General features: G+C 34.5%; 53 protein-coding genes and 1 riboswitch (2 of these 54 cut by a window edge). Of the genes, 26 read left to right on the forward strand and 27 right to left on the reverse strand.

What is annotated here, in order from left to right:
* The 5 genes from CDH49_RS07035 to tilS form a co-directional block, all read right to left on the reverse strand.
* Positions 1-2,013, reverse strand: partial view of a xanthine dehydrogenase family protein molybdopterin-binding subunit gene (locus CDH49_RS07035; protein ID WP_100614788.1) — the 5' portion only. 144 nt of this gene lie to the left of the window's left edge; 2,013 of the gene's 2,157 nt are visible here — the first part of the coding sequence; the start codon lies at positions 2,011-2,013; its stop codon lies off the left edge, out of view.
* 17 nt (positions 2,014-2,030) lie between these two features.
* On the reverse strand, positions 2,031-2,486 hold the full coding sequence (locus tag CDH49_RS07040) for a (2Fe-2S)-binding protein (protein ID WP_100614789.1): 456 nt from the start codon (positions 2,484-2,486) through the stop codon (positions 2,031-2,033).
* A 110-nt stretch (positions 2,487-2,596) separates the two neighbouring features.
* Positions 2,597-3,550 (reverse strand): YheT family hydrolase, encoded by a 954-nt coding sequence (locus tag CDH49_RS07045; RefSeq protein WP_100614790.1) that lies wholly within the window; start codon positions 3,548-3,550, stop codon positions 2,597-2,599.
* 110 nt (positions 3,551-3,660) lie between these two features.
* Positions 3,661-5,280: an adenine deaminase gene (gene ade, locus CDH49_RS07050; protein ID WP_100614791.1), complete on the reverse strand. Its 1,620-nt coding sequence runs from the start codon at positions 5,278-5,280 to the stop codon at positions 3,661-3,663.
* A gap of 316 nt (positions 5,281-5,596) precedes the next feature.
* The gene (gene tilS, locus CDH49_RS07055; protein WP_100614792.1) at positions 5,597-6,907 is read right to left on the reverse strand and encodes a tRNA lysidine(34) synthetase TilS; all 1,311 of its coding nucleotides are present in this window, start codon (positions 6,905-6,907) and stop codon (positions 5,597-5,599) included.
* A 123-nt stretch (positions 6,908-7,030) separates the two neighbouring features.
* Between tilS and CDH49_RS07060 the strand changes: the two genes are divergently transcribed.
* Entirely contained in the window at positions 7,031-7,723 is a 693-nt protein-coding gene (locus CDH49_RS07060) for a hypothetical protein (protein ID WP_100614793.1), read from the forward strand.
* On the opposite strand, the gene CDH49_RS07065 is transcribed toward CDH49_RS07060, so the two are convergent.
* Complete coding sequence (locus CDH49_RS07065) at positions 7,711-9,012, reverse strand: anthranilate synthase component I family protein (RefSeq protein ID WP_100614794.1); 1,302 nt, start codon at positions 9,010-9,012, stop codon at positions 7,711-7,713. The two genes, CDH49_RS07060 and CDH49_RS07065, sit on opposite strands and share 13 nt — an antisense overlap.
* Before the next feature lie 419 nt (positions 9,013-9,431).
* Between CDH49_RS07065 and CDH49_RS07070 the strand changes: the two genes are divergently transcribed.
* The gene (locus tag CDH49_RS07070) at positions 9,432-10,325 is read left to right on the forward strand and encodes an aldose 1-epimerase family protein (RefSeq protein WP_100614917.1); all 894 of its coding nucleotides are present in this window, start codon (positions 9,432-9,434) and stop codon (positions 10,323-10,325) included.
* Positions 10,326-10,386: 61 nt separating this feature from the next.
* Here CDH49_RS07070 and CDH49_RS07075 read toward each other — a convergent pair whose 3' ends face one another.
* On the reverse strand, positions 10,387-11,259 hold the full coding sequence (locus tag CDH49_RS07075; RefSeq protein WP_100614795.1) for a restriction endonuclease: 873 nt from the start codon (positions 11,257-11,259) through the stop codon (positions 10,387-10,389).
* A gap of 266 nt (positions 11,260-11,525) precedes the next feature.
* Here CDH49_RS07075 and CDH49_RS07080 point away from each other — a divergent pair, with 266 nt between their 5' ends.
* From CDH49_RS07080 to CDH49_RS07095, 4 genes are all read left to right on the forward strand, one after another.
* Entirely contained in the window at positions 11,526-14,264 is a 2,739-nt protein-coding gene (locus CDH49_RS07080; protein ID WP_100614796.1) for a PAS domain S-box protein, read from the forward strand.
* Positions 14,261-14,671, forward strand: coding sequence for a response regulator (locus CDH49_RS07085; protein ID WP_100614797.1), 411 nt, complete (start codon positions 14,261-14,263; stop codon positions 14,669-14,671). Before CDH49_RS07080 ends, CDH49_RS07085 begins: the two co-directional genes overlap by 4 nt.
* 6 nt (positions 14,672-14,677) lie before the next feature.
* Positions 14,678-15,790, forward strand: a complete 1,113-nt coding sequence (locus tag CDH49_RS07090; protein ID WP_204524804.1) for a sensor histidine kinase — start codon at positions 14,678-14,680, stop codon at positions 15,788-15,790.
* Positions 15,791-15,878: 88 nt separating this feature from the next.
* Positions 15,879-17,225: a DEAD/DEAH box helicase gene (locus tag CDH49_RS07095; RefSeq protein ID WP_100614798.1), complete on the forward strand. Its 1,347-nt coding sequence runs from the start codon at positions 15,879-15,881 to the stop codon at positions 17,223-17,225.
* 72 nt (positions 17,226-17,297) lie between these two features.
* Here CDH49_RS07095 and CDH49_RS07100 read toward each other — a convergent pair whose 3' ends face one another.
* A complete protein-coding gene (locus tag CDH49_RS07100; protein ID WP_204524805.1) occupies positions 17,298-17,849 on the reverse strand; it encodes an antibiotic biosynthesis monooxygenase in 552 nt (183 codons plus the stop codon).
* A 222-nt stretch (positions 17,850-18,071) separates the two neighbouring features.
* Here CDH49_RS07100 and CDH49_RS07105 point away from each other — a divergent pair, with 222 nt between their 5' ends.
* From CDH49_RS07105 to CDH49_RS07115, 3 genes are all read left to right on the forward strand, one after another.
* On the forward strand, positions 18,072-18,839 hold the full coding sequence (locus CDH49_RS07105; RefSeq protein ID WP_100614799.1) for a threonine/serine exporter family protein: 768 nt from the start codon (positions 18,072-18,074) through the stop codon (positions 18,837-18,839).
* Position 18,840: 1 nt separating this feature from the next.
* Positions 18,841-19,329 carry a threonine/serine exporter family protein gene (locus CDH49_RS07110; RefSeq protein ID WP_100614800.1) on the forward strand — a complete coding sequence of 163 codons (489 nt, stop codon included), beginning with the start codon at positions 18,841-18,843 and terminating at the stop codon, positions 19,327-19,329.
* A 328-nt stretch (positions 19,330-19,657) separates the two neighbouring features.
* Positions 19,658-20,398 carry a S1/P1 nuclease gene (locus tag CDH49_RS07115; RefSeq protein ID WP_239970607.1) on the forward strand — a complete coding sequence of 247 codons (741 nt, stop codon included), beginning with the start codon at positions 19,658-19,660 and terminating at the stop codon, positions 20,396-20,398.
* An 87-nt stretch (positions 20,399-20,485) separates the two neighbouring features.
* Here the strand turns inward: CDH49_RS07115 and CDH49_RS07120 are convergent, their stop codons facing one another.
* Complete coding sequence (locus CDH49_RS07120) at positions 20,486-20,887, reverse strand: MotA/TolQ/ExbB proton channel family protein (RefSeq protein WP_100614802.1); 402 nt, start codon at positions 20,885-20,887, stop codon at positions 20,486-20,488.
* Positions 20,888-21,077: 190 nt separating this feature from the next.
* Here CDH49_RS07120 and CDH49_RS07125 point away from each other — a divergent pair, with 190 nt between their 5' ends.
* Positions 21,078-22,130, forward strand: a complete 1,053-nt coding sequence (locus tag CDH49_RS07125; RefSeq protein ID WP_100614803.1) for a sensor histidine kinase — start codon at positions 21,078-21,080, stop codon at positions 22,128-22,130.
* A gap of 6 nt (positions 22,131-22,136) precedes the next feature.
* On the forward strand, positions 22,137-22,847 hold the full coding sequence (locus CDH49_RS07130) for a LytR/AlgR family response regulator transcription factor (protein WP_193434721.1): 711 nt from the start codon (positions 22,137-22,139) through the stop codon (positions 22,845-22,847).
* Positions 22,848-22,929: 82 nt separating this feature from the next.
* On the opposite strand, the gene CDH49_RS07135 is transcribed toward CDH49_RS07130, so the two are convergent.
* From CDH49_RS07135 to CDH49_RS07155, 5 genes are all read right to left on the reverse strand, one after another.
* A complete protein-coding gene (locus CDH49_RS07135; RefSeq protein ID WP_100614805.1) occupies positions 22,930-23,397 on the reverse strand; it encodes a hypothetical protein in 468 nt (155 codons plus the stop codon).
* A gap of 51 nt (positions 23,398-23,448) precedes the next feature.
* Positions 23,449-24,381: an NHL repeat-containing protein gene (locus tag CDH49_RS07140; RefSeq protein WP_204524806.1), complete on the reverse strand. Its 933-nt coding sequence runs from the start codon at positions 24,379-24,381 to the stop codon at positions 23,449-23,451.
* 184 nt (positions 24,382-24,565) lie between these two features.
* The gene (locus tag CDH49_RS07145; RefSeq protein ID WP_100614806.1) at positions 24,566-25,867 is read right to left on the reverse strand and encodes an SGNH/GDSL hydrolase family protein; all 1,302 of its coding nucleotides are present in this window, start codon (positions 25,865-25,867) and stop codon (positions 24,566-24,568) included.
* A gap of 173 nt (positions 25,868-26,040) precedes the next feature.
* Positions 26,041-27,441: a dihydrolipoyl dehydrogenase gene (lpdA, locus tag CDH49_RS07150; RefSeq protein WP_100614807.1), complete on the reverse strand. Its 1,401-nt coding sequence runs from the start codon at positions 27,439-27,441 to the stop codon at positions 26,041-26,043.
* 114 nt (positions 27,442-27,555) lie between these two features.
* Complete coding sequence (locus CDH49_RS07155) at positions 27,556-29,139, reverse strand: S41 family peptidase (RefSeq protein ID WP_100614808.1); 1,584 nt, start codon at positions 29,137-29,139, stop codon at positions 27,556-27,558.
* A gap of 139 nt (positions 29,140-29,278) precedes the next feature.
* On the opposite strand from CDH49_RS07155, the gene smpB reads away from it, so the two are divergent.
* Together smpB and CDH49_RS07165 are read left to right on the forward strand one after the other, a co-directional pair.
* The gene (gene smpB / locus CDH49_RS07160) at positions 29,279-29,737 is read left to right on the forward strand and encodes an SsrA-binding protein SmpB (RefSeq protein ID WP_100614809.1); all 459 of its coding nucleotides are present in this window, start codon (positions 29,279-29,281) and stop codon (positions 29,735-29,737) included.
* The gene (locus CDH49_RS07165; protein WP_100614810.1) at positions 29,738-30,268 is read left to right on the forward strand and encodes a hypothetical protein; all 531 of its coding nucleotides are present in this window, start codon (positions 29,738-29,740) and stop codon (positions 30,266-30,268) included.
* Positions 30,269-30,274: 6 nt separating this feature from the next.
* Here the strand turns inward: CDH49_RS07165 and CDH49_RS07170 are convergent, their stop codons facing one another.
* Together CDH49_RS07170 and CDH49_RS07175 are read right to left on the reverse strand one after the other, a co-directional pair.
* Positions 30,275-30,802, reverse strand: coding sequence for an SRPBCC family protein (locus tag CDH49_RS07170; RefSeq protein ID WP_100614811.1), 528 nt, complete (start codon positions 30,800-30,802; stop codon positions 30,275-30,277).
* 38 nt (positions 30,803-30,840) lie between these two features.
* Entirely contained in the window at positions 30,841-31,494 is a 654-nt protein-coding gene (locus tag CDH49_RS07175; RefSeq protein ID WP_100614812.1) for a TrmH family RNA methyltransferase, read from the reverse strand.
* Between the two features lie 148 nt (positions 31,495-31,642).
* Between CDH49_RS07175 and CDH49_RS07180 the strand changes: the two genes are divergently transcribed.
* Entirely contained in the window at positions 31,643-32,332 is a 690-nt protein-coding gene (locus CDH49_RS07180; protein WP_100614813.1) for an SIR2 family NAD-dependent protein deacylase, read from the forward strand.
* Here CDH49_RS07180 and CDH49_RS07185 read toward each other — a convergent pair.
* Complete coding sequence (locus CDH49_RS07185) at positions 32,325-35,597, reverse strand: Ig-like domain-containing protein (protein WP_100614814.1); 3,273 nt, start codon at positions 35,595-35,597, stop codon at positions 32,325-32,327. The genes CDH49_RS07180 and CDH49_RS07185 overlap by 8 nt on opposite strands.
* Positions 35,598-35,929: 332 nt before the next feature.
* On the opposite strand from CDH49_RS07185, the gene CDH49_RS07190 reads away from it, so the two are divergent.
* Positions 35,930-36,724 (forward strand): transglutaminase domain-containing protein, encoded by a 795-nt coding sequence (locus CDH49_RS07190; protein WP_100614815.1) that lies wholly within the window; start codon positions 35,930-35,932, stop codon positions 36,722-36,724.
* A 56-nt stretch (positions 36,725-36,780) separates the two neighbouring features.
* On the opposite strand, the gene CDH49_RS15870 is transcribed toward CDH49_RS07190, so the two are convergent.
* The 3 genes from CDH49_RS15870 to CDH49_RS07205 form a co-directional block, all read right to left on the reverse strand.
* On the reverse strand, positions 36,781-36,909 hold the full coding sequence (locus CDH49_RS15870; RefSeq protein ID WP_262496611.1) for a hypothetical protein: 129 nt from the start codon (positions 36,907-36,909) through the stop codon (positions 36,781-36,783).
* An 81-nt stretch (positions 36,910-36,990) separates the two neighbouring features.
* Positions 36,991-38,673: a S41 family peptidase gene (locus CDH49_RS07200; RefSeq protein WP_157805281.1), complete on the reverse strand. Its 1,683-nt coding sequence runs from the start codon at positions 38,671-38,673 to the stop codon at positions 36,991-36,993.
* Between the two features lie 70 nt (positions 38,674-38,743).
* Positions 38,744-40,381, reverse strand: coding sequence for an ABC-F family ATP-binding cassette domain-containing protein (locus tag CDH49_RS07205; protein WP_100614817.1), 1,638 nt, complete (start codon positions 40,379-40,381; stop codon positions 38,744-38,746).
* Between the two features lie 252 nt (positions 40,382-40,633).
* Here CDH49_RS07205 and CDH49_RS07210 point away from each other — a divergent pair, with 252 nt between their 5' ends.
* A complete protein-coding gene (locus CDH49_RS07210) occupies positions 40,634-42,094 on the forward strand; it encodes a glycosyltransferase (RefSeq protein ID WP_100614818.1) in 1,461 nt (486 codons plus the stop codon).
* Positions 42,095-42,215: 121 nt separating this feature from the next.
* Positions 42,216-42,662, forward strand: a complete 447-nt coding sequence (locus CDH49_RS07215) for a KTSC domain-containing protein (RefSeq protein WP_100614819.1) — start codon at positions 42,216-42,218, stop codon at positions 42,660-42,662.
* A gap of 114 nt (positions 42,663-42,776) precedes the next feature.
* Here CDH49_RS07215 and CDH49_RS07220 read toward each other — a convergent pair whose 3' ends face one another.
* Together CDH49_RS07220 and CDH49_RS07225 are read right to left on the reverse strand one after the other, a co-directional pair.
* The gene (locus CDH49_RS07220) at positions 42,777-44,012 is read right to left on the reverse strand and encodes a glycosyltransferase (protein WP_239970608.1); all 1,236 of its coding nucleotides are present in this window, start codon (positions 44,010-44,012) and stop codon (positions 42,777-42,779) included.
* Between the two features lie 72 nt (positions 44,013-44,084).
* Positions 44,085-44,558, reverse strand: a complete 474-nt coding sequence (locus CDH49_RS07225) for a heme-binding domain-containing protein (RefSeq protein WP_100614820.1) — start codon at positions 44,556-44,558, stop codon at positions 44,085-44,087.
* A gap of 40 nt (positions 44,559-44,598) precedes the next feature.
* Here CDH49_RS07225 and CDH49_RS07230 point away from each other — a divergent pair, with 40 nt between their 5' ends.
* The 3 genes from CDH49_RS07230 to CDH49_RS07240 all read left to right on the forward strand — a co-directional run bounded on the left by CDH49_RS07230 (position 44,599) and on the right by CDH49_RS07240 (position 46,807).
* Positions 44,599-45,171: an adenylosuccinate lyase gene (locus CDH49_RS07230; RefSeq protein WP_100614821.1), complete on the forward strand. Its 573-nt coding sequence runs from the start codon at positions 44,599-44,601 to the stop codon at positions 45,169-45,171.
* Between the two features lie 89 nt (positions 45,172-45,260).
* Positions 45,261-46,604, forward strand: a complete 1,344-nt coding sequence (gene purB, locus CDH49_RS07235; RefSeq protein ID WP_100614822.1) for an adenylosuccinate lyase — start codon at positions 45,261-45,263, stop codon at positions 46,602-46,604.
* Positions 46,605-46,615: 11 nt separating this feature from the next.
* A complete protein-coding gene (locus CDH49_RS07240; protein WP_100614823.1) occupies positions 46,616-46,807 on the forward strand; it encodes a hypothetical protein in 192 nt (63 codons plus the stop codon).
* 14 nt (positions 46,808-46,821) lie between these two features.
* Here CDH49_RS07240 and CDH49_RS07245 read toward each other — a convergent pair whose 3' ends face one another.
* The 4 genes from CDH49_RS07245 to CDH49_RS07260 are packed head-to-tail and all read right to left on the reverse strand — an operon-like array spanning position 46,822 to position 48,947.
* Positions 46,822-47,364 carry a DUF4252 domain-containing protein gene (locus tag CDH49_RS07245; RefSeq protein ID WP_100614824.1) on the reverse strand — a complete coding sequence of 181 codons (543 nt, stop codon included), beginning with the start codon at positions 47,362-47,364 and terminating at the stop codon, positions 46,822-46,824.
* Positions 47,365-47,371: 7 nt separating this feature from the next.
* Positions 47,372-47,932 carry a DUF4252 domain-containing protein gene (locus CDH49_RS07250; protein WP_100614922.1) on the reverse strand — a complete coding sequence of 187 codons (561 nt, stop codon included), beginning with the start codon at positions 47,930-47,932 and terminating at the stop codon, positions 47,372-47,374.
* A 42-nt stretch (positions 47,933-47,974) separates the two neighbouring features.
* The gene (locus CDH49_RS07255) at positions 47,975-48,451 is read right to left on the reverse strand and encodes a hypothetical protein (protein ID WP_100614825.1); all 477 of its coding nucleotides are present in this window, start codon (positions 48,449-48,451) and stop codon (positions 47,975-47,977) included.
* A complete protein-coding gene (locus CDH49_RS07260; RefSeq protein WP_100614826.1) occupies positions 48,438-48,947 on the reverse strand; it encodes an RNA polymerase sigma factor in 510 nt (169 codons plus the stop codon). The genes CDH49_RS07255 and CDH49_RS07260 overlap by 14 nt, the downstream gene beginning before the upstream one ends.
* Before the next feature lie 201 nt (positions 48,948-49,148).
* On the opposite strand from CDH49_RS07260, the gene CDH49_RS07265 reads away from it, so the two are divergent.
* Genes CDH49_RS07265 through CDH49_RS07275 form a run of 3 tightly spaced genes read left to right on the forward strand, consistent with a single transcriptional unit; the run spans position 49,149 to position 52,825 of the window.
* The gene (locus tag CDH49_RS07265; RefSeq protein ID WP_239970609.1) at positions 49,149-50,633 is read left to right on the forward strand and encodes a S41 family peptidase; all 1,485 of its coding nucleotides are present in this window, start codon (positions 49,149-49,151) and stop codon (positions 50,631-50,633) included.
* Positions 50,630-52,102 carry a S41 family peptidase gene (locus tag CDH49_RS07270; RefSeq protein WP_100614827.1) on the forward strand — a complete coding sequence of 491 codons (1,473 nt, stop codon included), beginning with the start codon at positions 50,630-50,632 and terminating at the stop codon, positions 52,100-52,102. The genes CDH49_RS07265 and CDH49_RS07270 overlap by 4 nt, the downstream gene beginning before the upstream one ends.
* A gap of 3 nt (positions 52,103-52,105) precedes the next feature.
* Positions 52,106-52,825, forward strand: a complete 720-nt coding sequence (locus CDH49_RS07275) for a Dph6-related ATP pyrophosphatase (RefSeq protein WP_100614828.1) — start codon at positions 52,106-52,108, stop codon at positions 52,823-52,825.
* A gap of 49 nt (positions 52,826-52,874) precedes the next feature.
* On the opposite strand, the gene CDH49_RS07280 is transcribed toward CDH49_RS07275, so the two are convergent.
* Positions 52,875-54,746 carry a TonB-dependent receptor plug domain-containing protein gene (locus tag CDH49_RS07280; protein WP_100614829.1) on the reverse strand — a complete coding sequence of 624 codons (1,872 nt, stop codon included), beginning with the start codon at positions 54,744-54,746 and terminating at the stop codon, positions 52,875-52,877.
* 68 nt (positions 54,747-54,814) lie between these two features.
* Positions 54,815-55,113: riboswitch (cobalamin riboswitch) on the reverse strand.
* Positions 55,114-55,287: 174 nt separating this feature from the next.
* Here CDH49_RS07280 and CDH49_RS07285 point away from each other — a divergent pair.
* The 3 genes in view from CDH49_RS07285 to CDH49_RS07295 are tightly spaced (at most 44 nt apart) and all read left to right on the forward strand, a layout consistent with a single transcriptional unit that may run on beyond the window.
* Positions 55,288-56,466, forward strand: a complete 1,179-nt coding sequence (locus CDH49_RS07285) for an ABC transporter substrate-binding protein (RefSeq protein ID WP_239970610.1) — start codon at positions 55,288-55,290, stop codon at positions 56,464-56,466.
* Positions 56,467-57,498 carry a FecCD family ABC transporter permease gene (locus tag CDH49_RS07290; protein WP_100614830.1) on the forward strand — a complete coding sequence of 344 codons (1,032 nt, stop codon included), beginning with the start codon at positions 56,467-56,469 and terminating at the stop codon, positions 57,496-57,498. It abuts the gene before it with no gap.
* Positions 57,499-57,542: 44 nt separating this feature from the next.
* A protein-coding gene (locus tag CDH49_RS07295; RefSeq protein ID WP_100614831.1) for an ABC transporter ATP-binding protein crosses the window boundary here: on the forward strand, positions 57,543-57,671 show its 5' end (the start). It continues 666 nt past the right edge of the window; the window shows 129 of its 795 coding nt (coding positions 1-129); its start codon is at positions 57,543-57,545; its stop codon lies off the right edge, out of view.

Consider the following 57,671-nt stretch of genomic DNA (forward strand, 5'->3'; position numbering starts at 1 on the left):
ATTGCTATCAACAAAATAGGTTTCAACCAGAGGAGTTTCCATCATTCGTATCAAACGATAACTATCATAATTTAAAGATTGTGGCTTCCCTTTCAGGAATCTCATTTCGCCATACATGGCATGTCCAATTCCATCAATGATACCGCCTTCAATCTGGTTTTTTGCCCCGAGTGGATTGACAACAATACCACAATCTACCGCACAATACACTTTAGTCACTACGGGTTTATTATCTTTTAGAACAACTTCAGCAACCTCAGCAACATATGAATTATGACTGTAATACACACTAAACCCTTGGTATACGCCTTCTTTGGATTTACCCCAATTGGCTTTTTCGGCAGCCAATTTAATGACACCAATCATACGTTCTGGGGACCATTCTAAATCAGCTTTATTTTTTTTAGCTTTTTCTAAAAGTTCCAAGCGCAATTTTACAGGATCTTGGTTTAATTCTTCGGCAATTTCATCGATAAACGTTTGCTCAGCTGTTGCTAAAAAGTTACAAACTGGCGCGCGCCAAGGCCCAGTAGTAATTTCGCTCGGCAATTGCGCTGCTTCCACTTTATAATTATCTATGCAGCCAGCTGGAAAATAACTGGCTCTGGATTTATTAATACTACTGCCAACAGCAGTTTCTTTTAAATGATAGCCAACCAACTTGGAATTCTTTATTGCTGCACTTATTTTATATTTTACTATGGGTCTGTAAAATCCGCCAGCCATATCATCTTCCCTTGTGTAAACCAACTTGACTGGTTTTTTTGAGATGTTGGAGATTTCAGCAGCCTCTACGGCATAATCACCTATCAATCTTCTACCAAAACCACCTCCGATTCTTGTCAATGCTAAATGCACCGTCTCAATATCCCTTTTCAACAATCCAGCCACTTGCCTTGCCGTGCCTTCTGGTGTTTGAATGGGTCCCGCCAATTCCACTTTAGCATCCGTAACATGTGCAAAAAAGTTCATGGGTTCCATACAGCTATGTGGTAAAAAAGGTGCTTCATAAGTGTATTCAATGACCTTATCTGCACTGTTTTTTGCTCTATCTATATTACCATCAGATCGCACTGCTTTTAGTTTATCGGAATCAAACAAGTTGGTAAGTTCTAGATCATGTTCTTCAGTACTCATCAGTTTTTCATCAGAACTCCACTCCGCTATCAATGCTTTTTTTCCATTAATAGCAGCCCAAGTGTTAGTTGCCAACACAGCCACTTTATCCCCAAACTGAAATACATCAGTTACACCATTAACATTTCTAGCCTCAGTATCATCAAAACTAACCAGTTTTTGACCAAAAGCGGGAGGTCTTAACGATACGGCATACACCATACCTTCTACCTTATAATCCAATCCGAATAATGGTTTTCCCGATATGATTTTATCGATATCCACATTCTTAATATCTTTTCCTATGATTTTAAAATCTTTAGGGTCTTTTAATTTGACATTTTCTGGAACTTCCAAAAGCGCTGCTTCTGAAACAACAGCACCATAACTTAATTTTTCGTTTCTTGAATTTTTTATAATACCTTCTTCTGTATAACATTCCGAAGGATCAACGCCCCATTTTATGGCAGCGGCATTGATAAGCATTTGCCGTGCGGTAGCGCCTGTTTGTCTTAATGGCATCCAAGACGATCGGATGGATTGGCTACCTCCCGCTACCTGTCCTTTATATTTAGTGGTATCCAAATCCGCTTGCTTTACTAAAACATGTTCCCAAGGCACATCCAATTCTTCAGCAATCAACATGGGCATGGATGTTTTTACACCTTGACCTATTTCTGGATTTTTGGAATAAATGGTCACCATCCCATTATCAGCAATTTTTATAAAAGCATTAAAGTCTTTGTAATTTAAGGTTTCAAGGTCTAACAAGACCTTACTGTCAGGTTTGCATGCTTCAAACAATGTAAATCCTATCATTAAACCGCCAGTGGATAAACCCACGGTTTTTATAAATGACCTTCTATTAAACGATATCGTATTATTAGTTGTTTCCATGGTTGTTTTTTAGTTGGTTACATTTTAGCGGCAAGATTCACGGCTTCTTCAATGCGATTGTAGGCACTACATCTGCAAATATTCCCATGCATGGCAGACCTTACTTCTTCTTTTGACGGACTAGGGTTATCTTCTAAAAACGCAGAAGCCGTCATAATTTGTCCAGCTTGACAATAACCACATTGTGGCACATCAACCTCTTTCCATGCTTTTTGAACAGGATGACTATTATCTTCGGAAAGTCCTTCAATGGTAGTGATTTTAGCATCTCCTACTGATGATATCGGCATCAAGCAGCTTCTTGAGGCAACCCCGTCAAGATGAATGGTACAGGCTCCACACTGACCAATACCACATCCAAATTTGGTTCCTACCAAATCTAAAAGATCTCTTAACACCCATAATAAAGGCATATTTTCATCTGCCTCAACAGTATGGTTTTTCTTGTTGACATTTAAGTTATACGTTGGCATTTTAGTTGGTTTTTTAAAGTTTTTAAATTAATGAATAATCCTAAAACGAAAGAAGTCATTCTCTCTAAAAATACAAAAAAGGAAACTAATTATAAAGTTTTAACTTTTTTTTATGAAACAAACTCAAGTGCCCGACGTTCGTTGTAATAAATGTTTTTTTTACCAATAAAGCCCACATGCCCCCCATACTGGGGCATTTCCAAATATAGATTCGGATTATTCTTGGCTTCTTTAATAGGGAAACATTCTGGCGATAAAAAAGAATCATTTAGCGCATTAATAATCAATGTTGGTATTTTAATATTGGGTAGAAATTGTTTGCAACTGCATTTCTCGTAATAGTCGGCGGCATCTTTAAATCCGTGAGCTTTGGATGTGTAAACATCATCAAAATCCCTTAATGACCTGATGGAACCATAATCTTCCGCTGTTAAATCATCTGGATAATGATTCATCTTGCTAATTAACTTTCTTTTTAAATGATTAAGAAAACGAATACTAAAAGCCTTGTTTTTTAATCTAAGAAGCTCTTTACAAGAACCATTTAAATCCGCTGGCACAGAAATAGCGATGGCGGATTTTATTTCAGTTGGAACAACTTCCCGTTCTCCTAAATATTTTAATATGAGGTTTGCCCCGAGACTCACACCATATAAGTAAATCTCTTTGTATTTATTAGAAGCCAACACATGTTTAATTATTTCTTCTAAATCTTCCGTAGAACCTGAATGGTAGGTTCTGTATTTTAAATTGTCTTCACCACTACAGCCTCTAAAATTCACACAGATGGCATCCATACCGTTATCGTTAAAAAGTTTGGCGACACCCGTGACATATGGACGCTGTCCGTGACCTTCCAATCCGTGAAAACATAAAATAATTTTATCGGTTTTATCTTTGGAATAGCTCCAATCCAAATCCATAAAATCACCATCGCTTAATAAAATGCGTTCACGTTCTTGTTTTAAACCGGACACTTTTCTGAATAACCCCGAATACACCGTGGCAATAAAGCCGTTCTTAAAAAAAAATAGTGGTTTGTATGTTGAGTCTATTATGGGCATTGTTGTTGGGTGTTAGGTGTTGGGTCTTTGGTCTTCGGTATTTGGTGTTGGGTACTGGGTCGTTGGTCTACATTTTTTTATCTATTGTCTTTCGTCTAACATCTAACATCTCACATCTCTAAAGCCACAAATTTAAAATCATTTCCATTGAAAAGGCCTTTATCACTTAATTTTAATGATGGAATCACCAACAAAGCCATAAAAGACAAAGTCATGAATGGTGCATTAAGGGTTGAGCCTAGTTGCTTAGCCATGTTATCAATTGCAGCATATTCTTGACCAACTGTTTTTCCGTCTTTATCGCTCATAATACCTGCAACTGGGAGTGGAAGGATTTTATTTTCTGAATCTGAAACTGCACAAATGCCTCCTTGATGTTCGATGATTACATTAACTGCTTTGCAAATGGCTTCATCAGAAACACCTACAGCAATAATATTATGTGAATCATGGGCAACCGAAGAAGCAATGACTCCTGATTTCAATCCGAAATTCTTTATAAACCCAATGGCTGGTTTTTCATCATGATACCGATTAACGACGGCTATTTTTAAAATGTCCGTTTCTATATTTGAAACTAAATGTCCATTTTTAATAGTTGCATTTCCAATAAGTTCGTTGGTGACCAATTGGCCTTCCAATGCTTCAATGACCCTTATTCTTTTTGCTGATGATTCCACTCTAAAATCAGACACCTGCTTTTTATTGGTTTTAAAATTATTTGGACGCTCAAACGGCACCGATTTTATTAATGTCTTTCCTTTATCAAAAACCAATTCGCCAGCTATATAAGTCTGCATAGTTTTAAAATTCACCAAATCTTCAACCACAATAAAATCGGCTGAATCACCTTGCTGTAATAACCCAACATCCAATTTATAATGTTTTATTGGATTTATACAAGCCACTTGAAGCACTTTAAAAACATCCATTCCTTTAGCAACAGCTCTGGCACATAACGCATTGATGTGGCTAAGCATTAAATCGTCTGGATGTTTATCATCGCTACAAAACATCATGCTTTCAAAATGTTCTGGAAGCAAACCAATCAAGGCTTCAAAATTTTTGGCGGCACTGCCTTCACGAATCAACACCTTCATGCCTTTTTGAAGTTTTTCAAAGGCTTCTTCATAGGTAAAAGACTCATGGTCGGTTGAAATTCCTGCAATGATATATTTTGTCAGGTTGTCTCCTCTTAACCCCGGCGCATGGCCATCAATGGGTTTGTTGTAGTGCTTCGCCCAAGCTAACTTTTTCATTACTTCAACATCATCAAACAGAACGCCAGGATAGTTCATCATTTCGGTTAAATACTTGATGTCCGAATTTTCAAGGAGCGTTTTAATGCCTTCGGAATCTATCACCGCTCCAGCAGATTCAAAAGTAGTGGCAGGCACACACGATGGCGCACCAAAATTAAATTTAAAAGGTGTTTTTTTACCGTTTTCTATCATGAAATGGACGCCTTCTACACCAAGTACATTAGCAATTTCATGTGGGTCTGATACCGTGGCAACCGTACCATGTGTCACAGCCAACTTTGCAAATTCACTAGGCACCAACATAGAACTTTCTATATGGATGTGGGCATCTACAAAACCGGGAAGTATATAGTGATTGACATTGTGTTCCTTTTCAATTAGGGAAACAATCTGGCCATTCTCAAAGGTTATTTCGCCTTTAAAAATGCGTTTGTTTGGTATGTCAACGATGTTGCCTTGTAGTTTCATAAAATACTCGCCACTAATTGCACAAATTCAATTTGAAAATTTAATTAATAACTTAAAAATATCCTTCGTGAAAATTTGTGCAATTCGTGTCTCCTTTATTTAAATACTAAATTAATTTGTTGTGGTTGAATCTCGCCACTAATTTCACTAATTCACACAAATAGCGGTGAAAAGTTATTATAATCTCACAAAAAACAAATTCAAAATACAGTTTGTGAAAATTAGTGTCATTCGTGTCTGTTTTTATTTAAAATATTGGTTGAATAGTTATAGTTATTTTAATTCAATGCTTGGACTGCGCTCAGCATGACAAAATCTATTTTAATTCAATCTTTACAATTTGTTTGGTATTTTCAATGACTTTAAAACGCTCATCTGCACGTTTTCCAATAACCCAAACAATATCATCTCCAGAACACAATAACCATGTCTTTTCTTTATCCAACAACGATAATTTCTCGTCCTTAAAATATTTGCTGAGTTTCTTTTTACCAGACATGCCTAACGGATAAAACACATCGCCTACTTCCCATATCCTTAGAGTTAATGGAAAATGAAGTATACTTTTATCAACATATATGATGTTTTTTGCGGTTTCTGAAATCGAATCCACATCATTAAAAAACAAGGTTCCATTAGGTGTTTCTACTTTTTTATCAGTTTCTGAAATGGTTATTTGTTGGAATTCTTCAGCATTAATATCACTCAGCAATAAATAATCCCGGTCTTTAATCAGTCGCCACTGTTCTGAAAAGACTTGTTTTCCAGATTGGGCATCCAATAAATTCAGTACATCGTTCCATTCGGTAAAGCCATAACCATTTAAAAACCGATATAAATATGCTTTGGGGTTGTTAAACTTCTTAATTTCTGAAATATCTAGTTTAAATCCCGTATTTGTTAATTTAATAATACCTGCTTTAATTAAGTCTTGTACCCTATCGTTTAAAATATCGGCCGAATCCTGTAAATTATTTATGGTATTTTGGAAACTTTGCAGCAAACTCGGATTTAGTTCCTTTAAAATAGGAATCACATCGTGTCTCAATTTATTCCGTAAATATTTTGTTGCTGCATTACTGCTATCATCCCGCCATTCAATATCATTTTCATTAGCAAACATTTCAATAGCTTCTCTCGAAAATGGTAAAAGTGGCCTCACAAATTTTCCATTGATTTCTGGAATTCCCGTTAAGCCTTCCAAACCCGTGCCTCGCGTAAAATTGATTAAAAACGTTTCTAAATTATCATCCGCATGGTGCGCTGTCAAAATATAATCAAAACCCAATTGCTCTACCAATTCCTCAAACCAATCGTAACGCAATTTGCGTGCTGCCATTTGAATGGATTTCTTGTTGTCTTCGGCATACTGTTCCGTATCAAAACTTTCAACAAAAACTTCCAACTCCAAATCTTCGGCCATTTGCAAAACAAAGTCTTCATCCCCATCACTTTCTTCCCCTCTTAGGTTAAAATTACAATGCGCCAAAGCGATGTTTAATCGCAATTCATGGCATAAATAGGTTAGCACCACGCTATCCATACCACCCGAAATGGCAATGAGCAGTTTTTTATCCTTTAAAAAAGGAAACTTGGCGTTTATATGGCTTTGAAACTGGTTTAACATCCTTCAAATATACAATAATTGCCTTTTTAAAAAGAAGTCGTTTTTATCTTAAAAAATCTTAATTCGTAGTTTTTAATCTTAAAATTCAGTATCTTTTATCAGTAAATTTTAATACACGACGTTATGAGCTCTTTTGAAAAAATAACCGACAAGAAAACACAATTGGCTTTCGACAAAAAAGTGCTTTCCGCAAGCCAACAATTACATCCTTATGTAAAACACAGACTTTATATTGCCGAATCTACGGGCGTGCTTCCTAAAAACATGTTTACTTCCAATGGTATTATTGACGAAAGCATTGCCACGTTTTATGAAAATGGCTATGATATTGACTGCGACACACATGCCATTAAGTTGAAACTTTTTAAGATTGTTGACAAGGATTTAGACACCCTTTTTAAAAAAGAAGCGTTTCATAAAAACACGATAAGCACCAACGCTATTTTGGAAGAAGAATTGGATGGCTTGGACGAACAATATACCATTGATGATGACTGGGATTTTATTATGGGCGAAGAGCTAAACGATATTTCGTATCATCAGCCCGATAAACACAACCATGTGTTTTTATATGATGACAATAACAGCTCCATTTTAAATGCATTCGATATGGAAGATGTTTCGGCTGGAAAATCACAACAAGCATTAGGAAACCTATATAGTTGGCTGCCTTTAAACGTATCGAATATTGTGGATTTATATATTTTTGGAAAACTGAGTTTTGAAGATATTTCGAAAGTTAAAAACATAGAACCAAGTCGTGTAGAACTTATTTTTGATGAAATCATCAAGAAATTTAAAAATCACATTGAGTAATTCTCCAAAACCTCTCGCATGGCTTTGGCTTTCAATAAACACTCCTCGTATTCCTTTAAAGGGTCGCTTTTAGCTGTGATGGCACCACCAACGGAATAGGATACGTAACGCTTGGTTTCGTTGTAGAGAATACTACGAATTACCACATTAAAATCGAAATCGCCCGCTGGTGTAAAATAACCAACGGCTCCAGAATAGAGTCCGCGTTTGGTTTCTTCCAAGGCTTCAATGATTTTCATTGCCGAAATCTTTGGTGCGCCCGTCATACTTCCCATAGGAAATGTGCTTTTAATAATATCAACGGGATGGGTGTTTAATTCCACTTTTGAGGTAACCGTAGAAATCATTTGATGCACTTGCTTAAAGGAATAAACGCGGCATAATTCCTCTACTTTTACGCTGCCTTTAATAGCGGTTTTTGATAAATCGTTACGGATTAAATCGACAATCATAGTATTTTCACTGCGCTCTTTGTCACTGGCCGCTAATTCCGATTTTAATTGGGCGTCTTCTTCCAAATTACTGGAACGCTTTGCCGTGCCTTTTATGGGTTGGGACACCACATGCTGACCTTCCTTTTTTAAATAACGTTCGGGTGAGGCTGACAACACATATTTATCATAACACTTTAAAAACGTGGCAAAAGGCGGTTTGGAAATGGTATTGAGTTTTAAATAAGTTTCCAACGGATTGATGGATGTATCTTCGGCATAAAACTCTTGGCAAAAATTAGCTTCGTAAATATCGCCTCGGTGTATGTGGGCTAGTAACGATTTTACTTTTTCGAAATATTGGTCTTTATGGATTCTTAGTTTGATTTTGATATCATTGGGCAGATTGCTTCGTCGTTCCTCCTCGCAATGACGGATGGATTCTAAATCATCTTCCAACTCATCTGCAACGGCATTTAAGTATTGTATGTCGACTTGATTGCCTTTGAATAGAAACAGTTTTTTTGGTTGAAAAAAATAAAGATCGGGAAACTGCAAGCCATCAAAATTTTGGGACGTTAAATCTTCGACATCGTTTTTTAAATCGTAGGTTAAATATCCGAAAATCCAATCTTTGGTGATGGATTGATACTCTTTTAATTTTTCAAACCCATGATGGACATCCGTTTGGATACTTGTAAAGGCATCCACCGCCAACACAGCATCAAAATTGGAATAGGTTTGTTCGTAATTATTGGAATCCAACCAAACCACATCATCAAACTGTTGGCTCCATAACAACAATTTATGTTTAAAATCTTCGGGGTCTGTAATGGTATGGGTGTACGAGGTTCTCAATCAAAAAATTTAAGCAACAAAGTTAGTTAGAATCCTTAAAAAATTAAGAATTTTACGTTTTAGTTTGAACGGATTTTTGATTGTAATGTCAGTTCGAGTGAAATACCGAGGCACGAGGTATTTTGTATCGAGAACTTCATTTAACTAAGGTTCTCGATACAAATTTCAGTCATTGCTTGACTGAAATTCACTCGAACTGACAGGCTAACTAAAAATACAATTAATAACCTAAATGTCACTTCGAGTGATTTTTGAAGGATGAGAAAATTGTATCGAGAAGCTCGTTAAACTAAGGTTCTCGATACAATTCGCTTTTGGCGAATCACTCGAACTGACAGGCTAACTAAAAAACAAAAGGATTCCTGCCTACGCAGGAAATCGAAGATTCGACGAAGTCAATGACAGAAAGAACAATAATCATGCAATACACCCTACAAAACAACACACTTAAAATAGGAATTAAAAAAACCGGCGCGGAGCTTTGCAGCATCCAATCTGTGAAAAATAATACGCAGTTTATGTGGGATGCTAACCCCGCTATTTGGGCAAATCATGCGCCCAATCTATTCCCGATTATTGGAGCCTTAAAAGACGATACCTATATTTTTGAAGGTAAAACATACACCTTACCAAAGCATGGTTTTTTAAGGGGCAATACCGATTTTGAAGTTGACGAACACACTCAAACCAGCCTCACGCTTAAATTACGTTACAACGACGCCTTACTAAAAGTATATCCTTTTAAGTTTGATTTTTACATGACTTACAAGCTGACCGATAACAAACTTGATATCATCCACACCGTTAAAAATCTGGATGATAAAACGATGTATTTCTCGATTGGTGGACATCCAGCTTTTAAATGCCCCGTGTTTGAAGATGAAAACTATGATGATTATGTTTTGGAATTTGAACACCCAGAAAACTCCGAAACACATTTAATTAATACGGCAAACGGACTCATTTCCAATAAAACAAAACCTATTTTTAATAACATCAACCTATTGCCACTTACCCACGACTTGTTTAACGACGATGCTCTTATTTTTAAGGATTTAAAGTCCAAAAAAGTGAATTTGAAAAGCAAAAAACATGGCAACATCCTTACGGTAAGTTACCCCGATTTTGAGTATTTAGGCATTTGGGCAAAACCCACAGGCAATTATTTGTGTATTGAACCTTGGTTAGGTATTGCCGATAACGAGGATACTGACCAAGATTTTAAAACCAAGGAAGGAATTTTGAGTTTGGAAGCTGGAGAGACTTTTGAGGTGGGGTATTGGGTTGAGGTTGATGAGAAACTTCTTGGTTAAAATGTTATCTATGTACTCAAAAAAACCAGAATTTAAAAAAAGCTAGTTTAATGAACAGTATTTATTGTTCAACAAAAAAGTCTTCGTCTAAATGTTTTACTTCATAAATTGACTTAATCTGTATTCCCACATTGTATTCATGCATTAAATCTACTAACTTAAAACCGTCAATTAAAATAATTTTATGATGTGCATTTTTGGCTTTTTCTTCTGCTCCTTTATCAAAAATTGACGTCGTAACAAAAACCCCTTTATTAGTATCACCACTCATTGCACCAATGAAATTTCTAATGTCTTTTTCCCTAACTTTATTTTCCGTAAATCTTTTCGCCTGGATATATATTCGATCTAGTCCAAGTTTATCTTCATTAATAATTCCATCAATTCCACCGTCAGAGGATTTGGAAGTTTCAATAAAGTCTCCGTAACCCATCTTCTTTAATAAAATTAGAATTACTTTTTCAAAATAATATGGATCGATTGTTTTCAACTTTTCTAAAAGTTCATTTTTAACTTCTCTTTCGATTTCTAAAAAACCTTGGTCTATTAAATCTTCTGGAGATGAAGTTTGGTTCTCTTGTTGAGGAACATTTTTGGCGTCATATACATTTAATTTACTTATTTCAAGTTGTACATCTTTTAATAAAAGGACACCAGCATGCTTAATCCCTTTAGGGGCTATTTGAACAAAACCTCTTTTAGGATATTCAACAAACTCTGACTGCTTTAAATAAGAAATACCCCATGCAATTCTATTATGAATTAAAATATCACCTGATTTGATTCGTTGTTCAAGAAGCTCTGTTGGCAAATGGGAATAATGATTATCAACTACCTTTCTAATTAATTCCCGTCTGTGTATTACACCTTCTTCTTTTAATATTTCCAATATAGGATTAAACGTCTCATTATATTTTGGTATATCAACTTTCATTATCTGTTTTAATTTATTCAACAAGATTTGAGTTAAATATAAAACATTTACAGTAAGAATATACACGAAACCTATAAACAAATTTAATTAAGAAATACACCTAACTTAACCAAAGATTTTAAAATCAAAGAGGAAATTTTAAAAATCTATCCTTCCCAGTCAAACCTTCCTATGCATTCATTTTGTTAAAAATTTAAGAATAAAAAAAATTAGGTAATATAAATACCCTATCTTGCTAGAACCCAAATATTTTAATACCTACTAAAATGATGCGCTTACTCCCTCAATTTGACCATATTTTCCAATTTTTACCGCGCCCTAGCTTAATTTTACTTCCCGATGCTCCAAAATTTACCATTGTAGGAGTTAATGATTCTTATTTGGATGTTGTTAATAGTGCTAAAAAAGATTTAATAGGTAAAGGAGTCTTTGAAGCATTCCCGGAAAATCCAGAAGATAAAATTTCTAATGGTGTTGGAAATTTAAGAAACTCCCTAAATTTGGTCATTTCACAAAATGAATTGCATAAGATGTCGCTTCAAAAATACGACATACCAATTCGTGGGACATCAAAATTTAAGGTCAAGTATTTCAATCCCCAAAACATTCCCATAAAAGATGATAATGGCAACATCACCCATATTTTGCATTCGGTTGAAGATGTAACAGATAAAAAAAAACTGGAACTATCGCTTGCCATTGAAAGACAGCGCTTCAATGATTTATATTTTCAAGCGCCTTCGTGCATGGGCATATTAAAAGGCCCCAATTATGTGTATGAATTGGCAAACCCACTATATTTAGAGTTAATAGGCGCCAAAGACATTATTGGAAAGACCGTCAAAGAGGTATTGCCAGAGCTGGAGACCCAAGGCATTTTTGAAATCTTAGATAATGTTTATAAAACAGGAGAGACTTTTTTAGCCAATGAAATGCTCGTTAAATTTGACCACCATAAAAACGGTGAACTTGTAGATAGGTACTTGGACTTTAATTATCAAGCAAATAGGGATGAGAATGGTACTATAAATGGCATCCTTTTTTTTGCTTCGGATGTGACGGAGTTGGTATTGGCACGTAAAAAAGTTGAAGAAAGCAAAAAACGCTATAAGGAACTCATTGAAAATTTGCCTGTTGCCACCTATTCCTGTGACCTGGAGGGACGTATCTTATTATACAACAAAGCGGCAGTAGAATTATGGGGCAGAGAACCAGATACAGAAAAGGATAAATGGGGCGGATCTGTGAAGGTATACAGCGAAAATGGCAACCCGATCCCTATAGACTTGTACCCAATGGTGAGAGCCGTGAAGGAAGGTCGGAAAATTAACGATCAAGAAATAATTATAGAGAATTCCAATGGTGATAAACGCAATATATTGCCCAACCCCGTTCCTTTCTTTGATTCGTCGGGACGGGTAACTGGAGCGGTGAATGTACTGGTTGATATTACTAATAGAAAAAGAGCTGAACTCAAATTAATAAAAAGTGAAAAAAGATTAAATCAGGCGCAGGAAACAGCTCATCTGGGCAATTGGGAATTGAACTTTGAAACAGGCACATGCTTATGGTCCAGCGAAACCTGTAAAATATTTGGACTTTCACCCACAGAACATACACAATCCTATGCTTCTTGGTTATCCTATATACACGAAAAAGATAAGGATACCGTATTGAACTCAATCACTGAATCCCATAAAACTTTAAACGATCTTATTTTAAACTACCGTATCACTTTAAAAGATGGAACGGTAAAGTTTATACATGGAATATGTAAGTTTGAATTCGACACTAACCAAAAGCCCATTGGATTATACGGAACTACACAGGATGTTACCGAGAGAAAAAAAACAGAAAAGATTCTCAGGGAAAGTGAAAAAAAATACCGTCAAATCGTAGAAACTGCTCAAGAAGGTATTTGGGTGATTGATGAACATAACATAACCACCTTTGTAAATAATAAACTTTGTGACATTCTAGGATTTTCCAAAGACGAAATGATGGGAAAGGATATATATTTTTTTATGGACGATGACACCAAGCCAGTTGCCGCCCAATTAATGCAAAATAAAAAAAATGGATATGCCGACCAAAAAGAATTTAAATACATCTCTAAATCGGGTAAAGACGTCTGGACCCATCTTTCTTCAAATCCACTTTTTAATGAGGCAGGTATTTATAAAGGACGCTTGGCTATGGTGACTGATATTACCGAGCGAAAAAATACAGATGAAAAACTCGGAAACTTAATCAAAGAACTCGCCCATCAAAACCAAGAAAATGAAAGAAAGGCGGCAGAATTATGCCAATCCAATAAAGAACTGGTTAAAACAAATAAAGAATTGGATAGCTTTGTGTATAGTGTTTCACACGATTTACGTTCCCCGCTAACCTCTATTCTAGGCCTGGTTTCTTTTATTGAAGAAGACAGTAAGGAGCCCGACACTATTGAACAGGTAAAAATGATTCGGACCAGCATAAACCGCTTGGACGGATTTATAAAAAATATCCTGAATTATTCACAAAACAACCGTACCGAACTAGAAATCCAAAACATACACCTCAAGAAAACCATCCATGACGTTGTAGAGTCGGTACACAACATGAAAGAGGCCGATGGTATTTCTTTTAAGATTGATATTAAGGAACAACATCCCTTTTATTCCGATTGGCAGCGTTTTAATACCGTTGTTGAAAATCTTGTTTCCAATGCCATTAAATACCATAGTGAAGCGATATCTGGAAGGTATATTAAACTTACGGGCACATCAAATAAGGAGGAATTAAAGCTTAGTATATCCGATAATGGTATGGGCATCGCTCCTGAATTTCACGATAAAATTTTTGAAATGTTTTATCGCTTACCCGGCAACACCATCGGTTCTGGTATCGGGCTCTATATAGTTAAGGAAACAGTTGATAAAATGCATGGCACCATTGAAATTGAGTCCAAAAAAGGTGTAGGCACAACCTTTAACATTACACTAAAAAATTTAAAAGAATGATGATGGAAACACAATCACCCAGATTTGAAAATGTCATGATTATTGATGATAATCTCATAGACCTCTATATAGTATCCCGCTTGATCACGAAGAACCATTTCGGAAAAAAAGTGCTACAGTATTCTTCTGCTATCGAGGCATTAAAATACCTTCATGAAAACAAAGAAGCCATTAATCAGTTACCCGAAATTATTTTTATGGATATATACATGCCTGGTATGTCTGGATTTGAATTTATGTTAGAATACGATAAATTACCATCCGCCTTAAAATCCAATTGCAAGGTGTTTCTTCTATCCTCATCAATTGACGAACGGGATGTGGCTAGAGCAAAAAATGATAAAAACATCGTGGCCATGAAGGAAAAACCAATTACAAAAGAATTTCTAAACGAATTGAAGATATAGAGATAAATGAAAACGAACCACAACCAACCAATTTGTGATAAAACGCCATTTGATATGGATAAACATTATAGCATTGAACCTTTTTTTGAATCATCACCCGATTTTCTTTGCATTGCGGGCTATGATGGATTTTTCAGAAGAGTAAATCCTGCATTTATTAAGTTAATGGGATATACCCGGGAAGAATTATTTGCCAGTCCCATAAGCCATTTTGTACATCCCGAGCATAAGCGGAATACAGCTGAAACGCGGGCCCTGATTTTGGAAGGAGTTCCATTGTTAAACTTTCAAAACCGTTATATCACAAAAAATGGTGAAATTGTATGGCTCACTTGGACATCTATTCCCGAACCATCGAAAAATTTAATTTATGCCATTGCAAAAAATATCACCCATATTAAAAAATTGGAGGAAGAGCGAAATTTGCTCCTTGCTAATCTTACAAAAGTCAATGCCGAATTCAAACAATTAACCTATACAACGTCTCACGACCTAAGGACTCCCGTAAATAATTTAATTTCACTAGTAAGTTTAATAGACACCTCAACCATCCAAAATGAAGAGACATTGCTTTATATAGAAATGTTGGAAACATCGGCTATTCAATTGAAGAATACTTTAAATGAGCATATTGATCATTTAAATAAAGAAGATAAACTGAATGTAAAAGTTGAAAATCTCAGCCTACAAAGTATCCTTGACACTACCATAGAACCATTGAGAGCTTTGATTTCAGATTCAAAAGCGATTTTTAATATCGATTTTTCAGAAGTACAACATATAAATTCCAATGCTTTCTATCTGCAAAGTATATTTCTCAATTTAATTTCCAATTCCATAAAATATTCCAGACCCGGAATGACCCCAATAATTACTATTATATCTAAAAAAGTGGATAATTATGTGCGTATTATTTTTTCGGATAATGGACTTGGTTTTGATATGGAAAAGGTAGGCGGAAAAATTTTTGGTCTTCACCAGAGTTTTCATGATCACCCAGACAGTAAAGGTATAGGTTTATACTTGGTAAATAGTTATATGAATAGTTTAGGAGGCTATATAAGTTTAGAAAGTGAAGTGAATGTTGGGACAACTTTTATTTTAAATTTCAGAACTTAAGCTTTAAATTCCCTTTAGCAAACTATTTAAACGAGCTTTATCAACTAAAAAATAAATAAGCGTAACTTTGCCAATTAAATAATCATTTGTGAATTTTAGAGATTTAAATTTAAACACCCCATTATATAACGCCTTAGACGATTTAGGGTTTACCACACCCACACCCATACAAGAAGAAGCCTTTAACGTGGTGAGTTCTGGTAAAGATGTGGTTGGTATTGCACAAACTGGTACTGGTAAAACCTTTGCCTATATGCTGCCCATTCTTAAAAACCTGCCTTTTTCCACTCAAGAAAATCCGCGTATTTTAGTGCTCGTTCCCACGCGCGAACTGGTGGTGCAAGTGGTTGAGGAAATAGAAAAATTATCTAAATACATGAACACCCGAGTGTTGGGTGTGTATGGTGGCACGAACATCAATACCCAAAAACAAGCGATTGCTGAAGGTTTGGATATTTTGGTGGCGACGCCGGGACGATTTTACGATTTAGCTTTGAGTAGGGTTTTACAGGTAAAATCAATTCAAAAGTTAGTGATTGATGAAGTGGATGTGATGCTGGACTTGGGATTTAGACATCAGCTTATTAATATTTTTGACATTCTGCCTGAGCGCCGACAAAACATCATGTTTTCGGCAACCATGACTGAGGATGTGGATGATTTGATTAACGATTTTTTTAAAAGTCCGGAACGCGTGTCTATTGCCGTTTCTGGAACACCACTTGAGAATATTACACAGTTACGCTATCATGTCCCTAATTTTTATACAAAAGTCAATCTGTTATTTGAATTACTGCAAGACAAGGAACGCTTTAATAAAACCTTGATTTTTGTTGCTAATAAAAAAATGGCGGACCGTTTATTTGAAAAACTGGACGAGCGTTTTCATGACGAATTATGCATCATCCATTCCAATAAAACACAAAATTACCGTTTAAGAAGTATTGAGCAATTCAGAACGGGCATGAATCGTATTTTAGTCGCCACCGATATCATGGCGCGTGGATTGGATATTGATAACGTGTCGCATGTCATTAATTTTGACACACCCAATTATCCTGAAAATTATATGCACCGTATTGGTAGAACGGGGCGTGCCGAACGTGAAGGTGAAGCGCTTGTTTTTTCTACGGAAAACGAAACGGAAGCCATTAAAAACATTGAACGGTTGATGAATATGGAAATTCCTGTATTGGAGTTGCCTGAGGATGTTGAGGTATCAGATCAGTTGATTGAGGAGGAACGTCCGCAAATAAAAGAGCGTAACAATCCCGATAGGAAACCCGAAGATGTGGGGCCTGCATTTCATGAAAAATCCGAAAAAAACAAAAAAGAAAATTTAGGTGGTTCGTATAAATTTAAAATTGCCGAGAAGTATAAGAAACCTCTAACGAGAGGGGATAAGAATTATAATAGGCGAAATAAGAAAAAATAATTACAGTCGCAGTGTTCAGTCACAGTCTCAGTTTGCAGTGTTCAGTCTCGGTTTGCAGTAAAAATATTCAAATCAATTATACAACCACTTCTTAATCAATTTGGTGTAGTTTGGCATGACTAAATAAACCATCAACCACACGATAACGCCTGTAACCACTAAAGTGTCTATTAGAGGATACTTCGGAAAGGAAGCCATTCTTAAAATGGGCAGAATGATCAATGGAATTCCGAACGCCAATGGAAATATGGCAGACCAGGTAACCAGATATTGTTTCCAACGTACTGGAGGATTTGATTTTTCGGTTTCAGATACAAACAAAAAGTCCAAGCCACTATTGATGTAATAATGATCATCTTTAGCAAAAAGCGGCCTTGCTTTTTCAATGAATTGCTTTCTGTCTTGAGATTCCATCCAATTTTTGAGATTTTCGATGGTATTAAATCTGATGATAACCGTATATATGAACGTTAAATTCGGGATAGGCCGAATAATTTGCCAATCTATATGCCCAGGATAACTTTTACAAATGGGTGCAATCTCGTTTAACCATGCTTCGTATTGTTGGTGTTTACCATCTAAAATGTGATGGGATATAACCACTGAAGCCCCTTGCTTTTCCATAAATTTAAACATTGATTTGGTAAAATTCATTCCATTAAGTCAAATCTAAATTAAGAAATTAAATGAATTGGTTTAAAGAGAATGAAAATATATAACCCAGAAGAGCTTGCAATCGTTTGCGTACAAAAACTTAAAAAATTAAATTTATTTTACCCAAAATAAAATCCCTAAAAGTTATAAAAACACTAAATTTACAAACCGTTTACTGATTTAATTAAATCAATGGATTCTTCAAAGGAACTTATAAAAACCGTGGATTTGCTTTTAGATATTTCATCGCTTTTGATGGTTTCTGGGGCTAATACCAACCGAGTGAATTTGAGTATCGACAGATTTGCATCTGCATTACATTGTAATACGTCCTGCTTTATAAGTCATAAAACTATTGTTATGACGGTATATGAAGACAACTCTACCTTAAGTTGCACCCGCGTTAAAAATATCCCACCGTATGCCATTAACTTTTCAACAATTTCTGCTGTAAGCAAAGCCAGTTGGAATGCCGTTGAAGAACATTGGACTTTAGACCAAATTGCCAAAGAAATTGAAACTATTAAAAACCAGAAAAGATACCCTAAGCTAGTCGTTCTCATCGCAGTTAGTTTAGCAGGTGCTGGATTTTGTAATATTTTTAATGGTGATTATATAAACATGGGCGTTGCTTTTTTTAGCACGTTTATCGGGTTACTTATTTTTCAATTGACACATAGAGAAGGATACAATGTGTATCTCCGTATTTTTTTAGCATCGCTTATCGCTTCTATTCTGGCGTCGTTAGGCATTGTTTTTGAAATGGGCGCCAACCCTGAAACGGCCTTGGCGACATCCATTCTATTTTTGGTGCCAGGGGTTGCTTTGATTAATTCGTTTACGGACTTTTTAGATAATAACATCATTAATGGCTTGGTGCGTTACACAACAGGGCTAATGACCGTGCTTGCTATTGCATTAGGACTTTTTATTGCCATGATACTATTTCAATTAAATTAATATGCTAACAATAATTTTAAACTTACTGGAAGTTGCTGCTTGGTCGGGCATAGCAGCTTTGGGTTTTGGCATCTTATTTAATATCCCAAAAGGTGTTATTCCTACTGTTTTTATATTAGGTTTTACGGCAGGCTTAATAAAATTCAGCTTAATACATTTTAATGTCCATATTGTATTAGCGACTTTTATAGCTGTTTTTTTTGTTGGCATTATTTGTATGCCAGTTGCCCATAAAATACACCATCCGCCAGTTGTATTTTGCATCCCTCCTACCATTCCCATGATACCCGGTTATTTCGCTTATGAAACGGTGTTATCTGTCATGAATTTTATTTTTATGGAAGATAATCAAGCCAAACGAGTGGAACTGATAGACGCCATCTTCACCAACGGATTTACTATGATTTTTATATTGATTTCCATAGCTGCGGGCATCTCATTACCTATGCTTTTATTACGAAAAAATACCGTCAAGAAAATTGAAAACTAAATATGTTGTACATTTTGATAAAAATTTGATTCTCGATACAAATTTCAAACATGAAAAATGTTTGAAATTCACTCGAATTGACAGGCTAATTAAAAACACAACTAACAACCTAGATGTCATTTCGAGTGGGTTTGCGCAGCTTACGGAGCAAAGCTGTATCGAGAAGCATATCTAACTAAAGTTCTCGATGTGAAATAGTTAGCAACTAACTATTACGACTGACATCAAATAATAAAAAGTTCCAAAATGTACTACGTCTAATTATATTGTTTAAATACTAATTTTAAAAATGCAAAAATCACTTTCAATATTACTAACTTTCTTGTTTATGTTTTCATTCCAACTTCATGCTGTAGATGATTGGGGTGCCACAGGACATCGTACCGTTGGGGAAATTGCCAGTCATTATCTCACATCCAAAACAAAACGTAAATTGAAAAAACTTCTCAACAAACAATCATTAGCTTTCGTGTCTACCCATGCCGATGAGATTAAGTCTGATAAGCGTTATGATAAATTCAATACCTGGCATTACATCAATATGCCCATGGAAGCTGATTATGATGTTTCCAAACAACATCCTGAAGGGGATTTGGTTTCGGCAATCGCTTTATGCAAATCAGTCATTCTAGACAAAAATGCTTCTGATAATGACAAAGCTTTTTATTTGAAACTCCTCATACATTTTATAGGCGATTTACACCAGCCGTTACATGTAGCTCTTGAAGAAGACAGAGGCGGAAACGACTTTAAATTACAATGGTTTTATAATGACACCAATTTACACAGTGTTTGGGACAGTAAAATGATTGATGATTATGGTATGGGCTATTTGGAATTGGCAAAAAACGAAGATTATCTAACGAAAGACGCTATTAAGGAACTCCAAAAAGGAACGGTGATTGATTGGGTAAATGATACCCATAAACTGACGAGAGACATCTATACTAACGTAAAACCAGATGACAATTTACGTTATGAGTACTCTTATAAATATATGAACGTGGCTCGTAAACAATTACAAATTGCTGGTGTAAGATTGGCTAAAACTTTAAATGAGTTGTTTTAAAAAGAGGTTGAAAATTAAGTCAACCTCTTTTTATATATTTTATATTTCTTTATCCGAATAAAATTTTCCTTCCATAAAAACAACTAATTAACTCTTTTGAAGACCTTTTAAAATAACCATTCCAATTCTAGAAATAATAAAGGTAAACGCACCAAATAGCATGGTTAATAAGGTCACTTTCAAACCGCCTCCCATATTAGAAATATCACCTGTGAATTCTAATTTATCAAAAGCTTCAATCATACCCATTACCGATGCTAAAATTCCCAAAACCAGTCCTAGCAAACTCATCTCTGACACCAAAGAAATCATTTTATTAAATTTCACTTCATTCTTGTTTAAACTTATAGTGGCCCTAATTAAAAAGAAAATGGACAGCATTAAGGAAATTAAAATAAGGGACATAAAAAATGGCCCACCTTCATGAAACCTTTTGGCAAATTCACCACCGATTGAAGCATTTTGGGTACTGATTACTAACATATTCATAATTTTTGATTTAAATTAAACATGCTACAAACTTAAAATGCAAATGTGTTAATTAAATTAAAATGCGACAGATGACCAATTTAGCGATTTAAATAACATCATGTTAAAACAATTGCTAAATTGGTTATTCGTCTACAAAAAATAAAATAGCTTTAAAAATGTGCTATCATTGTATGGATATTTGGTTAAGATGCTAACAAGAAAATTCATAATAAAAAAAATAGGACAGCTACTGTTACACACGCTTTTTTGGTGTGGCGTGCTTTTATTTTACACCTATTTTTTTGGTTTCGATAGTACCAATTTTAATTACATATTAGCATTCTCTTTATTTTTAATGCCTATTACTATTATTACAACCTATGTTTTTATTTACAAAATAATACCTGAGTATCTCATTCAAAAACGCTATTTCTTTTTTGGGCTATATAGCTTGTACACGCTCATTATTTCTGCCTACCTTATAGTTGTTTCTGTTTTTTATGGATTGATTTATCTATCAGATTTTCAATATGCAAATATGGCACCAATAAGCAGAAACTTATTGTTTGTTGGTACTGCCGTGTATCTTGTTGTTATAATTGTTAGTGCTTTTAAATTATTGAAATTGAACTTAAATCATGCTGAAAAAACCAAAAAATTAGAAACCAAAATTTTAGAAACCCAACTTAAATTAAAAGAGCAAGAGCTGAACTATTTGAAAATGCAAATTCATCCCCATTTTTTATTCAATACATTAAACACCATGTATGGTTTTGCTTTAAAAAAAGCAGATGAAACACCTGAAATGATATTAAAACTATCAAATTTATTAGACTACTTGTTATACAAGATTGATAAACCTTTTGTGCTTTTAACAGATGAAATAAATTACATAAAGGATTATATTGAGCTTGAAAAAATGCGATTTAATGATACTTTGGATATTAGTTTTAACTGCGATAATATTCCAGAATCCATTAAAATTGCACCCATGATGTTATTGACGTTTGTTGAAAATAGCTTTAAACATGGCAGATTGAAAAATGGTCTGCTAACTATTAAAATGGATGTATCTTGTACTACCGAAAGTATTTTTTTTTCAATAGAAAATTCAAGTTCAAAAAGTGAAAGGACAAATAAGGGCATCGGTTTGCTGAATATACAAAAGCGACTTGACATGCTTTACAAAGACAAATACCATTTAAAAATTGATGATTCTGAAACTGTTTTTAAAGTGAATCTTGAACTAAAACATATCTGATTGCAAATTCAAAAAAACATAGCGTGTTTAATTGTAGATGACGAAGCCATAGCAAGGGACATCATTACTACACATATTTCAAAAATTGAAAACATAAGCATTGTTGCCAGTTGTAGCCATGCTATGGAAGCTTTCAACATCATTAGTAGCCACAATATAGATTTATTGTTTTTAGATATAAATATGCCTGAAATTTCAGGAATTTCATTTGCTAAATCCATCAACAAAAACATAAAAATAATTTTCACAACCGCTTATCGTGATTATGCCGTTGAGGGCTTTGAGCTTCAAGCTGTTGATTATTTGTTGAAACCTATTTCTTTCGAACGTATATTGAAAAGCATCAACACCTATTTTGAAGTCTATGGACAATTTAAAATAACTGAAGAAAAACCTTTAGAAACCAGTAGCTTTATGTTTGTCCGTTCAGACAGGCGTATGATAAAAATTGATTTTGAAGCTATTATTTACATTGAAAGTTTTAGTGATTACATTAAAATTCACTTAAAAAACGAGGTTATAGTAACACGAGAAACCATTAGTGCCATTGAAGCGAAGCTACCAAATAATCAATTTTTAAGAATCCATCGTTCTTATATTATTGCCATTTCACATATTAATTCTTTCACCAACGAACATGTTGTTATTAATAATAAAGCCTTAACGATTAGCAGAAGTTACAAAAAGGACGTTTTGGAAAGGTTGGAGCAGTATTGAGTAAACAAAAAAATAAACCAACTTTGTTCAAGCTAAAACCAGAGAAGTTTATACACGGCTTATTATCAATAAGTTTTTATTCTCAAACTCCTAATATCTCAGAAATCAATGCCTTGTATTCTTGAATATTTCTTTTATATTTTTTCTGCACACTAATCCATAATAAAATGCCCAATGCTAATATTATTGCACCAATTAAATACAAATAAGCACTGCTATTTTTTTCTGAAACTACAGCTATTAGAAAACCCAATCCCAAAAACATATGAGTAAATATTATTAATTTCCACAAAAAATGCTGTTGAAAAGAAATTTCTACATCGGTTTCATTTTCAGTATCTGTTTTTGATAATTTTCCATTCACAACTATGCTGTTTAGAAATAGTAAATACCATGGATATAGAATCCGTTTACGCATTTTAAATGTTGTTGAATTATTTTTATCGTGATTCATATTAAATACAAATCCGTCAACAGATTCCAGTGCTGGCTTCATATTCTTTATAATCTCTTTGGGATTGCTTCCTATTTTAAAATTCCATTTTTTCATAATATCGTTTTAAATATCTGGTAACTAGTTTTATAGCTTCCTTTAATATATCTAATTAATATCAACCGAATGGACCAAACCCGTTTTCATATCTGGCAATAATAAACGTCCTTTATCTTCTTCCAAATAAAAGTCGGCTGCAGATTCCAAGCCCTCAATTAATACTGTAGATTCCTCTGTTTCTCCATCAATTTTCCAAACCTTCCCTTGTTGCCAGCTACTCACATAATAATTACCTTTACTATCTTGCTCCACAGCATCTGCACCACGAAACTGACCTTTAAGAGGGGTTAATTGTCCGTTTCGTGTTACCAAAAAATTACCCTTAAAAAATTCGCCTACCATCATGTTGCCATCATTATCAATACCCACACCGTTCGGATTCAACAATAAAGGTGAGGTATCTTGAGCAATGGTAACGTTACCTTCTAAATCAATGTGGTAAATTCGTCCTAATTCTGGCACCAACTTGGCTTCTTCACTATCTAAAGGCCAGAGATTGCTGTTTTCATCACGCATATATTTAGTTGCACCCATGTCAACCACATAAATACCTTTACCTTCGCCATCTACTGACACATCATTTAAATATAAAACGTCTTCTGGAAAATCTTCTTTATCAGCAAAAACCTGTGTTTTGCCATCTTTATCGACTTTCCAAACACGCGTCACATCCGAAAAATACAAGTGACCTCCAACATAAGCAATGCCTTTAGGTTCATTAAATCCTTTCGCAAAAACCTTTAATGTGCCATCCTTGGAAATTTCAACCAACTCCGCATCGCCTTCTACACTGCCATTCATAACGGTCACATAATAATTATCATCAAAACCTTTTGTAATACTTTCAGGATTTTCACCGACTTTAATCGGAAACTGAATATCGGAGCCGCATCCCGTAAAAGATACTACAAGCGCAGTTAAAATAATACCCATTAGAATGTGTTGAAAGGAGCCTCTGGTAAACGTTGATAATGTCTTCATTTTTTTAGTTTTGATTGGTTTTAAGATGCGGAATAATAAAATCATTAAACCCACAAATACTGAAAATTCAGTATAAGTAAGCTAATTTAGTTTTTTAAAAGTTTAAAGTCAATTTTTCACTTGGAAAAGAAAACATAAAAACGTTTCTACTAAATAATTTTGAATTAAAATAACGAGGTAATGACTACTCAAACAATTTTAAGTCGATGGATTCTGCCATTAACACATAACCTAATTCATTAGGATGCAGAAAATCGCCCGTATGGGCATTTGGCAATATGACCGATGGATTTTCAGGATCGCTCATGGCTTTATCGAAATCGATAACCGCATCAAATTTTCCACTGTTACGAATCCAATCATTTACTTTTTGCCTTGCCGTTTCCCTGTAATCTTGATAATAAAATGACTTATCTATGGGTAAAATAGTTGCACCATACACAATGATATTTTGTGAATGTGCTTCATCTATCATTTTACCATACGCAGCAATTAAGCCATCGGCAACCATATTGGCGGCTTCACTACTTCGTGTACCACCAAGATCGTTAACGCCTTCAAGGATTATCAACCATTTTACACCATGTTGTTTCATGACATCTCTATCAAATCTATTTAATGCCGTAGGCCCTAAACCGCCTCTAAGCACACAATTACCCCCAATTCCCATATTAAGAACACCTATTTGTCGGGTTGCTGGATTTTTAAGAAACCGTTCCGACAACATATCTGGCCACCTATTCTGTTTGTCGGTTCCAGAGCCACGGCCATCCGTAATGGAATTACCCAAAATCACCAAAGCATTAGCTTCTTCTGTTGCCTTCACATCTATGCCGTTGATAATATACCAATGCTCGGTTTTAACGGCACTATTAAAATGTTCTTCTGAAATTTTATTTCCTTCATATATATATGATGTGGTTCGAGACCCAGGATGCCCGGTCACATCTGGTGATGTTTCGCCAAAATAAATCGTAATAGCAATATCCATTCTTGGGCTTAACTTAAAGGCCATGGGGTCGGATGTTAGAACACCATTAGGTTGCATCGTAACTTCCGTTTTGCCATTAAATGTCAATTCTTTAATGGTGGCTACATCAATCACACTGCTGTCTTTTGATACAGCTATTTGAACCGCTTTCATGGTGACTGGCGACTTACTAAATTCATTGTTAAATCGTAACCTGATACTATCCCCGCCAATGGAAACTCGCACAATTTGGCGCAATGTATTGTTCGTTAAACCTGGTTCCGGCGGCATGTTATTAGGTTCTACAAGTTGTGGTGCCGTGCCCCAAGTACCTACCCATTGTGTTGGTAATTTTAATATATCATTTTGATTATTTGCAACATTGTCTTTAGTTGATTTAGAGCCTGAACAACCCAACAATGTAAAAACAAATATAAACGCGAAACAGAATAATATTCTTAAAAATGAAAATCGAAGAAATATAATTTTAGAGGAAAAGGTTTTATAAAAAGTCATTGATCTTAATTTAAGTTTTAGTGGTTCATAAAAGTAACTCTTAGAAATTATAATTTGTTCCAAAAAAGTGCCGATGACTTATAAAAAATGAACATTATAGTTTGACAAAACAAAAAGCAAACCTAATAGGTTTGCTTTTTTGTTATGATGAGATTCCCGCCTTCGCGGGAATGTTACATATGCAAAGCTCTGTCCCCTGTAGCGGCTAAAGCAGCTTCTTTAATAGCTTCCGTAAATGTTGGATGAGCATGCGACATTCTGGATACATCTTCGGCACTGGCTCTGAACTCCATAGCCACAACGGCTTCTGCAATCATGTCTGCGGCACGTGCACCAATCATGTGTACGCCTAAAATTTCATCTGTTTTTTTATCTGCTAAAATTTTTACAAAGCCATCTAAATCCATACTCGCTCTACTTCTACCTAATGCACGCATTGGGAAAGAACCCACTTTATATTCTACTTTTGCTTCTTGTAATTGCTCTTCGGTTTTTCCAACACTGGCGACTTCTGGCCATGTGTAAACCACGCCTGGAATTAAATTATAATCAATATGCGGTTTTTGTCCAGCAATCGTTTCAGCAACAAAAACACCTTCTTCTTCCGCTTTATGCGCTAACATGGCGCCTTTTACCACGTCGCCAATCGCATAAATATTTTTAGCCGATGTTTGTAAATGGTCGTTGACTTCTATTTGTCCTCTGTCTGTTACCTTCACACCAGCAGCAGCTGCATTTAGTCCGTCTGTATAAGGACGACGACCAACCGATACCAAGCAATAATCGCCTTTAAATTCTATTTCGTTACCTTTTTTATCATCTGCCTTTACAATAACTTCATTGCCTTTGCGCTCAACAGATTTTACTTTATGGGAAATATTGATATTGAATTTCTGTTTCTTCAATACTTTCGTTAATTCTTTAGACAAGCCAGCATCCATCGTTGGGATGATTCTATCTAAATACTCAATAACAGTCACTTCTGAACCCAAACGTTTGTAAACTTGTCCGAGTTCCAATCCAATCACACCACCGCCAATAACGATTAAATGTTTTGGTATTTCTTTAAGTTTCAACGCTTCGGTAGACGTAATAATACGTTCCTTATCTAAATGGATAAATGGCAAGTTGGATGGTTTACTACCTGTTGCAATGATGGTGTTCTTCGCTTCAATTTCAGTAGTTTCATCACCAGAAATAGTAATATGTGTAGCATCTTTAAAACTGCCTACACCACGATACACATCAATTTTATTTTTATTCATTAAAAAATCAATCCCTCCAACTGTCTGATCGACAACAGATTGTTTACGGGCTATCATTTTTTCTAAATTCACTTTAATATCGCCCGGAATATCAATACCATGTTCTTCAAAATGTTTTACGGCATCTTCATAATGGTGGGAAGAATCTAAAAGTGCTTTACTTGGTATACACCCTACATTTAAACAGGTACCGCCAAGGGTAGCATATTTTTCTATTATGGCCGTTTTCATGCCTAATTGAGCGCAACGTATGGCTGCAACATATCCTCCTGGACCCGAGCCTATTATGGCTACATCATATGAATTCATAGTATTATTTTGATATTCGTTGATTAAAAAATGAAACACAAAAATACAAATGTTTTATGTGAAGGCAATAAAAAACACCGATTTATAAAGTGAATTTATAATATTAATTAAGGCTTATTTTCTTTTTTCATTAATGTGATTTAACACCCATTCCAACTCTACATCCTTTTTTAAAAACACATCTTCCCAAGTCGGCAATATGGTTACATCAGGTTTTACCCCATAACCATCTGGCGTTTGTTTATAAGGGGCATCAACCTGCATTAAACCCATGCCTATTTTTAGTTTTGTGGTTGGCAGTTCATAAATTTTATAAATCCCAGACACAGTACCATTGTAAGCGCCGCCTGTTTCTTCACCAACAAAAACAGCTCGGTTGGTGGCTTGTAAATGTGTTGAAATTAAAGAAGAAGCCGAAAACGAATTCCCATTGATAAGCACATATATATCTCCCGTAAAATGATTTGGTCTTGGGCTTTTTGGTTTCGTATACTTGAATCTATAATATAATTTACCATCTCTCCTTTTTGTTTTAATGAGGTTATGAATAACGACAAATGGTGATACTATGCCCGACAACACTTTTAAACTATTAGGGGTTGTATTACTCATTGCTGCTGTTAAAAATGGGGTACGACTATTAACCTCACTATCTTCCAGAAATTTGTATTCTGTGTTGGCTAGATATGAATACAAATAATCGATTTCTGATATTCTACCACCACCATTATTCCTTAAATCTAAAACCAAATGTTTAGTTTTTGCAGAATCCAGTTTAAGAAAACTTTCTCTGTAGAATTTTTTATACTTACCGTTTGTAAAACTGCGAATGTTCATATACGCCACGGTACTATCTTCTTCCATAAAGCTGAAATTCCGAGTATAATTTTTTGTTTCAGCTATAAATCCATGCTTTCTGTTAAACTTTCTCTTTTGCTTTAACGCTAATCTGGAAGCCTCTTTTTCTGCCTTCGTTAACTTTTTAGGTTTTGAAAGGGCACTTGAATCGGCCTTTTTAGTTGGTTCTTCTTTTAGTATACGCCTGAATGTTTTTGTAAACATGGAATCTTTGTTCTTGAAAGAAATATGTAAACTATCCTTAAGCCCTTTATCCTTGAAATAAAAACTAGAAAAATATTTTCCAACTGATCGATCATGCAAGGTCACATTATAACCATCAGAAGAAAAACGATTTTTATAGGTCTTTATTAAATTGGGTATGGAGTCGTTTTCAATTTTAATCACCTCACTACCTACCAAAGCGGAGTCGTTTCCTTTAACACTCATAACCCAAAGTTTGTTCTGTAAATAGTCGAACTCTAAATCGTAAAACTCAAACTTCTGTTTTTTTAGTTTCTTAGACTCTTTTCTAGTATATCGCTTATTTGCAGAACCTACGGAAATATGACCTTGCCTAACATAACTAACCACCGGTGCTAATTTTTTGTAAAATTCACGGGAATCCATAGGTTGTGTTATAGAACTTTTCAAACTATCAAACTTAAAATCCAAAACCTCCTTACTTGTATATTGATACAATCTTGGATGGTGCTTTTGTAATTGTTTGTATAATTTATCTACATCATTTCGTAAATCGGTTACAGGATGTAAATTCGTTATTTGAGCATTGTAATTTTTAACGCTTCTACAAGACACCAACATCAATAAAAAAGATATAAATAGAATCGCTTTTTTCATAAATAACGCTAAAGACTTCTGCTAAAATAAATGTATTTTCTCTAACCCAACAGCATTATTACCTGCTTTAACGTCTAAATTATTTTTTCGGAAGCAACTCTCATTTAAAAACTCATAAATTTGTGTAATTTTGTGCCCCATGCAAAAAAATATTAACATACAAAATAAAAAGGCGCGTTTTCTATTTGAAATCATAGATACGTACACCGCTGGTATTGTTTTAACAGGCACCGAAATAAAATCCATACGAAGTAGCAAGGCCTCTATTGCCGAAAGTTTTTGTGAGTTTAATGAACAAGGTGAACTATTTGTAATTAATATGACTATTGAAGAATATGCCTTTGGAAATTATTACAATCACCGACCAAAGGCCGAAAGAAAGTTACTCTTAAGCAAAAAAGAACTTAAAAAGTTACTGAAAGAGGTGCAAACTAGCGGACTTACTATTATTCCTTTACGATTATTTATCAATGAGAAAGGCTTTGCAAAAGTCGATATTGCTTTAGCAAAAGGTAAAAAATTATACGATAAACGTGAAACCATCAAAGACCGAGATAATAAACGGGATTTAGATCGCGTTAAAAAAATATTTAAATAAATGAAATCGTTTATCTACTTCATATTAATTATTTTCTCGGTCACTTTAAATGCCCAAGAAAAAACAACCAAAAACCCAGTTGACATTACCTCTGTTGTAACTATGGATAATACCATAAAAACGCTTTACAATGTTATTTCTGGTGAAATAGGCAAAAAGCGGGATTGGAACCAGTTTAAATATTTATTTCACCCTGATGCCAAATTAATTGCTGCTGGCAAAGATGTGAATGGTGAAACCAAAATAAGCTATATGAAGCCAGATGACTACATTAAAAATTCTGGTAAGTGGTTGGAAACAAACGGTTTTTTTGAAAAGGAAATTCATAGAACCGTGAATACATTTGGTAACATGGCACACGTGTTTAGTACGTACGAATGTTTTTATAATGTTACCGACAAAAAACCATTTATGAGAGGCATTAATAGCATTCAGTTGTGGAATGATGGCAAACGTTGGTGGATAATCAATTTATATTGGACCCAAGAAACTAGGGATAACCCAATTCCTGAAGCATTTTTGACAAAATAATCCAACTTATTCTTCCAACATTTTTTTTAAATTTTCCAAACCTTTTTCAAAATCATCACCTACGGCTTTCTCCATATTAAAGAATAAGAAAAAAATATTGGATAACGGTTTGTTTCTTCCAGAAAAGCCCCATGTTACAATGGTTGAATTGTATTTATCCAAGCCTTTAATTTTTATATAAGCATCCGATTCTGAATGCCAAGGTTTATAAAACCTTAGCTTAGTTTCAATAACTTCATTTTCAACAATACGTGTAATTTCCTGTTCTCCAGAACCTACATCTTTGTTGCCTTCCCATTTAGCAATAAAACCGATTTTGCCATCGACCCCCTGAAAACTTTGTTTCATATTAGGGTCTTTCTTTTTCCAAGGCGACCAATCATCCTGGTTTTTAATGAACTTTAAATATTCAAAAACCTCGTTTGCGGGTTTACAAATGACAATATTTCTACTAATATTAAATTTTTTAGGAGCCGCTATAACCAATAAAAAGAATACTAAAGCTATAAATAAAATAGCGAACAGGAAAATCATATTAGAGAGAGTTATTTAACCCTTAAATATAATCATTTTTAAGACTCATAAAAATTTTTTACAATATCTTCATAACTTCTCATGCTCTTTTTAGCCCAATCAAAACGTTTTTCAAGAATTTCGTTTTCTGATAGTTGCCAATTAATATTTGACTGCCTTAATTTGGAAGTCACCTGTTGCAAAATAATAGCTGCAGATACTGAAATATTTAAACTTTCCGTAAACCCTACCATGGGGATTTTTAAAAAACAGTCGGCTACTTTCAATACTTCTTGAGAAAGTCCTTCTACTTCCCTTCCAAAGAAAAAACAGGACTTTTTAGAAATATCAAACTCATGCAGTTCACAATCATTGGTATGCGGCGTGGTGGCTACAATTTGATAGCCTTTTTGTTTCATGTTTGCAATACAATCGGCAACCGAATGAAACCGATTCACATCCACCCACTTTTGTGCGCCCATGGCAATTTCCCTATCAATACGTTTGGTATTGCGCTCTTCTATGATTTGTACTTCTTGAATGCCAAAGACATCACAAGTACGAATTACGGCACTGGTATTATGCAATTGATACACATCTTCTGTAGCTACCGTAAAATGATTGGTACGCTGTGAGAGCACTTTTTTAAATTTTTCCTTACGGGAATCGGTTAAATAGGTTTCTAAATGTTCTAAAAGTTTTATGTCAATCATATGTCAAAATTAATAAAGTTTTTGTCATTACACGGAATCCCGATAGTTATCGGGAGACCGAAGTAATCTCGTGAATGAAAAGAACAGAAAACAAACAGATTGCTTCGTCGTGCCTCCTCGCAATGACAGAATGTATTATATTTATATTATGAAAAAACATCTAGTCATACTAACTGGAGCTGGCATAAGTGCTGAAAGTGGTATTAAAACCTTTAGAGATGCTGATGGTTTATGGGAAGGGCACGATGTTATGGACGTGGCTACTCCCGAAGGTTTTGAAAGAAACCCAGAGTTGGTTTTAAATTTCTACAACCAACGCAGAAGGCAATTATTTGAAGTAAATCCTAATCAAGCCCACATCGATTTAGCTAATTTTGAAAGTGATTATAAAGTATCCATCATCACCCAAAATGTTGATGATTTGCATGAGCGTGCTGGAAGTACCCATGTGATTCATTTACACGGTGAACTACTTAAAGTACGAAGCACTTTTGATACCAATGATATTTTAGAATGGAAAAACGATGTGCTTTTAGGTGATGTTTGTAAAAAAGGGCATCAATTACGTCCGCATATTGTATGGTTTGGTGAAGACGTACCTATGATTGACCATGCCATGCGCATATGCGAAACAGCAGATATTTTAATTATAATTGGCACCTCCATGCAAGTATATCCTGCGGCAGGTTTGATGCATTATGTACCAGCAAATACACCCATTTTTTACATAGACCCAAAACCCGCCTTAAGTAGCAGACAAAACCTAACTGTTATTGCTGAAATAGCAACCATTGGCGTTTCAAAACTTAAGGATTTAATTAAAAAACGGGCTATCTAATCAAACTAAAATGGCCTCTATAGGTTTTTTTGTTTCCATTTACATCATACAAATCTACCATGAACCAATAGTCCGTCGCACTTAGCTGTTGTCCATTAAACGTGCCATTCCAACCCGCTCCCCTCGGATTTAATTCCTTGATTAACTTGCCGTAGCGGTCAAAAATTAAAATCTTGGAATCTTGGGTAAACAAATCACTCAAGCCTTCGAGGTTCCATGTATCATTATAGCCATCATCATTTGGTGTGAAATACTTGGGAAATCCTAGCACAAAAACTTCCAAGCTTGCAATACCACAACCTTTTTTATCCTGTACATAAATGGTATGTACCCCTGCTCCAACATTATTAAAAACAGGTTGGTCTTGGTAAGGGCCTGAACTATCATCTAACGAAAATTCGTAATCCCCTATACCAAGATTAGTGGTGTCAATGGTTATGGAATTATTATCCGAAACGTCCACAATGGTAACATCATCTAAAGTAATATTGGCGATAGCAGACTCAACAACAGGAAACACAACAGGAAAAGATTCACAACCAAAACTTGATGTGGCAATAACGGTATATGTACCTGGCTCACTTAATGTAACCGTTGGCATTTCACCCACAATGATACCATTGGCATCGGTCCACTCATAAGTGTAAGCCCCTTGTGGATTAAATGTGGATAAGGTTATGGGGGTATTATCAAAACAATAGACCTCGGACTGTTCTACCTCAAATTCTGGACGCGGATAAACCGTTAGGGTTAAATGCGGTCCAATACCAAAACAATCCCCATTATCTTCACTTTCTACCCTAACATATAATACTTGCGAAAAAGGTACTTCACTTACATAATTGGTTTGGTTTGTAATTTCATTGAGTTCCAATTGGGCATCGTTTAAATTTCTGTAATAATGCACCGTTAGATTTTGTACTCCCGGAAATTCATCTATAAAGCCTTGCGACGCCACTGTTAAATCAAATTCATGCAATCCGTCAATTACAGCATCATCATCACAGGAATCTAATTCCTGCATATAATCATCATCCAATGAAGTGGTAGAAACCTCTAAATTTATTGTAGAAACCCTGTAGCATCCATTAGCATTTTCTACACGGGCATAAACAATGTTTGCTGTTGCATTGTTAAAAGGTACTGGGCTTATGGCATTCTCTCCAGCTTCTGCTTCAAGATAAGTAAGATAATAGGTAAAATCCAAATTCACTGAGTTGCCATTGGTGATGATATCATTAGCTTCATTTAAATTAAAATCAGTGAAGCCATTTGGATTGTCATCTTCGTCACAGTTTCTAAATATGACTGACGATTGTATAACAGGCAATGCATCCACTGAAATCGAAAAAGACGTATCGGTATAACAAGTTGTATCTAGATTATTATTCATTCTCGCATAAATAACCTGATTGTTCTGAACCGTATTTACAAAAGTGCTTGGATTTAAGATTTGATTGGTATAAGCGGCATCTAAAAAGTAATTTACTTGAAAATCGGAAGCAGCATTCCCATTCAGTAAAATAGATTCATGTGATGTTAAATCAAATTCAGTAAAGCCATTCGTGTCATCGCCATCCAAATCGGTATCACAAGCCCTAAGTGTTGGTATCTCTGAACTTTGTAATGGGATCACTGTATCATAAATAATGACATCAACTGCCATTCTTGAATTACTTTCACAATCTAATTCGGTTTGGGTGGCGTAATAGGTTTTGGATGTCAACACTCCTGAAAGATTCAATGGTGCTCCTCCAGTTACAACATCATACCATAAAATATCGGTTCCTATGACTGCTAAACTATTCACGGTGGCATTGTCTTTATCACAAAACGTTTGCAACGAATTTCCTGTAGGAATTGCTGTTTTTTGAACCGTCACAGTAACAGCAGACCTATTAATTGTTGTACAGCCATTTAATGTAGCGTCTACATAAAATGTTGTTGTATTGGTGACCAAAGGCGTAGTAAATGCATTTCCTGAGCCCACCTCAGTTCCTCCTATTAATGAATCATACCAAGTTATAGTCCCCATATCTGCCGTAGCCCTTAAAATAGCTGTACCACTATCACATACTTGCTCATCTGTTGTAGAAGTAATGCTAGGAATTGGATTGATCCTGGCAGTTACCGGTACTCGAATTCCTTCTGTACAACCATTGTAAAAAGCCATAACATAGTATGTTGTCGTAGTATTGATATTAGGTTCAAATGTATTTCCTGAATGTATAGAAGAACCTCCACTTGCGGAATTGAACCATTCAACAGTACCTATGGATGCTTGCGCCTCTAAAGTTAATATCCCGGCTCCACATCTAGTGGCCCCAGTAGTTAGTGTGATGGAGGGTATTGTAATTTTTGTACTTGCCGATATATTAACCTCCGGATCACCAGCCATACCACCATACTCCACAATATAGCCTTGCGGAAAATAATTGCCTACACCTCCTATATTGGGCAAATCGTTCCAAGTACCTGGGGTACCAACACCAAAAGTGACATGTACATAATCTTCATCTCCACCAAATTGATTTGGTTCGTTATTATTCCAATTTGCATAATTTGGCGTGGTGCCATTTGCTAAACCGTTCCAAAAAATCGTTCCTGCTTCAGGCCCTGTGACCCATTTCCATACACCTTCCGTTTCTTCATCGGTTCCTCCTAACCAACCCGCTCCACCAGCCTGTTCTCCCGAGAGCTGAGCTTCTTCAGGACTTGAAATAGTTGCTAAGTAACCCTGTAAACCAAAATAAGTTCTATTAGCAGCAGCGATTCTTGCATCAGACCAGGTAATCCCTGGACTCGAAACATATTCGTAATAATGCCCCGTGGATGGCAAATAATTGGCGTCACCTATAGTAAAAGAAAAAAACTTTTCACCTGAAATATTCGAATTAAGACTTTCATATAAAACATCATTTACTGCCGCTATCAAATCTGTATAAAGCATTTCGGCACCTCCCACACCTGTAAATCTTAATTTGCCTTCGTTGGGATTCCAAGAAGTCACAATATTTGGATGGGACCCTATCAATGATAATCTATCTATTCCATTAATATATCCCGTTGAAATTTGAATACTAAATGTTTCAATCTCTAAATCATCTGGATCAATAATATCAAAATCCGTTACTATAGGTATTTGGGTTAAGGGACAATAATATTGGTCCCCCACAGCATTAATAGTTGGTGGTATATTTTGAGATATCCCGTATTGAAAACAAACAAAACAAAAAAGCAATACCGAAACACCAAATCTGCTCATCAGAATTATAACTTATTTAGAAGTTGAATTGCTAAAAATAGGAAAATAATTTAGTTATCAAACAGCTAATCGACTAAATAGACCTTAAGCTCGAGTAACGCTTTGTTATATCTACCAAAACTAAAAAATATCATATTTTAACGATTACTTTAAGCCAAAAAATCAATAAAAAACTCAAAGTCATATTTAATAATTTTATAGACTATTTTTTATTGCAACAGCAAATTTGAGTGACAATTAATAAATATAATTTAACATCTTTCATATTAAAATAAGCTACTTTTGATAAAACCTCTATTACTAACCCTCAGGTTTTATGACACTTTAGCATTATGTGGTTAAAAGTAAGTTGCGAATTGGTATTTGATATTGAAATACCCACCCCTTTTATCTTAATGTTACGCCCAAGAAGCGGTGCCCAGCAATGGGTAGCACGAGAAATTTACAAGATAGAACCTAATCTACAAGCCTATGAATATACGGACACCTTTGGCAATTTATGTCAACGGATTTTAGCTCCATCAGGAGAGTTTAAAATTTACACCGAAGCCGATGTAAAAACAGCTGAGTTTATTGACGTTGACCCCGGTGCACCTTTTGTAGATATTCAGAATTTGCCTGACGCGATGTTGAATTATTTATTACCAAGCCGCTATTGTGAATCAGATCGGTTTAGTGATTTGGCAAATAATATAACAGCCGACAAATTACCTGGTTATGACCAAGTAGCTGCCATAGAATCTTGGTTACGAGACACCATAAGCTATATACCTGGCAGTAGTGACTATCCCATTTCGGCCATAGAAGTTAATTATAGACAATCGGGCGTTTGCAGGGATTTAGCCCATTTGGGTATTGCCTTGTGCCGTAGTTTAAGTATCCCAGCGCGTTTGGTCGTGGGCTATTTGCACAATTTAAAACCGATGGACATGCACGCTTGGTTTGAAGCCTTTGTTGGCGGACGCTGGTATGTTTTTGATGCCACACAAACCGAACAAAAAGGCGGTTATGTATCAGTAGGTTATGGACGAGATGCTGCCGATGTACCTATGTTTAACCAATTTGGACCTTCCGTGTTTCCTATAAAACAAATCATATCTGTTGAAGAATTTGAAAATGGGAAGTAAATATTCATCTGCCACGAATTACACAAATTAGCTCGAATTAATTTAGGTGAAAATCGTCAATCTTTTAAGAATGAATTTCTTGTAAGAAAAACTTTGTATGCATTTTCCAAGGCATTCTCCGACACTACAAAATACTTGATGTAGGGTTTTAATGGGTCGGTTGGAAAATACGTGTCGAATTTCATTTTATTGGTTATTGGAAATGTGTACACATTTCTTTTTAATACCCACTAAAGTAGACATCAAAATAATTAAAAACAGTATTTCTATTTGTTAATATATTCTATTGCTTTTTCAAGGACTTCATCTTTTCCGTCAATAATTCCTTGAATTGTTGGTTTAATTTCAACATCAATTTTTACGCCTTTCCTTTGTGTTTCTGTATTGTCGGGATAAAATATTCCAATTCCGCTAATTGCCGTTTTATATCCGCCTACCATTTCTATCCTGCTCACATTTCCGTCTGCTCCTGAACTCTGACTTCCAATTGTTGTAACGTTGTCTCCAGTTTGCAAGCACATTGCTGTAAATTCAGCATGACTTTGAGATTTTTCATTAACTAATAAAACGACTTTGCCTCTATATTTTAATTCGCCATTTTTTCCACATTGGTTTCCATCTCTCCAAATGAATTTTCCTGGATAATCCAAATCAGGATATGTTACTTTATAAAAACCATTTCTTGTTGAAGTAATATGATTTGCTATTGAATACAGTGTTCCATTAGGATAATTCCTTATGTCAAATATTATGGCTTTAGTATCTTTAAGATTTTCCATAATATCGGGAACTTCTTTTATTTTTATTGTTCCCATATTTACATATCCAATATTACCATCGAGGATTTTATATTTTTCAGCTTTGGTTTCTAATTTGTAATTAAAATCTTTAAACAAATAGCGCTTTATTGATTTAACATAAGTTTTGTTATTTCTAATAAACTCAATTTCAACGGAGTCAGACGAGCCATTAAAAATTGAATAAAATGCACTCGCTTTTTTCCTAGAAATGTTCGATGCATTTATGTACTTTTCTTTTTGCTCAAATATGGTTCCAACTTCTTGATTGTTAACTTTTGTAATGACATCACCAATTTTTAAATCATCTATTTTTGCTAATGAATCGTTATAGAAACCAGTTATTATAGCTTTGCTATCTAATAAATTAAATTGTGCAGGAATCCAATAATATCCAAAAAATATATTTGTTTTATCAGTTGCAAAACCACCATGGCTGTCATCAATACTTACAACCAATTCAAGCATCGCAAGATGATAATCTATTTCGTCTTTCGGATGCAAAAATTTAGGGATCATTTCATTTAGCACTTCATTCCAACTAATGTCAGTTTGGTATTTGTAAGGAAAAAAGTATTCAACAATATTCCAATAGCGAAATATTGCAAGTAGTCTCAAATTTTCGTTATTCCAATCAAAATCCTTATATTCAATTTCATTTGTAATATCAACATTACCAACATTTTTGTGAAGTACTGAAACATAATATTTTTTACCTTGATGCCTGTTTTCTTCTATAAATTTTAGCTTTTCAGACAATTCTTGTGTAAATAAATTGTGATTATTTATCCAGCCTAAATCGAAGTTTTTGTTGAAAAATTCAAGTTTGTTAGTGTCATTACACTTTTTGCATTTTTCTATTTTCCCAAGTTTGTCAATCCATTCGATATAAATTTGAGAAAGTTGCTCTTTGTTCTCACTCTTTTTTATTTCTGGTAGAATTTTGAAAAGTTCTTCGTCCCAATTGTATTTTCCATGAGCAACTTCAGGATGATAATATTTTAAGAAGCCCCAAATTTTTGCTGTTGTTGCTAGTTTTTCAGTTTCGGTAAGTTTGTTTTGTGAAAATAAACTATTCCCACAAGTGAATATTACAAGAATCAATATTGCTTTTTTCATATTTGTTGCCAACTCTGATGATTTATATTTCATATCAATCCCGATAGTATAAGGACGAACGAATCTATCATTTTTTTCAGACAAATACAACTAAGAAAAAAACTTACTTCTTCAAATCAATCTGCTTTAAATTCTCGATGCGGTTTCTTACTAAAAAGTCGTCAATGGTTTCAAAATGCTCAATAACACGTTGGTCTTTAAACTCAAACACTTTTTGCGAGAGGCCTTGAAGAAAATCACGGTCGTGCGACACTAAAATAAGCGTGCCATCAAAGTTTTTTAATGCTTCTTTTAAAACATCTTTCGATTTTAAATCCAAGTGATTGGTTGGCTCATCCAGAATGAGTAAATTAACAGGTTCTAAAAGGAGTTTCACCATCGCCAATCGGGTTTTTTCCCCACCGGAAAGCACGCTCACCTTTTTATCTATATCGTCACCCCTAAACATAAAACCTCCTAAAATGGTTTTTATTTGGGTACGGATATCGCCTTCGGCAACTTCATCAACGGTTTGAAAAATGGTTAAGTTTTCATCCAATAAAGACGCTTGATTTTGTGCAAAATAGCCCACCTTTACATTATGTCCCAACGCACATTTACCTTCAAAATCAATTTCGCCCATAATGGCTTTAATCATGGTTGATTTCCCTTCTCCATTCCTACCTACAAACGACACTTTTTCGCCGCGGGAAATGGACATATTGGCATTTTTAAACACCACATGGCCATCGTACGATTTAGACAAATCTTTAACCGTCACCGGATAATCTCCCGAACGTGGTGCTGGCGGAAAACGTAATTTTAAGGCCGATGTATCGACTTCATCAATCTCAATAATTTCTAATTTTTCCAACATACGCTCACGCGAGCTCACTTGATTGGTCTTCGAATAGGTGCCTTTAAAACGTTCAATAAAAGCCATGTTATCGGCTATAAATTTTTGTTGTTCGTTGTAAGCTTTTATTTGATGGGTACGCCGATCTTCTCGCAACTGTATGTAATGCGAATAGTTGGCTTTATAGTCGTAAATACGCCCCATAGTGACCTCGATGGTTCTATTGGTAATGTTATCAATAAAGGCTTTATCGTGTGAAATTACCATCACGGCTTTGGCTTTATTCAGTAAAAAATCCTCCAACCAAATAACGGATTCTATATCGATGTGGTTTGTTGGCTCATCCAAAAGAATTAAATCGGGTTTTTGCAATAATATTTTAGCCAATTCAATCCGCATACGGTAACCTCCACTAAATTCACTGGTTAGGCGCGTAAAATCTACACGTTTAAAACCTAACCCACGCAAAGCTTTTTCTACTTCCGCATCATAATTAACATCCTCTAAAGCATAGAATTTTTCACCAACATCAGATACTTGTTGGATGATTTTCATATACTCATCAGAATCATAATCCGTTCTCGTTTCCAATTCTTTATTAAGACGTTCCATCTCATCACGCATCTTAAAAATATGGGTAAAGGCTTTAGACGCTTCTTCAAAAACGGTGCAATCATCTTCCGTTAATAAATGCTGTGGCAAATAAGCAATGATGACGTCTTTGGGGTAACGAACCCCACCGCGACTGGCTTTTTGTTCACCAGCAATAATCTTCATCATCGTCGATTTTCCTGCGCCATTTTTGCCCATAAGGGCAATTTTATCATTTTCATTAATAGTGAAAGACACCTCACTAAATAAGGCACTTCCACCAAACTCTACTGCTAAATTATCAACTGAAATCATAATTGTTTTTATCCTACTGTTATTGGGATGCAAATCTATAAAAAAGGTAGCATGCGTTAAGTTAAATTATCACTGCTTTTTTTATTGACTATTTATCCTAGTCTCAAATTCAAAAATCAACGCAGCGAACCCAGAGCGGGCATAACCCTTGTTAAATGTCTGTTAAATGACATATTTTAAAACTTTATAACGTCCATAAATCCTTTCCCAACGTATTTGCAGATAGTATTATTATTATAAAAACCCTCAATTATGGCAAAAACTATTTTACCACAAACTACATCTGTAGATATAAGCAAAGGAGAAGATGTTGGAAAAAATAAACTTTCATTTCGTAAAAAAAGAACATCCATTAAACAAAACATATTAAGATTTATTGGTAAGATTGCCTCAGACCCTACGGATTATGTGGTTTTTGCAAGCACATATCTCCTTATGTTTGGATCTGTATTTTTAGTTTTTGAATTGGAAGATGATTTTTATGAATTCCACACAAGTATGTTGAGCACGACGTTAGGAACCATTTTCTATATAATTACATTAATGTTACTTTTCTTTAAATTATCTTTTTTAGTATTTCTTTTTATTAAATACTTACAATACAAACCTATTGATTCGGTTTCGGACGAAGCACTACCAAAATGCACCGTTATTGTGCCTGCTTATAATGAAGGTAAATTGGTTTATGAAACCTTGGTAAGTTTGTACGAAAGTGACTTTCCTAAAGAAAAACTACAGATTATCTCTATTGATGATGGCAGCAAAGATGATACTTGGCAATGGATGATCAAAGCCAAAGAATTATTGGGTGATGTATTAACAATCTACCAACAACCACAAAACAAAGGAAAACGACATGCTCTTTACCGCGGTTTTAACTTAGCTACCGGAGATGTTTTTGTAACGGTAGATAGTGATTCTTTAGTGAAAAAGGATACACTAAGAAACTTGGTAAGTCCACTTCAGGTGAATAAATATTGTGGCGCTGTTGCAGGAAATGTACATGTTCTAAATACAAAAAAGGCACTGATACCTAAAATGCTAAACGTGAGTTTTGCTTTTAGCTTTGAATTTATACGTGCTGCACAAAGCACTATGGGTTCTGTACTTTGTACACCTGGTGCCTTAGCTGCATATCGTAAGGAAGCTGTAATGGCCTGCTTAAATGACTGGATGAATCAAACTTTTTTCGGGCAATTAACAGATATAGGAGAGGATAGAGCGATGACCAACATGATTTTAAAACAAGGATATCACGTGATGTTCCAACGAAATGCTTTGGTGCTTACCAAAATTCCTGAGAAATTTAGTGGGTTACGAAAAATGTTTACCCGTTGGGAAAGAAGTAATGTGCGTGAAAACATTATGATGTCACGTTTTGCTTTTACCAATTTTAGGGAAACTTCGAAAGTTGGTTTAAGAATACTTTTAATGAATCAGTGGTTGGGAATCTTAACCGCTTATCCATTAGTTATTTCCATGTTATATATGATTGCCGTACACCCGATTTTATTCTTAAGTTCGACGCTTATGGGGATCTTGATTTTTAACACTATTCCTGTAATTTTTTATGCACTCAAACATCATAAGTCCAAATCATTTTTAGCCCATACCTATGGTATTTTCTTCGCTTTTAGCTTGTTTTGGATTACACCATACGCGATAGCGACAGCAAGTAGAAGGGGTTGGTTAACCAGGGGATTAACACCGTAATGGTTTTAACTAACCACAAACTTTTAAGATACTGTTATGTAGCTCAATTCTTTTATCTATAGTCTAGCGTCTTGTGTCTTAAAAAAGAGTATCTTCGCGCCTTATTTTAAAAAACAACCGCATGAAACGTATTGGCGAGTACAAAAAATTGTTTAATGTTGAAAAAGACATTGATCTTAAAGAACTAAAATCTACTTATAGAAATTTAGTGAAAGAATGGCATCCTGATAAGTTTCAAAAAGGTGATGAAAAAGCTGTTGAGGCTGAATTAATGAGCAGACAAATCATTGATGGTTATCATTTTTTAGTGAGTATCGCTCCAGAAACCAAAGCGGCAAATTTAGATGAATACAACGAAACCATTAGTAGCGCTATTATAGACTGGCAACATAAAGGCATGGTTTTAGAATTAACCTTTTTAGACGGCAATACGTATGAGTTTTTCGGTGTTAACAAAGCCCTATTTACAAAATTTTACCAATCTGGCACATTAACACGATTTGCGAAACGTAACATTTTCAACACCTTTACTTACAGAAAAATTAAGAAAAGTGAAGTGGAAGCTTAGACTTTCTTAGATTTCTAGATTGTTGGACTTCTTAGATTGTTAGACTTTTGGAATTAGGTGTATTCTAAAATCTTATATCTCATATCTAAAATCTAGAGTCTTACCTCTGAAGTCTTATTTGTTCTTTTCCTCAATCCATTTACTCATATATTTAGTGCTTTGCAGGGTATGATACTGTAACATTTGACCTGTAAAATTATCCAAACGATGTACTTGAAGGTTATTTTGTATGGAGTTTAGCTTAAATATAAAATCTAAAACAAACAGTTGCTTATCAAAGCGAGCATTCATAATTTGAAAACCATTTTTCTGGTTACCTCTCCAAAAAATTTTACCTGTATATAACTCGATGGCTTTGTTTGCAAATTCTTCGGTATCATCGGCTATAAAACCGTTAGGTTCAAAATTTCCAAACATCCCTTCAGCAGCAATGGTGGTCATCACGCAAGGTGTTCCATGTACCATGGCATCAATTAGTTTCCCTTTCAATCCAGCACCAAAACGCAATGGTGCCAAACATACTTTTGCATGTTGCATAACGGTTTCAACATCATCAACAAATCCTTTAATGATAAATCCGTCTTTTTTATTATTAAGTTTAAGTACCTTCTCGGAAGCATATGCCCCATATATATGAACTTCTGTTTTAGGCAATCTTTTTCTAATTAAAGGCCAAATATCTTCTTTTAAAAACAAAACGGCATCGTAATTAGGAGCGTGTAAAAAATTGCCAATAGTGATAAAGTGTTCCCTTTCATTGAACTTTGGCAGATGACGCTTAGTTTCCATTGCTACTGCATCGGTTAAAAATGGCAAGTAATACAAAAGATGCGAATTAACTTTAAATTGGCTTTTTAATATCTCTATTTCTTCCTCTGAAATAACAAGCGTTAAATCGCATCTATAAACACTTGCTATTTCGCGTTTTGCAGTATCATTGAATAAATAAAATTTATCAAACAAAACCTTATGCTTTAGTGCCTCTTCTCTACCTTTTCTTAAACAATGCAAATCCTCGGTATCTAAAATCCGTAAAGCATCCGGGCATTGCTCAGTAACCCGCCAACCAAATTGTTCTTCGGTCATGAATCTATCAAAAACCACAATATCTGGATGTAACTTTTTTACAAACACATCAAAACTAGAACTGTTAAGTTCTATCGTAACTTGGTTTATTCCTATATCTTCAAGGTTGAATGCATTGTCGGTTTTGGCACATACACTGGCAAATGTAATTTGGTAGTTTTGAGATTGAAAGATGTCTATAAGTTGCATCATTCTGCTACCCGCAGCTGAACTTTTGGGTTCTGGCCAAACAAAACCAATGATCAAGAGTTTTTTTGATGCCACTAATTTCGGTATTTTATTATATAAATTGAACTCTAAAATTACAACTATAGTCTATCTATAGTTAGGAAAACATTATTCAGGTTGGGGCTCCAAACTGTATTTTAAACGGACTTTTTTAGCCCAATCTATAAGAGAGGCCATTTGTGCGTCGGTAAGTTTTGCATCCGTATGTGTCCATGTATAAGAATCCAAAGGCATTTCCTTTTTCTCTACCATTTCAATAAGTTCTTCGAACTTATGGTCTTTACGTTTAGTTGAAGTTCCCTCCCATTTTGAGATATTAAAATGCTTTTTTCCATCGTTTACATGATCTGCCAACCAATAATTTACAGGCGTAATATTATTATACCAAGGGTATCTAGTAACATCGCTATGACAGTCGTTACAACTAACTTCTAAGATACGTTTCACTTCGGCAGGTGGGTTGGTCTCTGCATAAAAGGCATCCATGGAAGTGATATTGCCTTCATTTTTTTCCGGTCTAAAAAACTGGGCAATAAGAAATATCACAAGTAAAGCAATTAGTACCTTTTTTAATATCTTCATGATTATTATATTTAAAGTTTAAAAATAGTAAAATAAATTGATGACTAAAGAAGAATTTTATAATGAATTGGCAAAAGTAAGCGCATCGCGGGAAAGCCGTCTAAACTGTGCCCAACTTGTTAAAAATGAAATGGAATTGTTTCCTTATCTTATTGAAATTTTATTTCATGTAGATGATAAAATATCTTGCCATGCTGCTTGGGTTTTTGAATTTGTTTGTGAAGATTATATTTACGCCATCATTCCACATTTGGATACGTTTACTATAAATATTCATAGAGTGCATTTAGAATCTGCCGTTCGCCCTATATCTAAAGTGTGTCAATTCTTAGCAAAAGCGTATTATTCCAAAGAAAATAACACTTTTAAAAGATTACTTTCTCCCAAACATAAAGAACGTATTGTAGAAACCTGTTTTGATTGGATGATTAACAGACATAAAGTAGCCTCAAAAGTATTTGCTATGGAAACACTATTTCTTTTCGGACAAGAAAGCACTTGGATTCATGATGATTTAAAGCAAATTTTAGAGCAGGAATTTCAAACACATAGTGCCGCATTTAAATCAAGGGCCAAGCATATTCTCCATAGAATGAAAAAAATACTCAAATGATAGATTTGAAAATCAAAAATTCGTAATTCGTAATTCGTAATTCGCAAATCAAATGTTTATCTTTGCAACTTGTAAAAAAATAACCCAACATGTCATTATCACAACTAAATGCCATCTCACCAATTGATGGAAGATATAGAAATAAAGTTAACGAATTAGCGCCTTATTTTTCGGAAGAAGCTTTAATAAAATATCGTGTTTTAGTTGAAATAGAATATTTTATTGCGCTTTGTGAAATTCCATTGCCTCAACTTAAAAACGTTGATTCAAGTGTATTTGAAAGTTTAAGAGGCATTTATAAAAACTTTTCAACTGAAGATGCACTAGCCATAAAAGACATAGAAAATGTTACAAACCATGATGTTAAGGCTGTTGAATATTTTATAAAAGATAAATTTGATGCATTAGGTCTGTCATCTTTTAAGGAATTCATTCATTTTGGATTAACTTCACAAGACATCAATAACACGGCTATTCCTTTAAGTATTAAAGACGCTGTGAATGACGTTTACATTCCAGAATACTTAAAAGTTGTATATAAACTTAAAACGTTAAGTGAGGATTGGGCAGCTATTTCCATGCTTGCTAGAACCCATGGACAACCAGCATCTCCAACCCGATTGGGAAAAGAAATAGCAGTTTTTGTGGTACGATTAGAGCAGCAGTTCAATTTATTGAAACACATTCCACATGCTGCTAAATTTGGCGGTGCCACAGGTAATTTTAACGCGCACCATGTTGCATTCCCCAATACAGATTGGAAAGCTTTTGGAGGGAAATTTGTTCAAGACACTTTAGGGTTGCACCATTCGTTTCCAACGACACAGATTGAGCATTACGACCATATAGCCGCTTTGTTTGATAACTTAAAACGCATCAATACCATTTTAATAGATTTAAATAAAGATATATGGACGTATGTGTCCATGGATTATTTTAAACAAAAAATCAAAGCTGGTGAAGTAGGTAGTTCTGCCATGCCACATAAAGTAAATCCTATTGATTTTGAAAATAGTGAAGGTAATTTAGGTATAGCCAACGCTGTTTTTGAACATTTGTCGGCTAAACTTCCTGTATCTAGATTACAGCGCGATTTAACCGATAGCACGGTATTACGAAATGTAGGTGTCCCATTTGGACATACATTGATTGGGTTCAAATCGACTTTAAAAGGATTGAATAAATTATTATTGAATGAAACCAAATTTGCAGAGGACTTAAATAATAACTGGGCAGTTGTTGCCGAAGCTATTCAAACCATTTTACGTCGGGAAGGTTATGCAAACCCTTATGAAGCCTTAAAAGGTTTGACCAGGACCAACGAAAAAATAAATCAAGATTCCATTTCAAATTTTATTGATACCTTGGAGGTTTCTAATGCAATAAAGGAAGAATTAAAACATATAACACCTAGTAATTATACTGGAATTTAAAATATAAAAACATGTTAACGGATAAACAATCATTACTACTTTGTGGCCTTATGGCTATGGGTATTTTTGTAGCAGGGATACTTAGTATTCTAGCTAATTTTGTTGTCTTAACTATGCTTACCATTATCTTTTTGGCAATAGTTGTAAATCTCTTTTTTTGGAAACATCCAACTAATGGAAGTAAGGACGAACCTACTGAATAAAAAAAAATATTCTTTTATTTAAAGAAAGTCATCATATTTTCAAATTGCGAGGTGTCAACATTCGAGTTTTCGAATAATTGTCCTAAAGTCATTATTTTTTCTGGACTCATATCATCCCCTAAAATACGAACAACACCAAAGCCCATGTCTTTAGAGCTACCAAAGATGATAAATTCATCTGCTTCATAATCATCACCCACGTACTTAACAGCTATTTTAGATCCTTGATAACTGAAATCGATAAGTTCATTATATTTTTTGTCCTTTAAAATGGTTTTAACTTTATCCAGCTCAGAATGGAATGCATTGACATTAGTTGAGTCTATTTTATATCCTAAAAAATTCAATCGTTTTATCGATTTGTAAGCGTCTCTTTGCTCTGCTGTTAATTTCGATTCGTCAATATTCAACATCGTTATTGGCACATCTTGCGCCAAAAAATTATTTGCTTCTTGATGTTCTACAAAATAGCGTTGCATAGATAAACCATTATTGCAGCCAACTAAAGAGAAGGCTGCAAAAATGGTTACTAATAGAAATTTGATTGATTGATGCATAATGTAATTATTTCTTTTTTTCTAAATGCTGACCCCCAGGAATGTTCATTTTATCTGTAAGTCTAGATATTTCGTTTAAATCGATGTCACCCGTAAGCGATACAACCACCGTTTCGATTTTTCGTTGTTGACCATTAATATCAACCCCATTACTTTGCATGACTTTATCAATACCGTTTACAAAAATCAAGAGTTCTTTAACGTGGTCGGAATCTTTACCCTCCTTAATATAGAATTTTACTTCTGCACCGTTATCTTTAACTTGCATTAATTCTTCTAAAGAACTTGAACGGGATTTAACCCATTTTGAAATATCGGCTGAAATGGTTTTATTATCCGTCACTATAGTTTTAAAACTGGTGATGCTTTTTACCATGTCCATATATGCTTTGGCTTCTGCATCATCTACATTAATACCCATTTTGGCTATCATTTGAAACATTTTAGGCTGAATGGATACATAGGTGACTTCTGAATTGCCATTGTATTTTTCAAAAATATCCTGAGCTATTCCTGATATTGGCAATAACATGATTGCCATTACTACTAATGCTATTATTTTTTTCATGAGAGTTGTTTTTAAATTATTCATTGTTTGAGTGTTCGTTTTTTATTGATTTTTTTTAAAAATAATACTTGTTGTGTTTTCAATTTCATTAAGATATCCTAATGTTGAAGCTCCTTTGTCATATTCTTCAAGGTAGCCAATTGTAGAAGTTCCTTTATTGAAACTTTTAGAAATCATTTCCAACGATTTCGATACCTCGTTGAAAGCTAGTTCCGGGTCTTGAATAGTACCTAAATCGTTATGTATGGTCGATTTTAAGTAAATTCCCAACATAATAACAACTACCGCAGCAACAGAAATCCATTTATAGTTAAATACTTTTTTAGTGCTTAATGGAACGTCCTTAGTAAATTGCTCTTGTTGGTTTACCAAAAAATACGCAAACATGGGTTTATATATCTCTAAATGCGGCTCGACGGTTTCTTGCGAAAAATAGTTTTTTAACTGTTGCTCTTCTTTTAGGGATGTTTCTCCGTTTTCGTACTTTTCAAGTAATTCTTCTATATTATTTAATACCATAACTGTGTGTATTAGTTAATTTTTCTCTTATTGTTTTTCTAGCTCTTGATAAGGTTACCCGTACTGCTGTGTTATTCATATCCAACATGTGGGCAATCTCATCTAAATCATATTCTTCAATATCCCTTAGTTGAATGACCATTCTTTGTTGTTCGGGCAACCCTTCTATAATCCGTGATACCCAACTAACACTATCATTTAATTCAACCTGTTTTTGTAATGAGGTGCTATTATCTTCATAATTGCTGTGTACAATTTTCAAATTTTGCGATTGTTTGGATTTCAACTTATCAAAACAAAAATTTTTGGTCATGGTCATTGAAAATGCCTCTACATTTTTGTACTCCTCAATCTTTTCTTTATTGTTCCATAATTTCATTAAAACCTCTTGTGTGGCATCTTCTGCTTCTTCAGTAGATATAAGTAATCGCTTTGCTAGGCGAAACACTTTATCCTTAAATGGCATCACAATATTTAAAAACTCTCTTTGAGTCATTATTTTGGTTTGATTAGTTCTGAAATAACTTAGTTATGGTTATTTGAGATTACGACGAACAACAATCTATTTTGTTACAAAATATTTATATTTACATAATAATGTAAGCTATTTTATAGTTTACATGACTAAGCTATGAAAAATGTTATGAAAAGAATCCATGTAATACTTAAGCCAATTGTCCTTTTACTTTTGTCATTTATGGCATTAGTTTTATTTAATTGTAGCAAAAATGATGAACCCACTCCTGATCCCGAGCCAGTTGTTGTTGTACCTATAACATTAAATAGTGAAATAAACGATTTTATATGGGAAGGTATGAATGAAATTTATTTGTGGCAAGGGCAAGTTCCCAATCTATCGGACACTAAATTTGCAAATCAAGATCAATATTATACTTTTTTAAATAACTACAACTCTCCAGAATCCTTATTTGATGACCTTTTATATCAGAAAGATGTGATTGATAAGTTTAGCTATTTGGTAAATGATTATGTGGCCTTAGAAAACTCTTTCCAAGGAATTTCTACAAGCAATGGCTTGGATTTTGGTTTAGTGAGACTTTCTGGTTCTAATGATATTTTTGGATATATTAGGTATGTGGCCAACAATTCAGATGCATCCGCAAAAGATATAGGTAGAGGTGAATTTTTCTTAACGGTTAATGGACAACAACTAACAGTAAGCAATTATCAAAACTTGCTATTTGGATCCAATAACACGTATACGCTTGGTATGGCAAATATTACCAACAATAGCATAGCCTTAAACGGCAAAACTGTGGAGTTAACTAAAACAGCATTTACTGAAAGCCCCATTCTTATTAATAAAGTAATTGATGCCAATGGAACCAAAGTGGGATACCTAATGTACAATCAATTTATTGCAAACTTCGATGAGGCATTAAACGATGCTTTTGGTGAATTAAAAACCGAAGGTATAACCGAATTGGTGTTAGACCTAAGATACAATCCCGGAGGAAGTGTCAACTCTGCTATTTTGTTGTCTAGCATGATTACTGGTCAATTTACAAATAATGTTTTCTCTAGGGAAATATGGAATAGTAAATACCAATCTTATATTGAGGCCAACGACCCGGTAAGCCTAATTAATCGCTTTGTAAACAAATTGAACAATAATACGCCGCTTAACTCACTTAACTTAAACAAAGTTTACATTTTAACAACTGAAGGATCTGCTTCTGCTAGCGAATTGGTTATAAATGGACTAGACCCTTATATAGATGTTGTACAAATTGGCACTACAACAACAGGAAAATACACAGCTTCGGTAACACTTTATGATTCAAGTAATTACGGAAGAACAAATGCTAATCCAAATCACAAATATGCCATTCAACCATTGGTCTTAAAATCAGCAAACTCGCTTGGTGTAACAGATTATTTCAATGGTTTAGTTCCCGATTATTTGATAACATATACTACATCTAGTGGTACAGAAGAAGGAGAAAATTTATTAGATTTAGGCACTTTGGGAGATGTTAACGAACCTTTTCTTGAAAAGGCTTTATCCTTAATTACTGGTACCATCTCAAAAAGCTCTAATCTTAAATCCGATAAGCTAGGTATCAAAGTTGAAGCAATTAGTGATTCTAAAGATTTTACACTTCTTGGAAAAGACATGTTTGTTGAATTTAAACCTACAAACAAACTGAAAAAACAATGAGAAACTACAAGTCCCTAATTCTATTAATAGTTGTTTCCTTTATAAGCATTAGCTGTTTTGAAGATAATGATGATAACCAAATCACAGGAAGTTCCATAAATGATTTTGTTTGGAAAGGCATGAATTTAGTATATCTGTACAAAGATAACGTTCCTAATCTAGCCAATGACGCATTTACTAGCAATGAAGCTTATGCCAACTATTTAAATGGTTTTTCAAGTCCTGAAGATTTATTTGAAAGTCTAATCTATCAAAGGGAAACTGTTGATAGATTCAGTTGGATTGTAGATGATTATATTGCTTTAGAACAGCAGTTATCAGGCATTACAGCCAGTAATGGCATGGAGTTTAAATTATTTCTTCAACCAAACAGCAACACGCAATTAATAGGTATTGTAACCATGGTTTTACCAAATAGCAGTGCCAGTGCCAACGGTTTAACAAGGGGTGATATTTTTAATGGCATTAATGGTACGCCGTTATCAATCGATAACTACATGAGCCTACTTAGCTCAAATGCTTATACTTTAAATTTAGCCACTTATAATGATAATGGCACTTCTACCACAACAGATGACACGGTAGTTTCTAGAAATGAAAACGTTAGTCTTACCAAAGCTCAATATACCGAAAATCCCATTTTTGCAACAAACATTTTCAATATTGGAGGCCAAAACGTGGGCTACTTAATGTACAATGGTTTTACGGCAAATTTTGACACACAACTTAACGATGCTTTTGCTACTTTTAAATCGAGTAATGTACAACATCTTGTATTGGATTTAAGATATAACTCTGGTGGCTCCGTAAATTCAGCTATATTATTATCAAGCATGATAACGGGTCAGTTTACAGGCGACGTTTTTAGTACAGAACAATGGAACAGTGAATTTCAAGCCGCTTTTGAAAATGAAGACCCAGAATTATTAATAAGTCGATTTGTAAACAACGATGATGGCTCCAATTTAAATAGTCTAAATCTTCAAAAAGTATATGTAATTGCTTTAGAGTCATCTGCATCTGCTAGCGAATTGGTAATAAACGCCTTAGACCCCTATATTAACGTGATCCATATTGGTGAGAATACTGCTGGGAAATATCAAGCCTCTACAACACTTTATGATTCCCCCGATTTTTCTCGTCAAGGAGCGAATCCGAGTCATAGTTACGCGATGCAGCCATTAATTTTTAAATCGTTGAATAAAGTTGGAAGAACTGATTATTCAGATGGTTTAACTCCTGATATTCAAATCTCTGAAAGTTATTTAGATTTAGGTGCTATTGGTGATGAAAATGAAACATTATTGGCTACTGCTTTAGCAGACATTCAAAATCCAACAGCAAAGTTATCTCCAATAAAATCTGAAAAGGAAGCTTCTTTAATATTGTTTAAAGATAGCAATAGTTTTAAACCATTCCGTGACGATATGTATGTTGACAAAAAACTTCCAATAAATTTATCAAATTAATTATTGGCACCGAAAATTAAAACCTATTTCAATTGGAGTTCGGGTAAAGACTCTGCACTAGCACTATATTATTTGCTACGGGACAACCATTATGCTGTTGATGAATTAATAACAACCGTAAACAGCCATTACAATCGTGTGTCTATGCATGGGCTTAGAAATGAACTTTTAATAGCCCAAACCAACGCACTTAATATTAAATCCAGTTTGATAGAATTACCCGAAATGCCAAGTATGGAAATCTACGAGCAAAAAATGCTAGAGACCGTATCAAGATTAAAAAATGAAGGTTTTACGCATAGTGGGTTTGGAGATATTTTTTTAGAAGATTTGAGAACTTACAGAGAAGAACAATTAGCAAAACAGAATTTAAAAGCGGTATTTCCTATCTGGAAACGGGATACTAAAGAACTTATTAATGAGTTTTTAGATTTAGGTTTCAAAACAATTATTGTTTGCGCTAATTCAAAATACTTTAGTGAAGACTTTGTTGGAACAATTATAGACAGAAACTTTATTGATAATTTACCTGATGGTGTTGATCCTTGTGGCGAAAATGGCGAATTCCATACCTATTGTTTTGATGGTCCTATTTTCAAAAATCCCATTCCGTTTACCATGGGCGAAAAAGTATATCGTGAATATGACAACCCAAACAAAGAAGACGATTCTATTTGTAAAAATGACAAATATGGTGTTTGGTATTGTGATTTAATTCCATAAAAAAGTCGTTCTATTAAATTAGAACGACTTTTTATTTAATCTATTTTTTTTAAAAATTCAAATTCATTCCTAAACTCACGTTTCTGCCTTTGGTTGTATAACCAATAATTTCTAAATAATCTTCATTAAACAGATTGTTTACAGTGACAAAAAGTTTTAATTTATTTTCTATTAATTTCTGACTGAAGTATAAATCAATTAAAGAAAACGACTTTAATTCCACGTTTTGGTAGGTTGAAAAATCCGTATCCGTTCTGTCACCAACAAATTGATAGGTCAAAGCTGCATAGGTGCTTTCAGAAAAATTATAACCAACATTAGCATTCACTTTATGTTTAGGCAAACGCAAACGTAAACCCTCTTGCAATTCCGTAAATGTATAGTTTGCAGAAATTGTTAAATCCTTAATTAAATTAATCGCTGCCTCAACTTCCACACCATGAACCGTGGCACTTTCGGTGGCATTTTGGTAACCAGTTGTATAAATAATAGTGTTGTCTTCTTTTCGGTTAAAATAAAGCCCATTCAAACGAAATCCTTTTCTATTTGAGAATTCCAAACCACCCTCCATAGTTCTGTTTTCTTCTGGTTCTAAATCTGGATTTGCTCCAAAAAATCCGAATAACTGTGATAAATTAGGTGCAATAAATGAAGTGGCATACGAACCCAAAACCTTAACATATCCGGAATTTACCTCTACAGTATAGGACGGATTAAAATTATAAACAAAATGGGAATCGTATTGACTGTGGTTATTCAATCGGGCTCCAGCATTCAAATTCAACCCGAAATCCGACACATAAACCGCATTTATATAGGGATCGGATGTTGTATAAGAACGTTCTTGATCAAACAATGTATTATAATCAGCATAGTTAAATCCAATTATGGTATAAAACGTGTCATCAAAAACATATTTATTAAACGCATCCAACACATAACTTTTCGCTTCATAACTTGTAACAAAGTCTGAAATACTTTCCCTATTTATTTCTGTATAAGCGGCATTCAGTTGAAAACTTCCGTTGGCATAGGTGAATTTTGGTGAAATTCCCACCCTTATTTGTTCGTTTTTATAAGCATCATCCGTATCTGCAATAGTATAGTTTGGTGGCGGAAAACCATCTGTATCTGTTCTTAACTTATCATAACTCGCAAAAGCAGATAATTCAAAAGCATCGCTGAAGTTATAACCTAATTTAAGATTGGTATTGAATCTGGAAAATGGATCTTTTTCAGCATTTTCAGATTTTGCAGCAGATAAACCATCCACATACCTGTTTGCAAAACTGGCTAAATAATTAAACTTATCTAAGCTGCCATTTACAGACACATTATTGTTGAAACTGGCACCATTGTAATTCTGGTCGTCTGCCGATTGGTTAGTTCCTATAACCGATAAAAAACTAGCGGATATGGGTTTAATAGCCCCTTTTTTTGTTGTAATGTTGATGACTGCCGTAGCTGCAGCATTCCCATATAAAGTACTGGCTGCACCCTTAATAATCTCAATAGATTCAACAGTATTCAAATCTATCAATCGTAAATCGAATTCATTGGCAACCAAGGATGGGTCATTTACTTGAACGCCATCAATAAGCACCAAAACTTGCCTATTGTTACCACCTCTAACAAAATACCCTAAATTAATCCCTTCAACACTTCGTGTTCCATTAATTTCAATACCACTTTTGGCATTAATTAATTCTGAAATGTTTCGCCCTTGGTTATTTTCAATTTCATTTTTCGAAATTTTAATAACCGTTTTACCTGAGTTTTCGCGTTTTAATTGGAAACGTGAATCTGAAACAACAATCTCATCAAGCTGTTGCACATTTGTTGAATCGACTTGCTGTTGCGCAAAGCCACATAATGATATACCAAAACACAGTACACCAAAAACATTTGTTTTTTTGTTCATTTTAATGAATAATTACTCGAGAATCGCATGGATTATCATACGCAAACTTTTATCCCGAAAGTTTAACTTTATTTGTTTTGAAAATGGCAGGTCTCCTGACTTGTTTTATGTTATTTTACCTTCCCAGCAATAAAGCCAGTGGTTTTAGAAGTAAATAACATCTCAAAATGAGGTGCTGAATACCGATAACTAACGGGACAGCAAAAACTTACAGTTGCGGGAACAGTTCAGGAATTGTTGAATTACGATTGACGAATTACGATTTCAACAATCGCAAATCTTAAATCTAAATTCGTAAATCAACGCACCTGATTCCCTTTTAATTCATCCACGTGAAGTGAATAAAACCAAATTTCGGTGCAAATGTAAATATTAACTTTAAAATAATATTCAACAGCTTACTTTTTCTTGGTCATTTTATGAATCAAATAAAAAAATCCAATTAAAAAATGAGCTATTAATACGACAGCTACTATATATATTGTTAAATTTGAGCCGTCTCTCATTGTTAATATTTTTACCAAAAATAACAAGCTTTAAAATGTTTAAAAATGACATTTGTCATCTTCCAGGAATGAAATACAAAACCTTTTTTTTAATTATTGTTTTAACGGTACTTAATTGTAAAAACGAGACAAAAAATCAATTACCCATTAGTATTGAAAACAAGCAATTACCCTTAAAATACGCTAAAGGTTTTTCAGTTGAAGATTATGGTACTTATAAAATTTTAGAAATAAAAAATCCTTGGCCTAAAGCTGAAAATGTTTTTAAATATGTTCTCATCAATAAAGAAAATGCTGCGAAAACGACTTTCCCAACGGATGCTTATGATGGAATCATTATAAAACCCATTCAAAAAATAGTGGTCACTTCTACCACACACATTCCTGCTTTAGAACTTTTAAATGTTGAGGAAACGTTAATTGGTTTTCCAGGCATCGATTATATTTCTTCTGAAAAAACCCGTCATAGAATTGAAAACGGATTGGTTAGAGAGCTTGGGAAAAACGAAGGTATTAATACCGAAGTGTTACTGGAATTAAAACCGGATGTCGTGATTGGTTTTGGAGTTGATGGCAAAAACCGGACTTTTGAAACGATAAAAAAATCGGGGATTCCAGTTATTTTTAATGGGGATTGGGTGGAAGAATCGCCCCTTGCAAAAGCAGAATGGATTAAGTTTTTTGGCGTATTATTCAATAAAGAAAAAGAAGCGGATTCTATTTTTAATACCATTGAAAACAATTATTTAGAAGCTAAAAAATTAGCTAAAAACACTAAAAACCAACCAACTATTTTAAGTGGCGCCATGCATAATGATGTTTGGTATTTACCAAATGGCACTAGCACTGAAGCACAACTTTTCAAGGATGCGAACACCCATTATTTATGGAAAGACTCCAAAGGAACCGGTAGCTTATCACTAAACTTTGAAACCGTTTTTTCAAAAGCTAAAAATGCTGATGTTTGGTTTAGTCCATCGAATTACGGCAGCAAAGAAGCTCTTAAAAATGGAAATACCCACCATTCTCTTTTTAAAGCTTTCCAAAATAATACGATTTATTCCTCTATCAATACAACTGGAACATCTGGTGGTATTCTATATTTTGAGTTGAGTACCACGAGACCCGATTTGATTTTAAAAGACATTATTAAAATTTGCCATCCAGAACTCTTAAAAAATTATGACCTTTACTTTTTTAAACCTTTAGACTAATTGCCGAATTCAAATTCATATAAACTGTCTTTTTTGGCATTGTCCATCTTACTTGTGGTTTGTTTTTTAGCGAACATCAGTTTGGGGTCTGTTTATATCCCACTTAATGACGTGTTCAACAGTCTTATGGGGAACGCCACCGAACAAGAAACTTGGCAACACATCATTCGAAATTACCGATTACCAAAAGCCATAACTGCTATATTGGTTGGCTCAGGTTTGGGCATTTCAGGCTTATTAATGCAAACTTTATTTAGAAATCCGTTAGCAGGACCTTTTGTTTTGGGAATTAGTTCCGGAGCTAGTTTAGGGGTTGCATTGGTCATTCTTGGCTCATCGGTTTTTGGTGGTGTTTTTGCTCTTTTTTTAATTTCTAAATGGAGTATTGTTATTGCCGCCAGTTTAGGTAGCTTTTTAGTGCTGTTAGCCGTTTTAATGGTATCGCTAAAAGTGCGTGATACCATGGCGATACTTATCATTGGACTTATGTTTGCAAGTATCACATCAGCCATTGTAAGTGTACTTTCATATTTTGGATCCGCGCAACAATTACAACAATATATCTTCTGGGGCTTTGGTAGCTTGGGAAATTTATCTTGGGATGAATTACTTATTTTTTTTATCATTTATAGCATTGGTCTCATGGTAAGTTTAGCTTCGGTAAAATCGTTAAATACTATGCTTTTGGGTGAAAATTATGCTAAAAGTTTAGGTTTGAATATTAAAAGAAGTCGGTTTGCTATTATTATGGCGACCAGTTTATTGGCAGGAACCATTACGGCTTTTGCTGGTCCCATTGCGTTTATAGGTCTCGCCATTCCGCATTTAACGCGTCAAGTTTTTAATTCCTCAAACCATAAAATATTATTGCCTGCCGTGTTTTTATTTGGAGGCATTGTGATGCTTATTTGTGATAGTATTGCTCAAGTTCCTAATAGCGATTATACCTTGCCGATTAATGCCATTACGTCTCTAGTTGGGGCACCGGTTGTGATTTGGTTGTTGGTTAGGAAACGGAAAATGGTGTTTTAAAATAGATTTAAGATATAAGATTTAAGACGATAGACAAGAAACTAGTGGAAAAGGACAGCCAACATATCATTTTAAAAACCAAGGATTTGGCGATTGGATATGCTTCTAAAAAAGAGCGTGTTGTTGTCGCATCCAATATTAACATTGAATTATGTAAAGGAGAATTAGTTGGT

It is taken from the genome of Confluentibacter citreus, from assembly GCF_002807055.1.
Classification (GTDB): domain Bacteria; phylum Bacteroidota; class Bacteroidia; order Flavobacteriales; family Flavobacteriaceae; genus Confluentibacter; species Confluentibacter citreus.

Bases quoted from the DNA above. Each gene is read 5' to 3' on its own strand.
- CDH49_RS07040 (WP_100614789.1), bottom strand. From the start codon at position 2,486: ATGCCAACGTATAACTTAAATGTCAACAAGAAAAACCATACTGTTGAG.
- CDH49_RS07045 (WP_100614790.1), bottom strand. From the start codon at position 3,550: ATGCCCATAATAGACTCAACATACAAACCACTATTTTTTTTTAAGAAC.
- ade (WP_100614791.1), bottom strand. From the start codon at position 5,280: ATGAAACTACAAGGCAACATCGTTGACATACCAAACAAACGCATTTTT.
- tilS (WP_100614792.1), bottom strand. From the start codon at position 6,907: ATGTTAAACCAGTTTCAAAGCCATATAAACGCCAAGTTTCCTTTTTTA.
- CDH49_RS07060 (WP_100614793.1), top strand. From the start codon at position 7,031: ATGAGCTCTTTTGAAAAAATAACCGACAAGAAAACACAATTGGCTTTC.
- CDH49_RS07070 (WP_100614917.1), top strand. From the start codon at position 9,432: ATGCAATACACCCTACAAAACAACACACTTAAAATAGGAATTAAAAAA.
- CDH49_RS07075 (WP_100614795.1), bottom strand. From the start codon at position 11,259: ATGAAAGTTGATATACCAAAATATAATGAGACGTTTAATCCTATATTG.
- CDH49_RS07080 (WP_100614796.1), top strand. From the start codon at position 11,526: ATGATGCGCTTACTCCCTCAATTTGACCATATTTTCCAATTTTTACCG.
- CDH49_RS07085 (WP_100614797.1), top strand. From the start codon at position 14,261: ATGATGATGGAAACACAATCACCCAGATTTGAAAATGTCATGATTATT.
- CDH49_RS07090 (WP_204524804.1), top strand. From the start codon at position 14,678: ATGAAAACGAACCACAACCAACCAATTTGTGATAAAACGCCATTTGAT.
- CDH49_RS07100 (WP_204524805.1), bottom strand. From the start codon at position 17,849: ATGGAAAAGCAAGGGGCTTCAGTGGTTATATCCCATCACATTTTAGAT.
- CDH49_RS07105 (WP_100614799.1), top strand. From the start codon at position 18,072: ATGGATTCTTCAAAGGAACTTATAAAAACCGTGGATTTGCTTTTAGAT.
- CDH49_RS07110 (WP_100614800.1), top strand. From the start codon at position 18,841: ATGCTAACAATAATTTTAAACTTACTGGAAGTTGCTGCTTGGTCGGGC.
- CDH49_RS07115 (WP_239970607.1), top strand. From the start codon at position 19,658: ATGTTTTCATTCCAACTTCATGCTGTAGATGATTGGGGTGCCACAGGA.
- CDH49_RS07120 (WP_100614802.1), bottom strand. From the start codon at position 20,887: ATGAATATGTTAGTAATCAGTACCCAAAATGCTTCAATCGGTGGTGAA.
- CDH49_RS07125 (WP_100614803.1), top strand. From the start codon at position 21,078: ATGCTAACAAGAAAATTCATAATAAAAAAAATAGGACAGCTACTGTTA.
- CDH49_RS07135 (WP_100614805.1), bottom strand. From the start codon at position 23,397: ATGAAAAAATGGAATTTTAAAATAGGAAGCAATCCCAAAGAGATTATA.
- CDH49_RS07140 (WP_204524806.1), bottom strand. From the start codon at position 24,381: ATGAAGACATTATCAACGTTTACCAGAGGCTCCTTTCAACACATTCTA.
- CDH49_RS07145 (WP_100614806.1), bottom strand. From the start codon at position 25,867: ATGACTTTTTATAAAACCTTTTCCTCTAAAATTATATTTCTTCGATTT.
- lpdA (WP_100614807.1), bottom strand. From the start codon at position 27,441: ATGAATTCATATGATGTAGCCATAATAGGCTCGGGTCCAGGAGGATAT.
- CDH49_RS07155 (WP_100614808.1), bottom strand. From the start codon at position 29,139: ATGAAAAAAGCGATTCTATTTATATCTTTTTTATTGATGTTGGTGTCT.
- smpB (WP_100614809.1), top strand. From the start codon at position 29,279: ATGCAAAAAAATATTAACATACAAAATAAAAAGGCGCGTTTTCTATTT.
- CDH49_RS07165 (WP_100614810.1), top strand. From the start codon at position 29,738: ATGAAATCGTTTATCTACTTCATATTAATTATTTTCTCGGTCACTTTA.
- CDH49_RS07170 (WP_100614811.1), bottom strand. From the start codon at position 30,802: ATGATTTTCCTGTTCGCTATTTTATTTATAGCTTTAGTATTCTTTTTA.
- CDH49_RS07175 (WP_100614812.1), bottom strand. From the start codon at position 31,494: ATGATTGACATAAAACTTTTAGAACATTTAGAAACCTATTTAACCGAT.
- CDH49_RS07180 (WP_100614813.1), top strand. From the start codon at position 31,643: ATGAAAAAACATCTAGTCATACTAACTGGAGCTGGCATAAGTGCTGAA.
- CDH49_RS07185 (WP_100614814.1), bottom strand. From the start codon at position 35,597: ATGAGCAGATTTGGTGTTTCGGTATTGCTTTTTTGTTTTGTTTGTTTT.
- CDH49_RS07190 (WP_100614815.1), top strand. From the start codon at position 35,930: ATGTGGTTAAAAGTAAGTTGCGAATTGGTATTTGATATTGAAATACCC.
- CDH49_RS15870 (WP_262496611.1), bottom strand. From the start codon at position 36,909: ATGAAATTCGACACGTATTTTCCAACCGACCCATTAAAACCCTACATC.
- CDH49_RS07200 (WP_157805281.1), bottom strand. From the start codon at position 38,673: ATGAAATATAAATCATCAGAGTTGGCAACAAATATGAAAAAAGCAATA.
- CDH49_RS07205 (WP_100614817.1), bottom strand. From the start codon at position 40,381: ATGATTTCAGTTGATAATTTAGCAGTAGAGTTTGGTGGAAGTGCCTTA.
- CDH49_RS07210 (WP_100614818.1), top strand. From the start codon at position 40,634: ATGGCAAAAACTATTTTACCACAAACTACATCTGTAGATATAAGCAAA.
- CDH49_RS07215 (WP_100614819.1), top strand. From the start codon at position 42,216: ATGAAACGTATTGGCGAGTACAAAAAATTGTTTAATGTTGAAAAAGAC.
- CDH49_RS07225 (WP_100614820.1), bottom strand. From the start codon at position 44,558: ATGAAGATATTAAAAAAGGTACTAATTGCTTTACTTGTGATATTTCTT.
- CDH49_RS07230 (WP_100614821.1), top strand. From the start codon at position 44,599: ATGACTAAAGAAGAATTTTATAATGAATTGGCAAAAGTAAGCGCATCG.
- purB (WP_100614822.1), top strand. From the start codon at position 45,261: ATGTCATTATCACAACTAAATGCCATCTCACCAATTGATGGAAGATAT.
- CDH49_RS07240 (WP_100614823.1), top strand. From the start codon at position 46,616: ATGTTAACGGATAAACAATCATTACTACTTTGTGGCCTTATGGCTATG.
- CDH49_RS07245 (WP_100614824.1), bottom strand. From the start codon at position 47,364: ATGCATCAATCAATCAAATTTCTATTAGTAACCATTTTTGCAGCCTTC.
- CDH49_RS07250 (WP_100614922.1), bottom strand. From the start codon at position 47,932: ATGAAAAAAATAATAGCATTAGTAGTAATGGCAATCATGTTATTGCCA.
- CDH49_RS07255 (WP_100614825.1), bottom strand. From the start codon at position 48,451: ATGGTATTAAATAATATAGAAGAATTACTTGAAAAGTACGAAAACGGA.
- CDH49_RS07260 (WP_100614826.1), bottom strand. From the start codon at position 48,947: ATGACTCAAAGAGAGTTTTTAAATATTGTGATGCCATTTAAGGATAAA.
- CDH49_RS07265 (WP_239970609.1), top strand. From the start codon at position 49,149: ATGGCATTAGTTTTATTTAATTGTAGCAAAAATGATGAACCCACTCCT.
- CDH49_RS07270 (WP_100614827.1), top strand. From the start codon at position 50,630: ATGAGAAACTACAAGTCCCTAATTCTATTAATAGTTGTTTCCTTTATA.
- CDH49_RS07280 (WP_100614829.1), bottom strand. From the start codon at position 54,746: ATGAACAAAAAAACAAATGTTTTTGGTGTACTGTGTTTTGGTATATCA.
- CDH49_RS07285 (WP_239970610.1), top strand. From the start codon at position 55,288: ATGTTTAAAAATGACATTTGTCATCTTCCAGGAATGAAATACAAAACC.